The organism is Synechococcus sp. CS-1328 (assembly GCF_025128095.1).
Lineage (GTDB): Bacteria > Cyanobacteriota > Cyanobacteriia > PCC-6307 > Cyanobiaceae > CBW1002.
Window position 1 is genome coordinate 1 of the sequence record NZ_JAHLYT010000059.1, and the last position, 54282, is coordinate 54282.

At 68.3% G+C, this 54282-nt stretch carries 62 protein-coding genes, 1 tRNA gene and 1 pseudogene (1 of these 64 only partly in view); 17 read left to right on the forward strand and 47 right to left on the reverse strand.

What is annotated here, in order from left to right:
- Positions 1–390 (forward strand): annotated as a pseudogene (locus KQ310_RS10755) (hypothetical protein); the annotation flags it as partial.
- Between the two features lie 498 nt (positions 391–888).
- Here KQ310_RS10755 and KQ310_RS10760 read toward each other — a convergent pair.
- On the reverse strand, positions 889–1131 hold the full coding sequence (locus tag KQ310_RS10760) for a hypothetical protein (protein ID WP_259721749.1): 243 nt from the start codon (positions 1129–1131) through the stop codon (positions 889–891).
- Positions 1132–1238: 107 nt separating this feature from the next.
- Positions 1239–1793: a DUF4236 domain-containing protein gene (locus tag KQ310_RS10765; protein ID WP_259721750.1), complete on the reverse strand. Its 555-nt coding sequence runs from the start codon at positions 1791–1793 to the stop codon at positions 1239–1241.
- Positions 1794–2431: 638 nt separating this feature from the next.
- Between KQ310_RS10765 and KQ310_RS10770 the strand changes: the two genes are divergently transcribed.
- Positions 2432–2929, forward strand: a complete 498-nt coding sequence (locus KQ310_RS10770; protein WP_399238174.1) for a GNAT family N-acetyltransferase — start codon at positions 2432–2434, stop codon at positions 2927–2929.
- Positions 2926–3330 (forward strand): PPC domain-containing DNA-binding protein, encoded by a 405-nt coding sequence (locus tag KQ310_RS10775; RefSeq protein ID WP_259721752.1) that lies wholly within the window; start codon positions 2926–2928, stop codon positions 3328–3330. The genes KQ310_RS10770 and KQ310_RS10775 overlap by 4 nt, the downstream gene beginning before the upstream one ends.
- Here the strand turns inward: KQ310_RS10775 and KQ310_RS10780 are convergent.
- The 15 genes from KQ310_RS10780 to KQ310_RS10850 all read right to left on the reverse strand — a co-directional run bounded on the left by KQ310_RS10780 (position 3308) and on the right by KQ310_RS10850 (position 8822).
- Complete coding sequence (locus KQ310_RS10780) at positions 3308–3457, reverse strand: hypothetical protein (protein WP_259721753.1); 150 nt, start codon at positions 3455–3457, stop codon at positions 3308–3310. The genes KQ310_RS10775 and KQ310_RS10780 overlap by 23 nt on opposite strands.
- 14 nt (positions 3458–3471) lie before the next feature.
- Entirely contained in the window at positions 3472–3852 is a 381-nt protein-coding gene (locus KQ310_RS10785; RefSeq protein ID WP_259721754.1) for a type II toxin-antitoxin system PemK/MazF family toxin, read from the reverse strand.
- An 8-nt stretch (positions 3853–3860) separates the two neighbouring features.
- Positions 3861–4091: a hypothetical protein gene (locus KQ310_RS10790; protein WP_259721755.1), complete on the reverse strand. Its 231-nt coding sequence runs from the start codon at positions 4089–4091 to the stop codon at positions 3861–3863.
- 68 nt (positions 4092–4159) lie between these two features.
- Positions 4160–4348, reverse strand: coding sequence for a hypothetical protein (locus KQ310_RS10795; RefSeq protein WP_259721756.1), 189 nt, complete (start codon positions 4346–4348; stop codon positions 4160–4162).
- A 99-nt stretch (positions 4349–4447) separates the two neighbouring features.
- On the reverse strand, positions 4448–4705 hold the full coding sequence (locus KQ310_RS10800) for a hypothetical protein (RefSeq protein ID WP_259721757.1): 258 nt from the start codon (positions 4703–4705) through the stop codon (positions 4448–4450).
- A gap of 74 nt (positions 4706–4779) precedes the next feature.
- Complete coding sequence (locus KQ310_RS10805; protein WP_259721758.1) at positions 4780–5277, reverse strand: hypothetical protein; 498 nt, start codon at positions 5275–5277, stop codon at positions 4780–4782.
- Positions 5261–5755, reverse strand: coding sequence for a hypothetical protein (locus KQ310_RS10810; protein ID WP_259721759.1), 495 nt, complete (start codon positions 5753–5755; stop codon positions 5261–5263). The genes KQ310_RS10805 and KQ310_RS10810 overlap by 17 nt, the downstream gene beginning before the upstream one ends.
- Before the next feature lie 81 nt (positions 5756–5836).
- Positions 5837–5974 (reverse strand): hypothetical protein, encoded by a 138-nt coding sequence (locus KQ310_RS10815; protein ID WP_259721760.1) that lies wholly within the window; start codon positions 5972–5974, stop codon positions 5837–5839.
- Between the two features lie 41 nt (positions 5975–6015).
- On the reverse strand, positions 6016–6753 hold the full coding sequence (locus tag KQ310_RS10820; protein WP_259721761.1) for a major capsid protein: 738 nt from the start codon (positions 6751–6753) through the stop codon (positions 6016–6018).
- A 328-nt stretch (positions 6754–7081) separates the two neighbouring features.
- Positions 7082–7315: a hypothetical protein gene (locus KQ310_RS10825; protein ID WP_259721762.1), complete on the reverse strand. Its 234-nt coding sequence runs from the start codon at positions 7313–7315 to the stop codon at positions 7082–7084.
- Positions 7312–7593: a hypothetical protein gene (locus tag KQ310_RS10830; RefSeq protein WP_259721763.1), complete on the reverse strand. Its 282-nt coding sequence runs from the start codon at positions 7591–7593 to the stop codon at positions 7312–7314. Before KQ310_RS10830 ends, KQ310_RS10825 begins: the two co-directional genes overlap by 4 nt.
- Before the next feature lie 112 nt (positions 7594–7705).
- Positions 7706–7993, reverse strand: a complete 288-nt coding sequence (locus tag KQ310_RS10835; protein ID WP_259721764.1) for a transposase family protein — start codon at positions 7991–7993, stop codon at positions 7706–7708.
- 69 nt (positions 7994–8062) lie between these two features.
- A complete protein-coding gene (locus KQ310_RS10840) occupies positions 8063–8218 on the reverse strand; it encodes a hypothetical protein (RefSeq protein ID WP_259721765.1) in 156 nt (51 codons plus the stop codon).
- A complete protein-coding gene (locus tag KQ310_RS10845; protein WP_259721766.1) occupies positions 8215–8604 on the reverse strand; it encodes a PIN domain nuclease in 390 nt (129 codons plus the stop codon). The genes KQ310_RS10840 and KQ310_RS10845 overlap by 4 nt, the downstream gene beginning before the upstream one ends.
- On the reverse strand, positions 8601–8822 hold the full coding sequence (locus tag KQ310_RS10850) for a type II toxin-antitoxin system VapB family antitoxin (protein ID WP_259721767.1): 222 nt from the start codon (positions 8820–8822) through the stop codon (positions 8601–8603). The genes KQ310_RS10845 and KQ310_RS10850 overlap by 4 nt, the downstream gene beginning before the upstream one ends.
- 130 nt (positions 8823–8952) lie before the next feature.
- Between KQ310_RS10850 and KQ310_RS10855 the strand changes: the two genes are divergently transcribed.
- Genes KQ310_RS10855 through KQ310_RS10870 form a run of 4 tightly spaced genes read left to right on the forward strand, consistent with a single transcriptional unit; the run spans position 8953 to position 10713 of the window.
- Complete coding sequence (locus tag KQ310_RS10855; RefSeq protein WP_259721768.1) at positions 8953–9411, forward strand: hypothetical protein; 459 nt, start codon at positions 8953–8955, stop codon at positions 9409–9411.
- On the forward strand, positions 9411–9695 hold the full coding sequence (locus KQ310_RS10860; protein ID WP_259721769.1) for a hypothetical protein: 285 nt from the start codon (positions 9411–9413) through the stop codon (positions 9693–9695). Before KQ310_RS10855 ends, KQ310_RS10860 begins: the two co-directional genes overlap by 1 nt.
- A complete protein-coding gene (locus KQ310_RS10865; protein ID WP_259721770.1) occupies positions 9692–10456 on the forward strand; it encodes a BRO family protein in 765 nt (254 codons plus the stop codon). The genes KQ310_RS10860 and KQ310_RS10865 overlap by 4 nt, the downstream gene beginning before the upstream one ends.
- A 50-nt stretch (positions 10457–10506) precedes the next feature.
- Positions 10507–10713: an AlpA family transcriptional regulator gene (locus KQ310_RS10870; protein ID WP_006170096.1), complete on the forward strand. Its 207-nt coding sequence runs from the start codon at positions 10507–10509 to the stop codon at positions 10711–10713.
- Here the strand turns inward: KQ310_RS10870 and KQ310_RS10875 are convergent.
- From KQ310_RS10875 to hisF, 10 genes are all read right to left on the reverse strand, one after another.
- Positions 10686–11966, reverse strand: a complete 1281-nt coding sequence (locus KQ310_RS10875) for an integrase arm-type DNA-binding domain-containing protein (RefSeq protein WP_259721771.1) — start codon at positions 11964–11966, stop codon at positions 10686–10688. The genes KQ310_RS10870 and KQ310_RS10875 overlap by 28 nt on opposite strands.
- 223 nt (positions 11967–12189) lie before the next feature.
- Positions 12190–12274 (reverse strand) — tRNA-Ser (locus KQ310_RS10880).
- A gap of 91 nt (positions 12275–12365) precedes the next feature.
- The gene (locus tag KQ310_RS10885; RefSeq protein ID WP_259721772.1) at positions 12366–14429 is read right to left on the reverse strand and encodes a ComEC/Rec2 family competence protein; all 2064 of its coding nucleotides are present in this window, start codon (positions 14427–14429) and stop codon (positions 12366–12368) included.
- 51 nt (positions 14430–14480) lie between these two features.
- Complete coding sequence (locus KQ310_RS10890) at positions 14481–14672, reverse strand: hypothetical protein (protein ID WP_259721773.1); 192 nt, start codon at positions 14670–14672, stop codon at positions 14481–14483.
- 10 nt (positions 14673–14682) lie between these two features.
- On the reverse strand, positions 14683–15618 hold the full coding sequence (gene glyQ, locus KQ310_RS10895; protein ID WP_259721812.1) for a glycine--tRNA ligase subunit alpha: 936 nt from the start codon (positions 15616–15618) through the stop codon (positions 14683–14685).
- A gap of 78 nt (positions 15619–15696) precedes the next feature.
- Complete coding sequence (locus KQ310_RS10900) at positions 15697–16482, reverse strand: EAL domain-containing protein (protein ID WP_259721774.1); 786 nt, start codon at positions 16480–16482, stop codon at positions 15697–15699.
- A gap of 83 nt (positions 16483–16565) precedes the next feature.
- A complete protein-coding gene (locus KQ310_RS10905) occupies positions 16566–17351 on the reverse strand; it encodes an EAL domain-containing protein (RefSeq protein ID WP_259721775.1) in 786 nt (261 codons plus the stop codon).
- On the reverse strand, positions 17348–18046 hold the full coding sequence (gene ubiE, locus KQ310_RS10910; RefSeq protein ID WP_399238155.1) for a bifunctional demethylmenaquinone methyltransferase/2-methoxy-6-polyprenyl-1,4-benzoquinol methylase UbiE: 699 nt from the start codon (positions 18044–18046) through the stop codon (positions 17348–17350). The genes KQ310_RS10905 and ubiE overlap by 4 nt, the downstream gene beginning before the upstream one ends.
- A gap of 8 nt (positions 18047–18054) precedes the next feature.
- Positions 18055–18366 carry a hypothetical protein gene (locus tag KQ310_RS10915; protein ID WP_259721777.1) on the reverse strand — a complete coding sequence of 104 codons (312 nt, stop codon included), beginning with the start codon at positions 18364–18366 and terminating at the stop codon, positions 18055–18057.
- A 52-nt stretch (positions 18367–18418) separates the two neighbouring features.
- Positions 18419–19225 carry an imidazole glycerol phosphate synthase subunit HisF gene (hisF, locus tag KQ310_RS10920; RefSeq protein ID WP_259721778.1) on the reverse strand — a complete coding sequence of 269 codons (807 nt, stop codon included), beginning with the start codon at positions 19223–19225 and terminating at the stop codon, positions 18419–18421.
- Positions 19226–19315: 90 nt separating this feature from the next.
- Between hisF and KQ310_RS10925 the strand changes: the two genes are divergently transcribed.
- The 3 genes from KQ310_RS10925 to KQ310_RS10935 all read left to right on the forward strand — a co-directional run bounded on the left by KQ310_RS10925 (position 19316) and on the right by KQ310_RS10935 (position 22764).
- Positions 19316–19528, forward strand: a complete 213-nt coding sequence (locus tag KQ310_RS10925) for a DUF2862 domain-containing protein (protein WP_259721813.1) — start codon at positions 19316–19318, stop codon at positions 19526–19528.
- A gap of 127 nt (positions 19529–19655) precedes the next feature.
- Entirely contained in the window at positions 19656–20597 is a 942-nt protein-coding gene (gene chlG, locus KQ310_RS10930) for a chlorophyll synthase ChlG (RefSeq protein WP_259721814.1), read from the forward strand.
- Between the two features lies 1 nt (position 20598).
- Positions 20599–22764 (forward strand): PBP1A family penicillin-binding protein, encoded by a 2166-nt coding sequence (locus KQ310_RS10935; protein WP_399238158.1) that lies wholly within the window; start codon positions 20599–20601, stop codon positions 22762–22764.
- A gap of 46 nt (positions 22765–22810) precedes the next feature.
- Here KQ310_RS10935 and KQ310_RS10940 read toward each other — a convergent pair whose 3' ends face one another.
- Positions 22811–24205, reverse strand: a complete 1395-nt coding sequence (locus KQ310_RS10940) for a 16S rRNA (cytosine(967)-C(5))-methyltransferase (protein ID WP_259721779.1) — start codon at positions 24203–24205, stop codon at positions 22811–22813.
- Positions 24198–24533 (reverse strand): MGMT family protein, encoded by a 336-nt coding sequence (locus KQ310_RS10945; RefSeq protein WP_259721780.1) that lies wholly within the window; start codon positions 24531–24533, stop codon positions 24198–24200. Before KQ310_RS10945 ends, KQ310_RS10940 begins: the two co-directional genes overlap by 8 nt.
- A gap of 54 nt (positions 24534–24587) precedes the next feature.
- On the opposite strand from KQ310_RS10945, the gene trmH reads away from it, so the two are divergent.
- Positions 24588–25277: a tRNA (guanosine(18)-2'-O)-methyltransferase TrmH gene (gene trmH, locus KQ310_RS10950; protein WP_259721781.1), complete on the forward strand. Its 690-nt coding sequence runs from the start codon at positions 24588–24590 to the stop codon at positions 25275–25277.
- Positions 25278–25352: 75 nt separating this feature from the next.
- On the opposite strand, the gene KQ310_RS10955 is transcribed toward trmH, so the two are convergent.
- A complete protein-coding gene (locus tag KQ310_RS10955; RefSeq protein ID WP_259721782.1) occupies positions 25353–25634 on the reverse strand; it encodes a hypothetical protein in 282 nt (93 codons plus the stop codon).
- A gap of 32 nt (positions 25635–25666) precedes the next feature.
- Positions 25667–26488 (reverse strand): ABC transporter permease, encoded by an 822-nt coding sequence (locus KQ310_RS10960; protein ID WP_259721816.1) that lies wholly within the window; start codon positions 26486–26488, stop codon positions 25667–25669.
- A gap of 225 nt (positions 26489–26713) precedes the next feature.
- Between KQ310_RS10960 and KQ310_RS10965 the strand changes: the two genes are divergently transcribed.
- A complete protein-coding gene (locus KQ310_RS10965; RefSeq protein ID WP_259721783.1) occupies positions 26714–27409 on the forward strand; it encodes a response regulator transcription factor in 696 nt (231 codons plus the stop codon).
- On the opposite strand, the gene KQ310_RS10970 is transcribed toward KQ310_RS10965, so the two are convergent.
- The 3 genes from KQ310_RS10970 to recR form a co-directional block, all read right to left on the reverse strand.
- The gene (locus tag KQ310_RS10970) at positions 27355–28812 is read right to left on the reverse strand and encodes a sensor histidine kinase KdpD (RefSeq protein WP_259721784.1); all 1458 of its coding nucleotides are present in this window, start codon (positions 28810–28812) and stop codon (positions 27355–27357) included. The two genes, KQ310_RS10965 and KQ310_RS10970, sit on opposite strands and share 55 nt — an antisense overlap.
- A 22-nt stretch (positions 28813–28834) precedes the next feature.
- Positions 28835–29746 (reverse strand): lipoyl synthase, encoded by a 912-nt coding sequence (gene lipA / locus KQ310_RS10975; protein WP_259721785.1) that lies wholly within the window; start codon positions 29744–29746, stop codon positions 28835–28837.
- Positions 29747–29817: 71 nt separating this feature from the next.
- Positions 29818–30387, reverse strand: a complete 570-nt coding sequence (gene recR, locus KQ310_RS10980; RefSeq protein ID WP_399238178.1) for a recombination mediator RecR — start codon at positions 30385–30387, stop codon at positions 29818–29820.
- Positions 30388–30527: 140 nt separating this feature from the next.
- Here recR and psbP point away from each other — a divergent pair, with 140 nt between their 5' ends.
- Genes psbP through KQ310_RS11000 form a run of 4 tightly spaced genes read left to right on the forward strand, consistent with a single transcriptional unit; the run spans position 30528 to position 33784 of the window.
- Entirely contained in the window at positions 30528–31091 is a 564-nt protein-coding gene (gene psbP, locus KQ310_RS10985; protein WP_259721786.1) for a photosystem II reaction center PsbP, read from the forward strand.
- A gap of 2 nt (positions 31092–31093) precedes the next feature.
- Complete coding sequence (locus tag KQ310_RS10990; protein WP_259721787.1) at positions 31094–32164, forward strand: FAD-dependent oxidoreductase; 1071 nt, start codon at positions 31094–31096, stop codon at positions 32162–32164.
- Positions 32165–32196: 32 nt separating this feature from the next.
- Positions 32197–33555: an NHLP bacteriocin system secretion protein gene (locus tag KQ310_RS10995; protein WP_259721788.1), complete on the forward strand. Its 1359-nt coding sequence runs from the start codon at positions 32197–32199 to the stop codon at positions 33553–33555.
- Between the two features lie 28 nt (positions 33556–33583).
- Complete coding sequence (locus KQ310_RS11000; RefSeq protein WP_259721789.1) at positions 33584–33784, forward strand: hypothetical protein; 201 nt, start codon at positions 33584–33586, stop codon at positions 33782–33784.
- 14 nt (positions 33785–33798) lie between these two features.
- Here the strand turns inward: KQ310_RS11000 and KQ310_RS11005 are convergent, their stop codons facing one another.
- The 8 genes from KQ310_RS11005 to KQ310_RS11040 form a co-directional block, all read right to left on the reverse strand.
- Positions 33799–34512 carry a hypothetical protein gene (locus tag KQ310_RS11005; protein WP_259721790.1) on the reverse strand — a complete coding sequence of 238 codons (714 nt, stop codon included), beginning with the start codon at positions 34510–34512 and terminating at the stop codon, positions 33799–33801.
- 11 nt (positions 34513–34523) lie between these two features.
- The gene (locus KQ310_RS11010) at positions 34524–36386 is read right to left on the reverse strand and encodes a TolC family protein (protein ID WP_259721791.1); all 1863 of its coding nucleotides are present in this window, start codon (positions 36384–36386) and stop codon (positions 34524–34526) included.
- 78 nt (positions 36387–36464) lie between these two features.
- Entirely contained in the window at positions 36465–37724 is a 1260-nt protein-coding gene (locus KQ310_RS11015) for a carbohydrate porin (RefSeq protein WP_259721792.1), read from the reverse strand.
- The gene (locus KQ310_RS11020; RefSeq protein WP_259721793.1) at positions 37721–38815 is read right to left on the reverse strand and encodes an FUSC family protein; all 1095 of its coding nucleotides are present in this window, start codon (positions 38813–38815) and stop codon (positions 37721–37723) included. Before KQ310_RS11020 ends, KQ310_RS11015 begins: the two co-directional genes overlap by 4 nt.
- A complete protein-coding gene (locus KQ310_RS11025) occupies positions 38809–39810 on the reverse strand; it encodes an aromatic acid exporter family protein (protein ID WP_259721794.1) in 1002 nt (333 codons plus the stop codon). The genes KQ310_RS11020 and KQ310_RS11025 overlap by 7 nt, the downstream gene beginning before the upstream one ends.
- Positions 39811–39869: 59 nt before the next feature.
- Entirely contained in the window at positions 39870–40811 is a 942-nt protein-coding gene (locus KQ310_RS11030; RefSeq protein WP_259721795.1) for an LCP family protein, read from the reverse strand.
- A gap of 15 nt (positions 40812–40826) precedes the next feature.
- On the reverse strand, positions 40827–42632 hold the full coding sequence (locus KQ310_RS11035) for an ABC transporter ATP-binding protein (protein WP_259721796.1): 1806 nt from the start codon (positions 42630–42632) through the stop codon (positions 40827–40829).
- 555 nt (positions 42633–43187) lie between these two features.
- Positions 43188–43520 carry an RNA-binding protein gene (locus KQ310_RS11040; protein ID WP_259721797.1) on the reverse strand — a complete coding sequence of 111 codons (333 nt, stop codon included), beginning with the start codon at positions 43518–43520 and terminating at the stop codon, positions 43188–43190.
- Positions 43521–43822: 302 nt separating this feature from the next.
- Here KQ310_RS11040 and KQ310_RS11045 point away from each other — a divergent pair, with 302 nt between their 5' ends.
- Entirely contained in the window at positions 43823–44023 is a 201-nt protein-coding gene (locus KQ310_RS11045) for a hypothetical protein (RefSeq protein ID WP_259721798.1), read from the forward strand.
- A 144-nt stretch (positions 44024–44167) separates the two neighbouring features.
- Here KQ310_RS11045 and KQ310_RS11050 read toward each other — a convergent pair whose 3' ends face one another.
- From KQ310_RS11050 to KQ310_RS11070, 5 genes are all read right to left on the reverse strand, one after another.
- Positions 44168–46210: a DEAD/DEAH box helicase gene (locus KQ310_RS11050; RefSeq protein WP_259721799.1), complete on the reverse strand. Its 2043-nt coding sequence runs from the start codon at positions 46208–46210 to the stop codon at positions 44168–44170.
- Between the two features lie 254 nt (positions 46211–46464).
- Entirely contained in the window at positions 46465–46896 is a 432-nt protein-coding gene (locus KQ310_RS11055; RefSeq protein WP_259721800.1) for a phosphomannose isomerase type II C-terminal cupin domain, read from the reverse strand.
- A gap of 725 nt (positions 46897–47621) precedes the next feature.
- Positions 47622–49436, reverse strand: coding sequence for an ATP-dependent RecD-like DNA helicase (locus tag KQ310_RS11060; protein WP_259721801.1), 1815 nt, complete (start codon positions 49434–49436; stop codon positions 47622–47624).
- Entirely contained in the window at positions 49433–53239 is a 3807-nt protein-coding gene (locus KQ310_RS11065; protein WP_259721802.1) for a UvrD-helicase domain-containing protein, read from the reverse strand. Before KQ310_RS11065 ends, KQ310_RS11060 begins: the two co-directional genes overlap by 4 nt.
- Positions 53236–54282, reverse strand: the final stretch of a protein-coding gene (locus KQ310_RS11070; protein ID WP_259721803.1) for an exodeoxyribonuclease V subunit gamma. 2424 nt of this gene lie beyond the right edge of the window; only the last 1047 of its 3471 coding nucleotides appear in the window; the start codon falls outside the window, past its right edge; the stop codon is at positions 53236–53238. Before KQ310_RS11070 ends, KQ310_RS11065 begins: the two co-directional genes overlap by 4 nt.

A 54282-nucleotide genomic window follows, 5' to 3' on the forward strand; every position in this document is an offset into this window, starting at 1 on the left:
ATTGCGCTACGTACAATTTCAGCGAGCCAGCGCGAAAACATCAATTCGCTGCTTTCCCAGTCTGATTCCGGCCTGGCTTCCCATCGTGGTGGGAAAGCCCTCGATTTTTGTCCGACGATCTATGCGCGACAGGCTCCTAGAGGCGACCTGCGCTTCGGGGCACCGCTGAGCGCGATCACCGCCGTGGTGGTGGGCCTGATCGCCAGCTTGGCGGTGTTCTTCGCTGGCCCAGTGCTCTGGCCGGCCGGCAGCATCAACCCCTGGGCCCTTCTCGTAGTGGCGGCTGCGTTGTTTGCCCAGCTGCGGCTGCGTTGGAGCGTGCTGAAGGTGATCGGCACCGCAGCCCTGGTGGGCGCCGCCTGGGCAGGATTGGTGCAGGTCATGGGCTGAACCTGCCCTCCGCTCACAACAAAGCCCGGAGCGTCGGCCCCGGGCGTTTGTCTGGCCAGCCGTGGTGCCTTCCCAAGGGGGTCGGGCGCAGCTGCGCGGTCGGTTGATCGATTTCAGATCAGATGGTTTTCAGTTGTGGGCGGAGCTGCCGGCGCTGGCACCTGGGGCCAGGTGTCGATTGGGACGTTCCGTTGGGTCCGGGGCACCTCAGGCGATGCAGTGGACGGCGACTTGGCGACACGCCAGGAACGTCAGAGATCCGTCGAGAGTGTTGGAGCAGGGGCCGGATCGTCAGCGCGCTCCTCTCTGCTGCTCAGGGGGGGTGTCTTCCATCGATGGAGCCTCCGAATCCCGTTGCAGCCACGATGGGCCCACCGGCGGGTGCCAGCAAGGGCTGGAGCCGATTCGACACGCCTCTTCACCGCGGGCAACGGGGCTTCATGAACGGGCTTCATGGTGCTGGTCTTGCGCTGTCTTCTCCAGAGCCAGTTGCACCGTTCAGTGGCAGAGAGCAACAGGGCGGCCCATCGGCCGGATGCTGCTGACGGCAGCACTGGGGCCGCGGCGCACGCGCACTCGGTAGGCGCAGTGGGCCGGGCCGAAATGGGCGATCAAGGCTTCACGGGCCTCGTGCTGCAGCTCCTCAAGAGTCGGGGCGGTGATGCGGATGGGAAGGGACTCGGCCTGGGCTTTCAGGTGGCCGGGGCGTTCAGCCAGAACGCGGAACGCAACCTCACGCATGCGGGGGTATCTCCTTCTTTCCGGCTCCATCCGTGGCCTGCTGAGGCGAGACCGCAGGTGCGGCCGGATACGGGGAACCGGCCATGCGGGCACCTGTCGCTGCAGTGTCAGGAGAGCCAGCCCCGAGCCGCGGTTAGGCGTGAGGCTTCCTGAACGGCCGTGATGCAGCGCTGGGCGCGGCGTTTGGCATCGTCCTGGCCCTGAGCCCGCAACACATAGGCCTCCATCGCTTCCGGGGTCTCGATCAGCGCCAACAGGCCAGCAGTGCGCGCACTGCTGGAGGCATCGGCGAGCAGGCGGCTGACCAGCTGGTGCTCCCAGAGCTGCTCCCCTGCCGAACCTGGAGCGAACAGCTCCTGGCGCAACACAGTCAGCAGCGACTGCTTGAGGGTATCGAGCTGGCCCGGCCGGAGCCGGCGGCTGTTGGGCAGGCCCGCCGCAGGGCCAGCCGGGATCGCAGCGGGGCGATCGGGTGTGTGCTCCACGCTCCAGCTCAGGCCGGTGCCAGGCATCCCCACGGTGGTGCGGGGCCCGCCGCTGCGGTTCGCCGGAATGTTGAAGGAGGCCCCACGCCCGCCGACGGAGATCGAGCTCAGTCCCCCGCTGGAGAAGTTGAAGCGCAGTGGACCCAGGCGGGCGGAGCGGCGGAGACGGAAGCCCATGGCAAACAGGGGGTTGGGTCGCAGGGTTGGCCCGAGCAGGGATCAGGATGCCGTGCGGATGCAGCAGTCCACAAATCAATGCGCCCAGCGCATAGAACCGTCGGCTCTGCAGACTTCGGAGGAGGAGGGGAGCGCCTCAAAAGCATTGCACTGACTGGGTTTCTGTAGGTACGGGAACAGGCACTCCAGCGGGCCACCGCCACCTGAAAAGGGACGTACCTTGAAGTTGAGGGGAGACCTGGGAGCCAACCCGATCCTCGCCCTCCAACAGAGTCCGGCCAGGGATCACCCGAGCCGGTGAGCACAGCGGAGGTGCGCCAACGATGCGACACACAACAGGTGAACCCGGTGACGCAGCGCGAGCGTCATCCCGTAGCCGCAAAGAGCGATACGCCAGTTCTCATTCCCGCGTGTTGAAACCCCGGGCTGCATAACCCGGGTCGGGATCACAACCGAGAAGGTCAAGCCTTGAGCATCTCTTCTCCCAGACGTGATCTCCTTCCCTTCCCTGCCAGGCCCAAGCCGAAGGCTTCTGCGCCGCAGTAGGCAGGTGATGCGTGAACCACAGACACCCGTTGGGGTGACAATCAGCAGGCCACCTCTGCGCTCCTCTGACCTCCTCCCGATCGCCCCTGCAGATCCGCCCCTATGGGGCGGCCGACTGGCCGGCGGTGTGGGCGCTGCTGGAGCCAGTGTTCCGCGCTGGCGAGACCTTCCCGCACGACCCGGCGATCACGGAGGCCGAGGCCCGGGTGGCCTGGGTGGAGCAGAACCAGGCGGTGATGGTGGCCATGGATCCGGCCGGGGCTGTGGTGGGCACGTACTACCTCAGGCCCAACTCCCTGGCTCTCGGTGCCCACGTCGCCAACGCGGGCTACGTGGTGGCTGAGCAGTGCCGGCGCCAGGGAGTCGGCAGCCGGCTCTGTCAGCACTCCCTGCAGGCGGCGCGGCGGCTCGGGTTTCGGCTGATGCAGTTCAACCTGGTGGTGAGCACGAACACGACCGGCCTCCGCTGCTGGCAGCGCAATGGCTTTCAGGTGGTCGGCACATTGCCCGGGGCGTTTCGCCACCGGCAACTGGGCTATGTCGATGCCCTTGTCATGGTGCAGGGACTCGTGGAGGGGCCGAAGCCATGAAGGTGGTGCCGCTGCGGCTACAGCCGGGCGATGACCTGCGCCTGGCGCTGGAGGGCTGGATGGGCGAGCAGGAGGAGCAGTCCGGCTGCGTGATCAGCGCCGTCGGCAGCCTGTCGGTGGCCCAGCTGCGCCTGGCGGGGGCAACTGAGGCCATGGCGATCCACGGCGAGCTGGAGATCATCAGCCTCTCGGGCACCCTCTCGCCCGATGGGGCTCACCTGCACATCGCCATCGCCGACAGCAAGGGCGCCGTGATCGGCGGGCACCTCTGCGCAGGGTCGCTGGTGCGCACCACCGCGGAGCTGGTGATCGGCCTGCTGCCGGAGTGGTGCTTCAGCCGGGAGCTCGATCCAGCCACCGGCTACACCGAGCTGCGGATCAGTCCTCTCCCCCCGGACTGAGGGGCGGCAGCCGCCGCTCCACCTGCAGGAACACCAACCAGGCCACACCGGTGCTCATACCGCCGGTCCAGTCGTTGCGCAGCAGGTAACGGCCCAGCTTCTCTAGCGACTCCCGGTTCACCGTCACCGGCTGAGGATGCGTCAGCTCAGCCCGCCGATGGTCAGCACCACCAACTGACGTAGCTGCTGCAGTTCGGTTGGGGTGATCTGTGACTTGGTGGCGGCGGTGATCCGTGTCTTGGCTACGCAGGTCAGGTTCTGCGGGAGCAGGTAGCTCACCTTCTTGCAGCCGTTGCTCGGCCTGGGCTGCAGCACCACGGTCAGGTCGGGGATGGCCAGAGCAGGGTCGCCTGTCATCGGCACCACCAGCACCGTGGGGTAGGCCGGGTCAAACAGTTCGGTGTCCTGCACCACGACAGCTGGCCTGAGCTTGTTGGGCTCTGGTGGCTGGGGATCCTGGGCGGGGTCGTCTGGATCCTTGCGCCAGTCAACGGTGACGATCTGCCCGGCCTTGAGCTCCACGCTGGTCGTCAGCGGGTGATGGGCTCAGGGGTGGTCCAGTCGTCGATGAACCCTTGGGCCTCAGGATCAGCCGCGATGTGATCGGCAACCGTTTTGCTCTGGGCACGGATGCGCGCCCGCAGGGCATCCATGGCGCTCACCGAGCTGCTCACCGCCACGACCCGTCTGCCGCCGCGCTGGCGGCGGCGAATGGAGAAGGGAGCTTCCGGCTCCTGAATGGCTTGATCGGCTGGGGTCATGTCGGCAGCGGCTCTCGCAGACCGCATGGACGTTGCCTCAAACTTAATCGCGGTGTCAGCGTTGGGGTTCATGGTTGCAGCCGCTCCTCCAGCAGCGTCAGGGCCAGGGCTTGTTCACGGGCGCTGCCGCCTCGCACCGCATCGAACAGGGCCAGCAGCTCCCCCAGGGCCGGGTTCCGTTCTGCCGCCTCGGGGACGCGGGGATAGAGCGGGTGGAAGGCGATGCCGCGGGCCGTTCCCTTCTTCCACGGCCACACCTGTGGAGGGTCGCTGCCCGGCCGGATCTGCTCGTTGAGGGGGGAGGCGGCATAGCCGGTGGGAACGCCGCGGCTGAGTCCACCATGCGTGGCGGGAAATCAGTAGCGAGCACCGTGCCGCACGAAGGATCTCAGGGCGGCGCGAACAACCGCGGGCTTGCCAGCCTCATCCTTGATCGCGAGCTTGGCGGCGACGGCACGCTCCACTGCCGCATGGGCCTCCGAGGCCGTCATCCCCAGCTCAGCACCGAGGGCCGCGTAGGCGGGAGCAGGCCCTGAGTCCAAGGCCAGGCGCAGCAGCACCACCAGATCCTGCGGGCGCAGGACGAGCTGGGGATTGGAGGGTGAGCGGGCCAAGGCCGCAACTGGCCATTCGGCATTCGCGAATAGCGAATATAGAGCCCCCGGGCCCGTTGGGTTTCCTTGCTGTCTCAGGCTTCCGGAGCCGCCGGCGGCAGCAACCGCTCGATCGCTTCCGGGGGGACCCCCACCTGCTGGGCGATCAGCAGCACCAGCTGCTCCAGCCGATCCAGGCGCTGCTCCAGGGCCTGCAGCTCGGCGGCGCCAGCTTTGGCTGCGTTCATGCCACTGGTTGCCCCACCCTTGCTGCCCTTGGTGGCCTTGACCGGTAGGGCGCTGCGCAGGGGCGGTCCATCGGGGTGGCTGAGCAGGGCATCCACCTGTTTCGGCTTGGGGCCATTACTCAGACCTTTGATGCCCCTGCCCTTACAGAGGCTCCAGAGCGCTGCCACCGACAACCTCTCCAGCTCATCCCGACTGGCTGGGGCGTCACCGTCCAGCAGCGCAGCGGGCTGGTTGCTTGCTGGTTTGATGTCGCCCAGCTCCTGCTGCAAGCCGCGGTAGAGGCGGGCGTCGGACTGGGCCAGGTCCCGCAACGTGGCCCGCAGGGTGTCAGTGAGTTGTCCCATCGGCCTTGACCTCCTGGGCCTGCTGGGCCGCTGGGCTGTCCACGAGCTCCACCTTGGCGGGGGAAGCCGGTTCCGTCTGGTTCACGGGGCCGCCGTGGCCATTGCCTCCCAGGCTGAGCGGGGGCAGATTCTTGGTCTTCTCGATGAACTCCTGGCGCTTCTGATCCAGCTGAACCACACGCTCCTTGGTGTGGGTCCAGCGGTTGATGAAGCGGATCACCGCCTGCACCAGGCCACCAAGAAAAGAGCCGCCCTGATAGCTCCTGCGGCCGAGTTTGTAGCGGCCAAATTCATTGACAATGTCATCACCGGCATCTTCAAGATCACCGGCAATCGCGGTGACAATTTCCAGAATCTGGTAGATGTCGGTACGAACGCTGGCTTCCCGCGCTGCCAGATCCAGCAGGTTCTGCGAGAGGGTGGCGGTTTCATCACGCGCCTTGATCGAGCGGCTTCTGTACTGCCCGCGGCTGATCATCGAGCTCTTGTAGCAGTTGCGCAGCTCGAGGTAGACGCTGTTGAGATCTTCCCGGCTCAGGGGCTCGGGATCAGGCGGCGCTCAGGGCAGCACCAGCGGCATGGGCGCGACGTTGAACAGGCGGGCCGCTGCCTTGCGGTTGCAGACGGCAAAGCCCAGGTACCAATCCACCCGCGTGCGGAACACCGGCGCGTCATGCACCTCCCCGAAGTCCCGCACCGAGATGCCGTAGCGCCCCTCAAACGGACCCCCTGCAGACCTCAGACCGCCGCATCGCCGAACACGCAGCAGTAGATGGAGGTGGTGTCTCCCGGTTCGTTGTAGCCGAGCACGGCGTTGCCCTCGGCGTCCTCCTCCACCAGCAGGATTTCGATCCCCTCGAAATAATGACGCCCGTCGATCACCTCGTAGAGGTCACCGACGGCCTGGCGGGAGGCGGTGCTGATCTGGCGGCGGGCGGCCTTGCTGGCGATCAGCACCTTGTCGCCGCCGTAGCCAATCACGCTGTCGGTCAGCGCCTCCAGCGCCAGCAGGTTGAGCGTGCTGCCGCCGTTGTCGATCGTCTGGTCCTTGCCGGGCGCCAGGCGCTTGCTCAGCCCGTTGAAGGCTCTGGGATCAAAGGTGTCGTCGCCGTTGATGATCGCCGCCTCAAGCGTCAGGCGCATCGAGCGCACCTTCATCTCGGTCTGGGCAGCACGGGCCTCGGAGCCCTGCAGGTCCACGATCGAGCGGTCCACATCCAGGTCACCGCCAAACAGGTGAACGAACTCCGAATCGGAGTTGATCACCCCATAGCTCTGCCGGTAGCCCTCGTTCACCGCCCGGAAGCCGACGCGGGGCAGTTTGGTTTCAGCCGGGAAGCTCAGCGAGCCACACACAAGATTGCGGAAGGGCAGGCGGCGCAGCAGCTCCCCCTCCGCGAAGGTCTTGAGCACCGCCAGCTGTTCAGCACGGCGGGCGTATTTCTGCGCCTCGATCAAGGTCAAGCCCAAGGGCACGCTCCCAGGGCTGCCTAAAAGTATGGTCAAGGCGTGCACAGCGTTGTCGCCACCCCTCCCAGCGCCAGCATCCCCTCGATGTCGTAGGCCAGTTCCCGGAAACCCTGGCGGATCGAGCGGTAGCCGCCGCGCCGCAGCAGGTTCATGACCACGGTCCTCAGTTAAGCGAACACAGGCGCACCGATGCGATGGGCGTAGCGATGAGCATCCTCACCGAGCTGGGCATCGCGGGCCCAGTGCCATTCGTTTTCAATGCTCCAGCGCTGCCGGATCAGGCGTAGCAGGCCTTCTGGGGCTGTGCAAACGGTGGTGATGAACAGGTGCCGCCTCACATTGCTCGTGCCCTTGCGTGTGGCTTGTCGGTGATCACCTCCACGATCCAGGCGCTGCCCGGCCAGTTCAGCTTGATGTGCTCCGGGGCCTCTTTTGCCCTGAGCTTCCAGGTGGTGTCACGCCCGTGGCGCTTCTCCTGATTGGTTGCGCTGAAAGGGATCTCACGCTTCCCCTCAAACTGAGATCCGATCTGGCGGTAGAGGGTCTTCTGGTTGGATTTGACGGTCATGAGCACGTCGGCCCCCTGCTCCAGGCACCACTGAAAAACGGCTGCGTGGTGTGCAGTGCATCTGCCTGAATCAAGACGCCGACCAGTTTCAGGGTGCTCAGCAGCTCCTTGAGGGCTGCCCGCTCGCTGGATTCATGGGTGTCGTAGGACTTCTGCGCCAGGGCGACACCGAGGGCGCGGGCATAGACCGTGACCTGGGCCACAAAGCGATGGTTGCCGTCTTCTGTCTCGATCGCGGAGCCCCGCAGTGTCTTTCCAACCGCTTCGCGGAAGCCCAAGGGCTACGCAGACCAACTGATCGAGACCCTCGGCCCCCCCCCTGGGATCTGGCTGATCATCCAGGCCTGGAGAACCTCGCCGAATTCCTGCAGATGGGCCTTGTTGTAGCCGTCAGGCTTCCGCGCAGCGGTACAGGTAGAGAAAGGTGGCGTCCGACGGCCAACGCTTGAAATTCAAGCCCAGGGCCTGGTTCAGCGCCTCCCGGTGCCGTTTGGCAAAGGCCTCCAGATCACGGGAACTGTGGCAGCCACTGAGGATCCCGAACACCGCCACCAGAAGCAGGAACCACTGCGGGTAACGCACCCCTCGCCGGTAGCGGCCGTCGGGGATGGCCTTGAGGAAGCTGATCAGGTCATCCGAAACGGCATAATCGACTGCAGCGGAACGGATTTCAGCCATGGGAAGCGGTGAGTTCCGCTGACCAAAGCCAAGGGCGAGAGGCCCAGCAACATCGAGGTGGACAGACTTTTAGGCGGCCCTGCCCTCGGCACAGGTCAGAAAGCTGGCGTAATTGGGTGCCACCGCCAGGCAATGCCAGCGCTGACCCTGCTCCTGCACCAGCGCCACCCCGCTGGGCTGATGCGCAGTCCAGGCGGCATCAAGACCAAGCACGGTGCGGCTCATGCCGCCTCGAGCCCCAGGTGCTCGACATAGGGCTGAAAGTCGCGGTCGCTGAACAGCAGCGGCAGGTTGGCCTCAATGCAGGCGGTGGCGATGATCCCGTCGATCGTCTTGCGCACCGTGATTCCCTGGCGGCGCAGCGTTCTGTAATTCTCTGCTGCCTTCCAGGCATTGCTGCCACCAAGCATCGGCAGCAGAGCCAAGGAGCGGAACAGTTGCCGGGCGGTGGCCACGTCGCGCTCGCTGCGGAAGCCCTGCATCACCTCCACCAGGATCAGATCGCCGATCGCCAGCGGTGTCACCCCGAGCCATCCATCCAGCCGCTCCACCTCGGGGGTGCTCACCCCATTGAAGAAGTCGATCCAGACCGAGGAATCGACCACGATCACGGCTGATGCTCGGCCGTCTCCATCCCGGCATCGAGCCGTTGGGCGTCCAGATCGCCATCCCAGGCCAAGCGGCCGCGGAAGGCACGGATCTGGGCCTGCTGCTGCAGCTTGACCAGCGTGCGCAGACCGAGCTCCACCGCTTCTCGCTTGCTGCGGGCACCGCTGGCCTGCATGGCCTGCTTCATCAGGGCGTCGTCGATGACGATGTTGGTGCGCATGGGCCCCAGGGGCGATGTGTAAAGCTTAGGGCGGCTATACACATCGGGGATCGGGCCGGCAACAGCTGCTGTTGTCACTGGGGCGAGGCCCCTGGAGCGTGCCCAGGGCCGCCTCAAGGTCAAGCAGGAGATGGTCGTGCATGCGATCGCCATGCCAGGCACGACCATGGAGGCCCGTATCGGTGACGAAGGCGGTGTGCCGGCACCGGGGGATCGGGTGCGGCTGATCCTCAAGGCCAAGGGCTTTGGCGAGTGGATCGAGGCGCGCCGTCAGCACCGCCGCGGCCGGCTGAATGTGGGGGATGTGCTGGTGCTGGAGACCCGCTGGGCCCAGCAGTACGACCAGGACGGCAACCCCAAGGGCCCCAAGATCGAAGACCAGGCCGCGGCCGATGCAGTGCCGCGCAACGTCACGATCGGCTTCTACGGCCCGCTCAGCATCAGGGAGGGGAGCGACCCGGCCTGGATCGAGGCAGCGGAGCAGGCCTACCGCTCCGATGAAGCCGCCGCCCGCCAGCAGCGGGCGATCCCGCTGGCGGATGGGGAGGACTACGGCGATGAGTTCGCCGATGAGGAGGTGCCGTTCTGATGGCCCACCCCCAACACCCCCGCCGCACGCCGCGGCCTCTGGCACAGCCACAGCTGCCGGCCTTCTGCCGCACGCGCCGGCCGATCACCACCACCGTGCGGCTGAGCAGCCTGCGGCAGCTGGAGTGGATGCTGTGGCTGGTGCTGGCCCTGCAGCTGAGCACGGTGCTGCTGGTCCTGGCGGGTCCGGTGCCGGCACCACTGGCCGCGACCCCTGGGGGATTCACCCCTGCAGTGTTCGCGTCGCGGCATGGCGCCCCTGTCCCCTCGCCTTCCCAGCCATGAGCAACACGTCTGCTCTGGTGCCCTACCTATTCGAGGGGCACTGCATCCGGGTGAGCACCGATCAGGAGGGCGAGGCCTGGTTCGTCGTTGCCGATGCCTGCGCCGCGCTGCCTGTGAGCCCAATGGTCTGGGCCATGGCGATCCGGCGCGACGAGGAGCTCTGCGTCCATTCAGAAGAGGGGCCCGGCGCCGGTGGCTTCACCCTGGCGATGATCAACGAGGCCGCCCTGCTGCGCAGGCTGCTTGACAGCGACAACCCCAGCGCGCCGCGGATGCGGCGCTGGCTCACCCATGAGCTGCTGCCCGCAATCCAGCGCAGCCAGCAGCGCATAGCGCCACAAGGAGCCAGGTCCATCGACGCGATCCGCAGGCAGACCGCACCAGAGGTGCTGCGCGGGGCAGACGAGATCATCCACCTCACCGGCGTGTCGCAGGCCGAGGCCCTGCTCAGCGCCCTGGAGGAGATCCAGGCCAATAGCAGTCCCGCCGGCGCTGAGGTGCAGCAACGCTTCTCGCACCGCGCAGGGGCGGCCTGGCTGACGGCCGATCAGCTGGCGGACCGACTGGATGGCACGCTTCGCCACACCAACCAGCGGCTCGCTGCCGCCGGATTGCAGCAGCGCAACGAAGACGACGACTGGCAGCTCACAGAAGCCGGTCGCGACTGGGGCGTAGCCCTGCCGCTCTGCAGTCGGGGAGAGCGCCGCCAGCAGATCCTCTGGGATCCGGCAGTGGTTGCGTTGCTGCACCAGACCAACTGAAAGGCACCAAACCAATCCAAGACACGCACCTGAGACCCAGACCATCAGCCATGACATCCGCAACTGATCGACTGCTGCGGCTCCCGGAGGTGATCCACCGGGTCGGCCTCTCACGCACCACCATCTACAGCCTGATCGCCACAGGCGAGTTCCCCAGGCAGATCGTGATTGGCCCGCGGGCGGTGGCCTGGTCCCAGCAGGAGCTGGAGGCCTGGATCACCTCGAAGCGTCAGGCTGCCTGCAGCGCTGATGGTTGACCAGCTATCTCAGCGCTCAGCTCTGAGACCGGCGCCAGACCGGCAGCGACGGCCACCTGATCGAGCAGATCGGCCCAGCGCTGCAGCATGTCGGACCGCTCCTCGAGGTATTCGGCCCAGTCGTAGGCGCGGCTGACGCTGTTGCCATCGGCATGGGCCAGCTGCTTTTCGGTGACCACCCTGGGGATCTTGAGCTGCTCGATGCAGTTCGTCTGCCCAAACCCCCTGAAACCATGGGGTGTCTGCCGCCCCTGGAAGCCCATGCGCCGCAGCAGCATCGAGAGGCAGCCATTGCTCATCACCCGCAGTTCTCCATTGCCTCGGTGGTTGGGGGTGTGAAAGACCAGATCGGTGTGGCCAGTGATCGGCCGCTGCAGGTCAAACAACAGCCGCGCCTGCGAGGAGAGCGGCACGATGTGACGAACGCGGGTCTTCATGCGTTCAGCGGGAATGATCCACTGACGACCCTCGATATCAACTTCGCTCCAACGGGCTTCCCTGAGTTCACTGGGTCGCACCAGGGTGAGCATCATCAGGCGTAGGGCGATGAGGCTGCTGCGCTCAGCCAGCCGCTGCCGCTCAAAGCGATCGATCACTTCCAGCAGCTCGGGAAGCTCCACCCAGCTGATGCGGTGGTAGTGGGTGACGCGGGTGGCGGCGATGACCTTGCGGGCTTTGACGGAGGGATTGTCCTGTCGAAGTTCGAGGTCAACCGCGTGTTCAATCACGCGACGGGTGACGTCGTTGCAGCGACGGGCCTGTTCATGGGCACCCCTGGCGAGGATGGGTGCGAGCAGCCGGGTTTCAATGTCGCTGCGGGTGATCACCTCGATATCCAGTTGACCCAGTGCCGGGATCACGAAGTGATCAAGTTTCTCCCGCATATCCCTGCAGTAGCGGGGGCTCCAGCTGGCGCTGTGGTGCTCAAACCAGACCTGGGCGATCTGGGTGAACGGTCGGCGACTGTTCTCCACCTGCTTGCGCTGCTGGCCCGGGGCCTGGGTGCGTGGGTCGATGCCGGTTTTGATCCAGGTGTTCAGCTCCAGGGCCTGCTTGCGGGCATCGGCGAGCCTCACGGCCGGGTAGGTGCCGATGGTGAAGGTGCGGCGTGCTCCCTGCCAGCGGTAGTCCTTGCGCCAGGTCTTGGAGCCGGAGCGCGCCACCCAGAGGTAGAGGCCGTCACGGTCGTGGTGCTTGGTGCCCGGGCGGTCCGGATCGGGCCGCAGGGCCTGGATCGCCTTGTCACTGAGCATGACGGACAGCGCCGGAACGCTGGCGCGGGAGGGGATATCGGCGGTTCGGCAAGCCAGGTGACGGTATAGACCCGGACCCGGCTGGCTATACCGTCAAAAATACCGTCATCCGCAGCGGCTGTAGCGGGCTCTCAGCGGATCTGCCCGGACGACCCAAAAGCGCAGATCGACTGCCCCGCAACTGTTTTAGGATTTTCGCGGATCCCTTCGGATCCTGTGAAAACGGAGAGGGTGGGATTCGAACCCACGGAAGGTTTCCCTTCAAACGATTTCGAGTCGTTCGCTTTCGACCACTCAGCCACCTCTCCAGGCACCCCATCCCGGAAGCCTGAGGCCAGAGGATGCAAGGGCGGTACGGCCAGCAGGCCGTGACTTCTGCACTCTAAAGATCAGCCCGCCTCAACCCGTCTGCAGGGAGCCGCTGATGCCGCTGGCCCTCCAGCCCGGTGGCAGCGTTTGCCTGCGGGAGGCGGGGTTGCCACTCCACCAGACCCGCTCGAGGTTGCCGTCCGCCAGACTGTGTTGATCGCCCTGGCGGGGCCGGAAGCCGAGCCAGACATTGGCGGGCCAACTTGCCGGGGTGCTGCGCTCCCAGCTCCACAGGGCCTGGCGATCCGGCAGCAGCAACCAGCGCTGCCGGCCCACCCGGAGCTGAAGGGCGCGGCTGTCCACCGCGATGGCTGAGGCCTCCAGCCCCTCACTGCTGAGGGTCTGGCCCGGCAGCAGAGGCGGGCCGGCCTCGCCGGTGCTCTGCACCAGTTGGGCCAGCTCCTGCCAGCAGGTCGGCCCATCGCTGGCCACCGGATCGAGCAGCAGCAGCCAGTCGTAGCGCCGGATTCCCAGGCCGGCGGCGAGGCTGCGGGCCTGGTGGCAGCTCAAGCCATCGCTGCGGCTGCTCACCAGGGCAGCCCGTCCGCCATGGCGGGCCACCAGCAGGTCGCGCTGCCCCTGGTGCACGAGCAGCACCCGATCGGCCGCCAACCAGACCAGATGCAGGCTCACGGCGACGGCGATCAGCGCTGCCCCCAACTGGCGCCAGCGCCGCGCCAGTTGCGGCAGCATCAGGGCCAGGCTGCCAAGGCCGAGCAACAGCACCAGAGCCGGATGCGGACGCCCGGTCTGCCATTGCGCCATCGGCAGCAGGGAGATCTGCTGGCAGATCAGCAGCAGCAGCTGGGCCAGCAGCAGCACCGGTTGGGCCAGCACCGGCAGCACGGCAGGCAGCAGCACCGCCACCAGGGCGAGGACCATGGCGCCGAGGGTGAGCGGTGAGAGCAGTGGCGCCGCCAGCAGATTCGCCGGCACGGCGTAGAGCGGCACTACACCGAAGTGGAGCACCTGCAGCGGCAGCGTCCAGGCGGTGGCGGCCAGGGGGATCGCCAGGGCACCGGCCAGCCAGGTGCCGGCCCGTCCCGTTCCCCATCCCTCCGGCAGAGCAGTGCCAAGGCAGCCCTGCAGCCAGGTCTCCAGTGGGCCTGCGGTGAGGATCAGCCCGGCGGTGGCGCCCACGCTCAGTTGAAACCCCACATCCGCGAGCCAGCCAGGTCGCAGCAGCAGCATCGCCACCACCGTGCTCAGCAGGATCGCCACCGGCCGGCCGCGGCGGCCGCTCTCCAGCAGCAGCAGGGCGCCGCCTCCCGTCAGAACGGCCCGCACCACCGACGGCTGCGGGCCCGCCAGCAGCAGGAACAGGGCCAGGGCGCCAGCGGCCAGCGTCAACCTGGGCAGCCTTGGCAGGCGGCGCGCCAGGGGCAGGACAGCCCCCAACAGCACAGTGAGGTGAAAGCCCGAGGCGGCCAGGGCGTGGGAGAGCCCGGCCACGCGAAAGGCTTCGCACAGATCACCGGGCAGCGGCACCACGGCGCTGCCCAGCACCAGGGCCGCCAGCAGGCCGCCCCGCTCCGGGCCTCCCACCTCGGTGAGTTGCCGGGCGATCTGGCGGCGCAGATCGGCGATCGGCGTGGCCGGCCGGCTGAGCAGCCGCCACTGCTCCACCTGCAACTGAGACCAGATGCCCTGGCGGGCCAGGCGTTCGGCGGCGCTGCTGAGCAGGGGGTGCGGCGCGATTGAGGGGCGGCGCAGCCGGCCAGACACCGTCAGGCGCCAGCCCTGTTGCAGGGCTGGGCAGGTATTGAACAGCAGTTCGCTGCGGCCTGAGGCGGTCTGCAGGGGGACGCGGCAGGGTCTGCTGGCGCTGCTGCCGCCTTCGCCGCCTTTGCTCCCTGTGACGCTGGTTTTAGTGGCGCCTTTCTCAGTGACGCTGGTGGTGCTGAAGCGGGGATCACTCAGCAGCCAACCGCTCAGCTCCATCTCCAGGCTTGGCTGGGTGGCCGAGAGCCGCAGGGAGGGATCCCCCGCCGCAGGCCCGGCCGGTTCCAGGGCGGATCGACCGGCGAGCAGCAGGATCAGGGCCAGGCAGGCCAGCGGCAGCCCCAGGCCGGGCCGGTTTTGGGTGGCTTGCATTGATCGCGCTGCACTTGGATGCAGCGTTCCCCAGGGCCGTCAGAACGCGCCTCAGAAGTGGGGGATCTGCAGCAGCAGCTCGCACAGCTGCGGACTGGGAATCGACTGACCGATCAGCGGGGCCACCAGGGCGGCCACCGGCCGCAGCCGACAGGGCCACACCGCCCGTTCACTGAGGCGTCCCACCTGGAAGCTGCCCAGGATCAGCACGGCCATCAACAACGAACGACGCAGGGGCGGCATGGAGCGCGGCTCAGGCGGGCACCATCGCGTCCTCCCGTTGCTCCTCCGGCTGCAGCGCCAGCCACTCCTGCCGCTTGGCGGGGCTGAGCAGGGGGAAGCCGAGGCTGCGGCGCTCCTCCAGCCAGGCCTCGGCGACCTGCCTGGCCAGGGTGCGGATCCGGCCGATGGTGGCGGTGCGCTCGGTCACCGAGATCACGCCGCGGGCCTCCAGCAGGTTGAAGGTGTGGCTGCACTTGAGCACGTAGTCGAGCGCCGGGGCCGGCAACCGCTGGGCCACCAGATCGGTGGCCTCGGCCTCGTAGAGGGCGAAGAGCTGCTTGAGCCGCTCGGGATTGGAGGCTTCGAAGTTGTAGGTGCACTGCCCCTTCTCGAAGGGCAGCCAGATGTCGCCATAGCTGCGGTTTCCATCCCAGCTCAGTTCCCAGATGCTCTCCACATCCTGCAGATACATGGCGAGACGCTCGAGGCCGTAGGTGATCTCGATCGAGACGGGCCGGCAGTCGATGCCGCCGCATTGCTGGAAATAGGTGAACTGGGTCACCTCCATGCCGTCGAGCCACACCTCCCAGCCCACGCCCCAGGCGCCGAGGGTGGGGGATTCCCAGTTGTCCTCCACGAAGCGGATGTCGTGATCAGCGGGGCGGATGCCGAGGGCCTCAAGCGAGGCGAGATAGGTCTCCTGGATCGCATCCGGTGAGGGCTTGATCAGCACCTGGTACTGGAAATAGTGCTGCGCCCGGTTGGGGTTGTCGCCATAGCGGCCATCGGTGGGGCGCCGGCAGGGCTCCGGATAGGCCACGGCCCAGGGCTCGGGGCCGATCGCCCGCAGCACCGTGTGCGGACTCATCGTGCCCGCCCCTTTTTCGGTGTCGTAGGGCTGAAGGATCAGGCAGCCCCGTTCGGCCCAGAAGCGATTCAGGGTCTGGATGATGTCCTGGAAGTGCATGGGGGGAGGGCTGCCCAAGGGCGGTGGGGGCATTGTCTCCCTTCGCCCGGGCCAGAGGCCATTCCAGAAGCCGGTGTTTCAGGAGGGGCTGGTCTCGAGCAGGCGGCTCAGCGACTGGCTCACCGACTCGCGCGGCTGGCAGAGGGCTTCGAACTGTTCCGGCGGCAGGGCCTTGCTCCAGAGCCAGCCCTGGCCCTGCTCGACGCCGAGGCGGCGCAGGAAGGCGGCCTCGGATTCCGTCTCGATGCCCTCAGCGCACACATCAACACCAATCCCCTGGCAGCCGCCCACCAGCCAGTGCAGGAACCGCTGGCGGTAGAGATCGGAATCGCAGTGGGACACGATGCTGCGATCCACCTTCACCTTGCTGTAATTGAAGGAGAGCATGTGGGACAGCGGTGCCTCGCCCACGCCGAAGTCATCGACGGCGATGGTGTGCAGGTTGGAGAGCTCGTTGATGAAATCCGTCTCCTTGTGGCCGGCCACGCCCTTTTCCACAACTTCAATCACCAGCCGTTTGCCCACCTGGCGACGCAGGGCATCGAGATCGTCCACCGCCTGGGAGATCGGCCGGAAGAATGACTTGCCCGAGCCGATGAAGCGACAGGAGAGATTCACCGACAGCCACACGGGGCTCTGGGACCGGCTCAGGAAGCGCAGGGCGAAGATGAAGGCGTCCTGGCCCACCTTGAGGTTGATGACCGGGTCTTCGTCGAGGGCATCGAGCGCCTCACGGCTGGGGGGAAGGCCATCCGGGCGCCACAGCAACTCACCACCGCAGACCCGGTTGGTGCGTAGGTCCACGATCGGCTGGATGTGGAAGGTTTCCAGCTGACGCGCCGGTGGGACCTGACCGCTCAACATCGGGGTGATAAGCAGACGTTCATGAATTCCATTCAAGAGACGCCTTTACCGCCCGTCGGTGTCGATGGCAACCCTTTGTAGCGTCAGGTTTTGTCTGATCCGGGAATGGCGGGATCGTTTCGGTGTGCCTGGGACCCTGCATGCACGCGGGTGCCGGGTGCCGCGGCCACCTTCTCAAGGAACGCCTGGGGTGTCAGCGGAGCGCCCCAGTAGGGCCCACTGGCTTCGTCCAGCCCCAGGCGTCGCAACAGGGCCAGCTCGGATCCACTGCACACGCCCTCGGCGTTGATCGTGGCGTCGATCGCGTGGCAGGCGCCTGTGAGCCAGAGCAGAAAGCGTTGCAGCCGGCTGTCGGCATCGGCGCCCTGCACCAGCTCCGCCGCCACGCTCACCCGCTGGAACGGCAGGGCGAGCAGGCGTGGCATGGCCGGTTCCGTCAGGTTCAGGGGCTGCAGCGCCAGGGTGTGCAGGGCTGCCAGATTGGCGATCAGGGGTGAGCGGCGCCATTGCTCGCGGCTGGCGCAGCCGGCGCCGATGCCGATCACCAGGCGGCGGCCGAGCCGGCGGCGCACGGCCTCAAGGTCGTCGAGCCGGCTGGACAGCCCCCGGAACAGACCCCGCATCTGATCCAGCAGCAGCGGCGGCAGGGTCACGGCCAGCCAGAGATCGCCGCTGAGGCGATCGAGCAGATGCAGGCTGGCCTCCCATTGCGCCAGGGTGATCGCGAGGGCTTCTGCAGGGTCCTCCTCCAGAGCTTCGCGCTGCTCGGCCTCCGGAAGGCGCCCATCAGGCCACCACTGCACGAGTCCACCGCGGATCCTGCCGCTGGCGAGGTCGAGCACCGGGTCGATGCGGTAGGTGTCGTTCACGCCATCAACTGCAGCAGCCCCATCTGCCCACCAGCCATTGTGCGATGCCGCGCCAGGGAGAACCCGGCCCTCTGCGCCAGCCGTTCCTGCTCCGGGCCGGAGGGGAAGCGGGCCAGGCTGGTTTCGAGGTAGGCGTATTGCTCCTCCAGCCCCAGCTGGCGGGCCAGGGGCACCACCAGACGACGCAGGTACAGCCTCTGAAAAACCTGCTGGAGCCGGTCGGCCGGCCGGTTGAAATCCAGCACGGCGGCGCGACCTCCTGGCCGCAGAACCCGGCGCAGTTCCTTGAGGCCGGCAGCGGGGTCGGCCAGGTTGCGCAGTCCGTAGGCCATCACGGCGCCGTCGGCCCAGCCATCCTCCAGGCCCGTTGCCAGGGCGTCGCCCTGGCTCCAGCGCAACGGCAGCCAGGGTGCGGCCCGGCTGCGCTGCTGCGCCAGCCGCAGTGGGGCCGCGGCGGCATCGAGCCCCAGCACCAGCCCAGCTGGTCTTACCTTCTCGGCCAGCACCAAGGCCAGGTCACCGGTGCCGCAACAGAGATCCAGCAGGCGCTGGCCGGGTTGGGGCTGCAGCCAGGCCACGGCCTGGCGCTTCCAGATCCTGTGGAGGCCGAGGCTCAGGGCGTCGTTGAGCCGGTCGTAGGAGGGGGCAATGCTCTCGAACAGATCACGCACCGCGGCGGGATCGCCCGGCATCACGGAGGTTTTCAGGAGGTCGTCTCATCCCAGGGGAGCAGAATCGCATCGAGGCTGATCCCGCTCTCGATCCCAGTGGGCTGCGGGGCTGGTGCCTGGGCCTGCAGGCCGCTCGGTGCGGTGAGGGTGAGCAGCATCACGGTGGCCAGTCCCACCGCGGCCGAGCAGACCATGCAGCCGGCCAACATGAGAGAAAATTCCTGACGGTCGTTGGCCGCCTGCATCAGCTGCAGGGCCCAGGCCACCAGCGTCACCACCGCGGCCACCATCACCAGGGCCAGCACTGTGGTGGCGGGGGCTGAAAGGGCGAGCAGGGCGGTCAAGGGAGAGGGGTGTGCACGGCGGGGTTCGGCACGGTTCCAATGTAACGAGGGTTTACAGAGCTTCGGGTCTGTTGATCTCGGTTTGCGGCTCCAGAACCGGACGGATCGGCACGTGCCGCTTCAGCAGCTCCCGTTTGATCTCCTCCACGGTCAGCACGCCGTCATGCAGCAGGGAGGCCAGCAGGGCCGCTGAGGCCTGGCCCTTTTCCAGGGCCTCGGCGATATGGGCGATGCAGCCGGCACCGCCGGAGGCGATCACCGGCACCTCCACGGCGGAGGCCACGGCACGGGTGAGCTCCAGGTCGTAGCCGCTCTGGGTGCCGTCGCCATCCATGGAGGTGAGCAGGATCTCGCCGGCGCCGAGTTCCACCACCCGTCGGGCCCAGGTCACGGCGTCGAGACCGGTGTTCTCCCGGCCGCCCTTGATGTACACGTCCCAGCCGGCCTCCGGCTCGGCGCGCCGGCGCGCGTCAATCGCCACCACGATGCATTGCGCCCCGAAGCGTTCGGCACCGGCGGCCACCAGATCCGGCTGGCGCACCGCCGCCGAGTTGAGGCTGATCTTGTCGGCCCCGGCCCTTAGCAGTTCGGTGATGCCGTCGACGCTGCTGATGCCGCCCCCCACCGTGAACGGAATGGTCACGGCTTCGGCGGTGCGGCGCACCAGATCCACCAGGGTGGCTCGCCCCTGGTGGCTGGCGGCGATGTCGAGGAAGACCAGTTCGTCGGCGCCGGAGGCGCTGTAGCGGCAGGCCAGCTCGACCGGATCGCCGGCATCGCGGAGTCCCACGAAATTGACCCCCTTGACGACACGGCCCTCGGCCACGTCCAGGCAGGGAATGATGCGCTTGGCAACCACGGGTGGCAGGCAGGGGAGAAGGGGGAGGTCGGGTCTGAGGGGGATGGAGCGGCGCTGTTAGGGTTGCGCCACTTTTCCACCGCGCCGGACATGTCCCAGGCTGCCATCACCATCGGGTCGAAGGTGCGGGTCACCCGGGTTCGCGACCGTATTCCGGCCGATCTGGTGGCCATGCTCAAGGCGGATGCCACCGGTACGGTCTGCGATTTCAAGGTGACGGACGGCCAGGGCATCGGCGTGGTGGTCGAGCTGTCCGGCGGCGCCACCTCCTGGTTCTTCGACGACGAGATCGTGCCGCTCTGAGCAGCGGCCTATCTGTTCGGCCTGCATCGACTCCCTACCTGCATCGATCGTGAGCGAGAGTCCACAACCCAGCGGGTCTCCGGATGCCGCGTCTCCGGCTCCGAGTGCTGGTGGGGCTGCTCGCCAGTTGCTGGGCATGAAGGGCGCCAGCAGCACCAGCAGCATCTGGAAGATCCGGTTGCAGCTGATGAAACCCGTCACCTGGATTCCGCTGATCTGGGGGGTGCTCTGCGGTGCGGCTGCGTCTGGCAATTTTCACTGGACCCTGCCGCAGGTGGGTGCTTCGTTCGCCTGCATGTTGATGAGCGGGCCCCTGCTGGCCGGCTACACCCAGACGATCAACGACTACTACGACCGCGAGATCGACGCGATCAACGAGCCCTATCGGCCGATCCCCTCCGGTGCCATTCCGCTGGGCCAGGTGAAGGCCCAGATCTGGATCCTGCTGCTGGCCGGACTCGCCGTGGCCTGGGGGCTGGATCTCTGGGCCGGCCACACCACGCCGGTGCTACTGCTTCTGGCCCTGGGGGGCTCGTTCGTGAGCTTCATCTACTCGGCACCGCCCCTGAAGCTGAAGCAGAACGGCTGGCTGGGCAACTACGCCCTCGGTGCCAGCTACATCGCCCTGCCCTGGTGGGCCGGCCAGGCTCTGTTCGGTCAGCTCACCTGGACCACGGCCCTGCTCACCCTCGCCTATTCCCTCGCCGGTCTCGGCATTGCCGTGGTCAACGACTTCAAGAGTGTTGAAGGCGACCGTGCTCTCGGTCTTCAGAGCCTGCCGGTGGTTTTCGGCGTTGAGAAGGCGAGCTGGATCAGTGCCGGCATGATCGACATCTTCCAGCTGGCGATGGTGGCCGTTCTGATCGCGATCGGTCAGCATTTCGCCGCTGTATTGCTGGTGCTGCTGGTGATCCCCCAGATCACCTTCCAGGACATCTGGCTGTTGCGGGATCCCGTCGCTTTCGATGTCAAGTATCAGGCCAGCGCCCAACCCTTCTTGGTGCTGGGGATGTTGGTGACCGCTCTTGCCATCGGCCACAGCGGTCTGGTCGGCGCGGCCCTCGGCTGATGTGAACCAGCGCACCTTCCAGCTGATTCGCGCTGGCCTTCTGGCCGCTGTTCTCGGATCTGGCCTGGCCTTGGGCCAGAGCGCCCTGATCTCTCTGGTGGATCGCCTGCTTCCCGATGCACGCCGCATCAGCAGCTTCAACCGGCCTGGCACGCTCACGATCTTTTCGGCCGATGGCGAGGTGATCCAGAAGCTCGGCCCAGCCACCCGGGAGAAGTTGGTGGCAGGCCGCATGCCCGAGCTGGTGAGGCAGGCCTTCATCGCCGCCGAAGACCGTCGCTTCTACCAACACAACGGCATTGATCCTCTGGGGATCGGCCGGGCGGTGCTGCGCAACCTGAGCAGGGGATCGGTCGAGGAAGGCGCCAGCACCATCACCCAGCAGCTGGCCCGCACCGTTTTCCTCAGCCAGGACCGCACCCTGCTGCGCAAGCTCAAGGAAGCCGCCCTGGCCGGCAAGCTCGAGCGCCAACTGACCAAACAGCAGATTCTCGAGCAATACCTCAACTTCGTTTATCTCGGCTCCAGTGCCTATGGCGTCGCCGATGCGGCCTGGATTTATTTCTCCAAGACGCCTGATCAGCTCACCCTGCCGGAGGCGGCCCTGATCGCCGGATTGCCGCCGGCGCCCTCGGTCTATTCACCCCTGGTGAATCCCGAGCTGGCCCTGCAGCGCCGCGCGATCGTGTTGCGACGCATGCGGGAAGCCGGTTTCCTGGATGCGGCCCAGGAGGCGGAGGCCCAGGGTGCGCCGTTGGACCTCAAGCCCGCCGAGCCGAAGTACTGGATCAGCAAGGCGCCGTATTTCACCAGCTGGGTGTCTCAGGAGCTCACCAAGGTGCTCACACCCGAGCAACTCGAGGTGGGTGGACTGACCATTCGCACCGGTCTCAACCTGCCCTGGAATGCCCAGGCCCAGAAGACGATCGACACCTATGCCCCCGGCTCCATGGAGGGCGCTCTGGTGGCGATGGAGCCGGGGACCGGCCTGATCCGAGCCATGGTGGGCGGCAAGGATTTCGAATCCAGCCAGTTCAACCGTGCTGTGCAGGCGCTGCGCTCGCCGGGTTCCACCTTCAAGCTGTTCGTCTATCTCACGGCCCTCCAGGAGGGCATGCGGCCGGAGACCCTGGTGCTCGACAGTGCCCGCTGCTTTGCCGGCTACTGCCCCAAGAACTTCGGCAATCGCTACATGGGCCGGGTGCCGATGGTGGTGGCCCTGCAGAACTCGCTCAATACCGTGGCGGTGGGCCTGCTGCAGCAGCTGGGATTCGACAAGGTGATCGCCACCGCCAAGAACCTGGGCATCACCCGTGAGCTGGGGCGCTTCTACCCGATGGCGATCGGGGCCTACGAACAGACGGTGCTCGACATGACCGCCGCCTACGCCGCGATCAACAACCGTGGGGTCTATGTGACTCCCACGCCCTTCGAGGAGATCTATGGCCCCGACGGGGAGTTGCTCTGGAGCCGCCGCGATGATGGCGATCGGGGTCACCGCGCCGTCGACAGCGACATCGCCGACGCGATGATCTGGATGCTGCAGCAGGCGGTCCGCGCCGGTACCGGTGGGGGCGCCGCCCTGGCCGATCGTCCGGTTGCCGGCAAGACCGGCACATCGGAGGGGGGACGGGACCTCTGGTTCATTGGCTCGATCCCCCAACTCACCACCGGCGTGTGGCTCGGGTACGACAACAGCCGCGAGTCCGGCAGCACCAGCGTGGTGGCCACCTATGCCTGGAACCATTTCATGACGCCGGTGGTGAAGGGGCTGCCGGTGCGGCAGTTCCCGCCCAAGCCCGTGCTCACCGGTCAGTACAAACCCACCAAGCCGGCCTCCGCCAAAGGGCCTGCCAGAGGGCGCCCAGGATCGGCCGCGCAGCAGGCCCCCGATCCGGCGCCGCCGCGGGCTGACGGGGGTGAATCGCGCTGGCGGGATCCCGCCCCACGCTCGTCGGAGCCTCCCGGCCAGTCCTCGCCGGATTCCCCCCCGGCGGGGCCTGCCCCTGATCGCCCGTCAGCGCCTGCCCGCCAACCTGCGGAGCCGGAGGGCGGACCTCAGCCCTCCCTTAACCGCATCCTCGACGATGTGCGTCAGCAGCCCACCGCCCCACCACCGGTGGCGCCGCCGCCGCCGCCACCTCCCCCGCCGGCGGCAACGCCCTGACCCTCACCCTCCACGCTGCCAGCCCGTCTCCAGCGGGCAGTGCCCATCAAGCTGGCCTGGTCAGCCCCGCGGCGTAGAAGCCATCCCCCCCCTGGGCCGCCGGCCAGCGTTGCCACTGTTCGATCAGCACCAGCTCGGGATGCCGCTGCTGCAGGGCAGCGATCTGCTCGCTGTTTTCGCTCGGATGCACTGTGCAGGTGGCGTAGACTAGCCGTCCGCCCGGCTTCAGCAGCGGCAGCAGCGCCTCAAGCAACTGCCGCTGCAACTCCACCAGCTCGTCGATTGCGGCCGGCGACATCCGCCAGCGGGCATCAGCATGGCGCGCCAGAGTGCCGAGGCCCGAGCAGGGGGCGTCGATCAGGAGACGGTCAAAGCTGCCGATCCAGTCGGGTTTTGTCGTTCCCAGGCTGATCGCATCGGCCGCCAGGGTGTGGATCGAGCCGAGACCCAGTCGCTGGGCGCTGTGCACCAGTCGCTGCAGCCGTCCTTCGGAGCGGTCCACGGCCCAGATCTCGCCCGTGTCGTTCTGGCGCTCGGCGATCTGGATGCTCTTGCCACCGGGGGCGGCACAGGCATCGAGGATGCGCTCGCCCGGCTGGGGGGCGAGCAGCGGCACCACCTGCTGGGCCTGGCGGTCCTGCACGCACCACCACCCCTCGGTGTAGCCGGGCAGCTGGCGCAGGTCGCCGGGATGTCCCTCCAGGCCGAGGGCTTCGGCGAATCCCGCAAGGGGCTGGGCCGTGACGGCCGCTTCCGCCAGGCGCTCGCGCAGTGACTCGGGAGTGCAGCGCAGGGGATTGACCCGGATGTCGAGATGGGGAGGGGTGTTGCAGGCCTGGCCGAACGCTTCGGCGGCCTCCGGCGCCAGCCATGTGGGGATCAGCTCGGCCAGCCAGTCCGGCAGGGAATGGCGCACGCCCCAGGCCTGGGCCGGATCCGTCGGCAAGCTGAGGCCGCTCCAGGGCGCAGGGGGCTGCGGCGCCTGGGCGTCGCTGGAGCGGCTGCGCAGCAGGGCGCGCAACATCCCGTTCACCACGGGGGCCAGACGACCCAGCTGGGCCCGCTTGGCCAGTTCCACCGTGGTGCTCACCGCCGCCGAGGCTGGAATTCTCTGGCTGAACAGCAGCTGGTACAGGCCCAGGTGCAGCAGCCAGCGCAGTTTGGGCGGCTGCCGGAGTGCCGGCACGCGACCGAGCCGGTCGATCCAGGCATCCAGCAGCCGCCGCTGCCGGATCGCTCCGTAGGAGAGCTCGGTGGCCAGGCCCCGGTCGGCACCTTGCAGGGGGCGGCGTGCCAGTTCCCGCTCCAGCGCCACATCGGCGTAGGCCCCGGCCGCCACGGCCTGCAGAACCTGCCAGGCAACCTGGCGCGGTGCCAGGCCAATGCCGGGATCCGCCGCTGGGCGGCCGGCGGCGGCGACGTCGGAGCGGGGATCAGCCAAGCGGCGGTTGCGGAGCCTTCCAGAGATAGCGCCGCAGCGGCAGTCGCCCCTCGGTATCCACGGCGATCCCCTCGGCCAGCAGTAGGTGCCGCTGCATCCAGTCCGAGCCTTCGCGGCTGGGGCTCATGCTGATCCGCCCCTGGGCGTTCACCACCCGATGCCAGGGGACGGGGGAGGGCAGCGGCAGGCGACGCAGCGCCCAGCCCACCTGGCGGGCGCAGCCATAGGCGCCGATCAGCTCGGCGATCTGGCCGTAGGTGGCCAGCTGTCCAGCCGGAATCTCGGCCACGGTGTCCCAGACCCGTTGATCGAAGGTCGCTTCCGCCATCGGCAGCCCGCGGGAGAAGATGCCCATAGCCTGCCGTGCTGTGGCGCCGCCTTCATGCCCCTGCTGCCCCGCCGTTTCGAGCGCCTCAAGGCCGTGCTCGATTGCCGCATGGGTGATCTCACATTGCTGCTCGAGCAGGTGGACAAGCCCCATAACCTCTCGGCGATCCTGCGCAGCTGCGATGCGGTGGGCGTACTGGAGGCCCATGCCGTCTGCCTGCAGGGCCGCCTGCCCACTTTCAACAGCACCGCCCAGGGCAGCCAGAAATGGGTGCCGCTGCAGCTGGAGACAGACGTGAACGTGGCGATCCACCGACTCAAGCAGCGGGGCTTCCGTCTCTATGGCACCCACCTTGGCGCGGAGGCCGTGGACTACCGCTGCTGTGATTTCACCGGCCCCACGGCGTTCGTGCTGGGCGCCGAGAAGTGGGGCCTCAGTGCTGCCGCCGCCGCCCAGATCGATCAGGCCGTGATCATTCCGATGCGTGGCATGGTTCAGTCGCTCAACGTGTCGGTGGCCACCGCCACCCTGCTGTTCGAGGCCCTGCGTCAGCGCCAGGCCGCTGGACGGGTTCCCACGGCGGGCGAAGGGGTGGCGCCGGAGCGCTACCAGCGGCTGCTGTTCGAGTGGGCCTATCCCCAGGTGGCCGCCTGGTGCCGCAGTCAGGGGCGGCCGTATCCGGCGTTGTCGGAGGCCGGCGAGATCGCCGAGGAGCTGCCGCGCACGGTGCGGTTGCGGTGCTGACGCTTCTCAGCGTTTCTGACGTTTCCCAGCGTTGCTGATGGTTCTCAGGGGCGCTGCCTTGGGGAGTCCCAGAACTCAGCCCCGTCCCTCTTCCTCGAATCGGTTGGCGCTGGGCAGCCAGGCGGCCACGGCCAGGGCGGCGAGCTCCAGGGGGATCTGCCGGCCGCCCAGCAGCACCACCATCACGCAGGTCACCGCGAAGATCTTTTCGAGCATGCCGATCACGTCATCGGTGTGGCGGCTGCCTTCGCTCCACAGCACCACGCCGGACAACAACAGCACCACATCCAGCCACCAGGGCATGGCCGCACCATCTTCTGAGGTTTCCACTATGGCGAGGTCGTCGCGTGGCTGCACAGGGTCTGAACAGGCGCTGCCCTGGGGCTGCTTCAGAGCGCGTTGCGCTCGGTGTCGTTGCCGCTCAGCCAGCTCTCCAGGCCCTCCCCCAGGAATGAGAGGCCCAGCACCAGCACGAACATGGCCAGGCCGGGATAGAGGGCCGTCCACCAGATCCCGGTGGGCAAGGCCGTGAGGGCCTGCTGCAGATCACTGCCCCACTCCGGAATCGTTTCCGGCAGGCCCAGGCCGAGGAATCCGAGGCCGCCCAGCACCAGCACCGCGTCAGCGGCATTGAGGGTGAGCAGCACCGGCACCGAGGTGATCACATTGCGCAGTAGGTAGCGCCGCAGGATCCAGATCGGTCCGGCGCCGAGGGATCGGGCCGCCTCCACGAACAGTTCCGCTTTCACCTGGGCGCTCTGGTTGCGCACCACGCGGAAGTACTGGGGCACATACACCACACAGAGCGCGGCGGCGGCATTGGGCAGGCCGCGGCCGAGCAGAAAGGCCAGCACCACTGAGAGCAGCAGCACCGGCAGGGTGTACAGGGTGTCCATCAGCAGCACCAGCAGCCGGTCCACCCATCCCCCCAGGTAGCCGCTGAGCATGCCCAGCGGCACGCCGACCACCAGGGCCAGCAGCAGGGCGATCAGCACCACCTGCAGGGCCACACCGCTGCCGGCCAGGGTGCGGACGCAGACGTCGCGGCCGAGGCGGTCGGTGCCGCACCAGTGCCCCCAGGAGGGGGCGGCATAGATGGGGTTGTCGAGGCCGGCGTTCGGATCGGCCAGGACCCCCAGATGGATGGCCAGGGGGGTGAGCAGGGCCACCAGGGCGTAAGCCAGCACGATCCCCACCCCCCAGCGGGCCATCCGGCCGGAGAGGGTGCGGGGCTGCCAGCGCTGGATCAAGGCCGCGGTGGACGCGGCGGGCGCATCCGGGAAACTGGCTCCATTCAACTGGTCACAGCATCGAACCGGTCGCAGCCTGGAACCGGTCGCTGCAGGCAAGCGGGCCCGGCAGAGAGCGCCCAGCCGAAGCCTCTTAGGCTGGCTCCGATTGCCGTGCAGGCCTGGTTCTGCCGCTCCGGTTGCCCCATGCCCCCGCGCCTGCTGATTGTTGACGACGATCCGGAACTGCGTCATTTCCTGGTGGCCGAACTGCAGGCAGATGGCTACATCTGCGATGAGGCCGCCACCGGCCAGCAGGCCCTGGGGCAGATCCGCCAGGAGCCCTGCGATCTGGTGCTTCTGGACTGGAGCCTGCCCGATTTCAGCGGCGTTGAGGTCTGCCGGCGGATGCGCCGCAGCTCCATCACAACACCGGTGTTGATGCTCACGGCCCGCGATGACGTGCGTGAACGGGTCGAGGCCCTCGATTCCGGTGCCGACGACTACCTCACCAAGCCCTTCTCGATCGAGGAGTTGCTGGCCCGCATCCGCGCCAGGCTTCGCCGCACCGGCCTCAATGAACCGGACGACGGCTGGTTGCGGCTGGCTGACCTGGCGGTGCATCCCGCCAGCCGGGAGGTGAAACGCGATGAGGAACCGATTCAGCTCACCGCCCGCGAGTTTGATCTGCTCCATCTCCTGATCCGCCACCCCAACGAGGTGCAGGAACGGCGCCTCATCCTCGACACTCTCTGGGGAGCGAACTGGGTGGGCGACGACAACCTGCTCGATGTCTATGTGCGCTATCTGCGCAAGAAGCTTGAGCCGGTGGGGCGCCCCACCCTGATTCAGACCGTGCGCGGCGTCGGCTTCATGCTCAAGGAGGGTCCCGTTCGCACCTGAAGGCCCCGTCCCGGGCCCGGGGGGCTGGGGCTGGCGGCAGGTCTTGTCGGGGGCAGCTCCAGGCGGAAGTCGGCGCCGCCGCCGGGGGCCGAGCGCACCGTGATGGCTCCGCCCATCGCCTCCATCAACAGCCGGACCACCGAGAGCCCCAGGCCGCTGCCGCGGGTATCGACCGAGGCTGAGCCCCTGAAGAAGCGCTCGAAGATCGCGTCCTGTTCCTCCAGCGTCACCCCCGGTCCCTGATCCTGCACGTGCAGAACCAGCAGGCCTCTGGGCGGGCCAGCTTCGTAGTCGGCCCGCAGTGTGATCGAACCGCTGCTGTAGCGCAGGGCGTTGTCGATCAGGGCTGCCAGGCACTGCTGCAACCGCTCCGGATCGCCGTTGGCCTGGGGCAGGGTCATCGCTTCGGGGGAGGCGATCTGCAGGCGACCGCCGGCCTGCTGCTGCAGCCGGCCAAAGGCGTCCAGCAGCATGTCCTCCACGGACAGGGACTGGAGCTGCAGCTGCAGCCGGCCGGCGTCACGGCGGGCCAGATCGAGCAGATCGCTCACCAGCAGGCCCATGCGGCGGGCTTCGGTGCAGATCACCTCCAGGGAGGTGCTGAAGGATTCCGGCGCGTTGAACGCCGTGGTCTCTGCTCTGGCGGAGTTCCCGTCGGTGGGCTCGGCGCTGGCCAGCTGCCGCCGCAGGCTCTGGGCGTGGCCCGAGATCAGGGTGATCGGGGTGCGCAGCTCATGGGCCACGCCGTCGACGAAGGAGCGCTGCAACAGCCACGATTCGGCCAGCCGCTCCTGCAGGGCATTGAAGGAGCGGGCAATCGGGCGGAGTTCCTGCGGCTCGGCCGCCACATCGAGCAGTTCGGCCTGCTGGGGCGGGGTGGGAATCGCCGCCACCTCCCGGCTGAGCTGGGCCAGGGGTTCCACCAGGCCGCGGCGCAGCACCGGTCGCAGCAGGGCGCCGGTGAACAGGGACGACAACCCCGCGGCGGCAATCAGCAACAGCTGCGACAGCCGTTCCTTCTCGACCGAATCGGTCACGTCCTGCCGCAGTTCCAGCAGGGGGCGTTCTCCGGCGATCGGACCGATCCGGGTGCGGCTCACCAGCAGCACCTGGCGCTCGCCGTGCAGCAGCAACGGCGGGCTGGAGGTGGTGCCGGCGGGCAGCAGGCGCACCGTCAGACCCGGCAGCTCCAGCATCGAGTTGATCAGGTGCTCCAGCTGGGCGGTGCTGGAGACGCGCTCCAACAACTTGCTGCTCATGTGCTCGATCAGCTGAGCGTGGCTCTGGCGGCGCTGCAGGGAGGTGAGGGTGTGGTTCAGCGCCAGCAGCAGGCAATAGCCCGCCAGCACCGCCAGCAGGGTGGTGGATTGCAGCCACAGCCGCAGGGATGGCTGCGCGCGCATCGCAACGTGCCGGGGTTCGGAGTCATTGTGCGGCGTGGTAGCTGCTGCGCACCAGCGGCCCGCTGCGCACCTGCGCGAAGCCAAGGCTGCGGGCGATGGCGCCGAACTCCTCGAAGGCGGCCGGGGTCCAGTAGCGGGCTACGGGGATGTGGGCCAGGGAGGGGCGCAGATACTGCCCCAGGGTGAGTCGCTGGCAGTCGGCCCGTCGGAGATCGTGCAGCGCTGCGATCACCTCCTCCCGGCTCTCGCCCAGCCCGAGCATCAGCCCGGATTTGGTGGGAATGCTGGGAGCCAGCTGCCGCGCCGCCGCCAGCAGCGCCAGGGAGCGGCCGTAGGTGGCGCCACGCCGCACCTCACCCTGCAGCCGTTCGACGGTCTCGAGGTTGTGGTTGAAGCAGGCTGGGTTAGCGGCCAGCACGGTGGCCAGACGCTGCCGCTGGGCGGCTTCACCGGCCGCCGGCTCAGGGTGGCCGCCCCAGAAATCGGGGGTGAGCACCTCGATGCCAACCGTGGTGTCACGGCGCCGGATCGCCGCCATGGTGGCGGTGAACAGGCTGGCGCCGTGGTCGGGCCAGTCGTCGCGGGCGACGGCGGTGAGCACCACATAACGCAGCCCCAGGTTGTGCACGGCCTCCGCCACCCGCTCGGCTTCCCCGGGGTCGAAGGGTGCCGGCGCCTGGCCCTTGTCCACCTGGCAGAAGGCACAGCTGCGGGTGCAGATCGGTCCGCCCAGCAGGAAGGTGGCGGTGCCGGCGGCGTAGCACTCGCCCCGGTTGGGACACCGCCCCTCTTCGCAGATGGTGTGCAGCCGCTGCTGCTTCACCACCGCCTGCACGGCCTCCAGGTTGCTGGCTGAACCCACGGGGCGCCGCAGCCAGGCCGGCAGGCGTTCCCTGGGGGGGATCGCGGCGTAGCGGCTGGTGGGTGAGCTCATGGCGGCGGCAGGGGCGGCAGGGCGGTGGGGTGTCTGGCAGGGAGCGGCAGGCTGAGCGACGCTGGCTTCACTCAGCCCATGGGTCGCCGCCCTTCCAGGGCCCGGGCCAGGGTCACCTCATCGGCGTACTCCAGCTCGCTGCCCACCGGCAGGCCATAGGCGATGCGCGTCACGCTGGTGAACGGGCGCAGCAGGCGAGCCAGATAGAGGCTGGTGGTATCGCCTTCGACGCTGGGGGTGAGCGCCAGGATCACCTCGCTGATGCTTTCGCGATCGACCCGTTCCACCAGCGGCTGGATGCGCAGGGCCTCCGGGCCGATGCCATCCATCGGCGAGATCAAGCCGCCGAGCACGTGATAGGTGCCGCGGTACTCGCGGGTGCGCTCCATGGCCAGCAGATCGCGCGAATCGGCCACCACGCAGATCAGGCCGTTGTGGCGTATTTCCTGGCGGCAGATCTCGCATTCGGGATCGGCCGAGAGGTGGAAGCAGCGCCGGCAGCTGCCCACCTGGCTGCGGGCGGCCAGCAGGGCATCGGCGAAGGCGCGGATCTGCTCCTCAGGCTGGCGCAGCAGGTGCAAGGCCAGGCGCTGGGCGGTGCGGGGGCCGATCCCGGGCAGGCGCTCGAACTGGTCGATCAGCCGGGCCAGGGGGCGGGTGAAGCCGCTCAGGGATCCGCTGCAGGTGGCCGGAATCTAGGCCCGTCGCCCCGGGCTGTGGCCCGGCGGCTCTGGGTGCCTGGGGCGGTTGGAGAATGGAGTGCGATCGCCGCGCCCGTGTCATGCCCTTCCTCGCCTTCACCTGGTCCCGCCTGCGACCGGCCCTGGTCGCCCTGCTTCTCGGGGTGGTGCTGGTGGGGTGCAGCGCCGCGGCCGCTGGGCTCAACTCCTTCCAGAGCCCGGATGGTCGCTATGCCTTCCTCTATCCCACCGGCTGGACCCGGGTGCAGGTCAGTGGCGGCCCGCAGGTGGTGTTCCACGACCTGATCAACAGCGACGAGACCCTCAGCCTGGTGATCGGCGAGGTGAACCCCACCAACGACCTCGAAGCGCTCGGCAGTGCCGTGGCGGTGGGCGAAACCCTGCGCCGCACCGTGATTGCTCCAGCGGGCAGCGGCCGTGAGGCGGATCTGGTGCAGGCCGATGAGCGGCAGGTGGGCGGCCGCACCTTCTACGACCTGGAGTACGCCGTGCATCTGCAGGACCGGGACCGCCATGAACTGGCGACGGTGGTGATGGACCGTGGCCGCCTCTACACCTTTGCGGCCAGCACCAATGAGGTGCGTTGGCCACGGGTGAAAGGGCTGTTCCAGCAGGTGATCACCTCCTTCACTCTCCAGATCTGAAGATGCTGCCGGCAGTGCCGCAACAGGGGGCAGCGGGTCAGCGTCCGGTGCTGGTGGTGGGCGGCGGCATCGCCGGCGGTGTGCTCGCCCTGGCCCTGGCCGATGCAGGGCTGGCGGTCACCCTGGTGGATGAGGGCTTTCCGTGCGCCACCGCTCTCAGTTACGGCGGCGTCGCCTGGTGGGCCGGCGCTCCGGGTGAGCTGGGTGCCCTGATGCGCCAGGCGCCGCAGGCCTGGCGTGCCCTGGAACATCGCCATGGCTCGATCGGCTGGCGCCCCTGCGGCCTGCGGCTGCAGGGCGGCAGCGTGCTGGACGGGTTGTTGCGCCCTCCCTTCGCCCAGGTCGATGCGATGGCGTTCCGCCAGGCCCTGGCCAGGATGCTGCCGCGGGCCGGCATCACCGTGCTGGCCGATCGGGTGCTCGGGCCTCTGGAGCGGGTGGCTGGGGGCTGGCGGTTGCGGTTGGAAGCCCAGGCGGATCTGGAGGTCGATCAGGTGGTGCTGGCTGCCGGTGCGGGCTGCCTGGCGCTCTGGCCGGCGCTGCGCCAGCGGCTCCGGCTCAGCTGGGCCGGGGTCCTGGCCCTCGAGACGATGCCCGCTGGCCGGCCCCCTGCCGGCAGTCGCTGGTTGGAGCAAGGACGGCGCGGGCGGCTGGTGCAGCCGCGGCACTGGCGCCGCCGGGGCCTGGAGCAGCAGGCGGCGGAGTTGCAGCAGGAGGCCTGGATCGTCGATGCCGGGCTGGCGCCCTGGGGGGAGGGGGTGCTGGTGGGGCAGATCAGCCTGGTTCGCCCGCCGGCCCGCCAGGCGGAGCCGCCCGATCCGGCCTGGATGGAGGAGCGGCTGCGCCAGGGCCTCAGCCAGCTGGAGCGGGAGCTGGGGCACCTCCCGGGGCCGTACCGGCAGGTGCCGGTGGCCTTCTGCGACGACGGAATCCCGCTGGTGGGCCCGATCGATGCAGCCCCTGGACTCTGGGCCTTCACCGGGTTCAGCGGTGCCTTCGCCCAGGTGCCGGTGCTGGCGCCGCGGCTGGCCCAGGCCATGGCCCTGGCAGCCTCCGGGCAGAAGCCCGGCTGACAGAGCTGCCTGGATCCAGCAAGCTGGCCGCCATGACGATCACCAGCCCCGACTCCGGTGCGCCCCCGCCGGGCCCCGTGCCGTCCGCCGGCCGGGGGGTGCGCTCGCTGCCCCACCGCTGGGCGGGCCTGAGTGATCACGACCAGGTGGGGATCTGCCTGGCGGCCGTGGCTGGCGCGCTGGGGTGCTGGGCTCTGTTCTGGCCGGTGCCCACCGAGGTGACGGGGCAGGGGGTGCTCGTCTATCCGAACAACGCCGGCCTGCTCAATGCCCGTTCCGGCGGCCAGGTGCGGCAGCTCTTCGTGCGGGTGGGGGATCGGGTGAGCCGGGGCCAGGTGCTGATGGAGCTCTACCTGCCGGTGCTGGAGAAGGAACTGCAGCAGCAGAAGGGCAACCTGGCCCAGCTGGAACGCCAGAACCTTGAACTCGATCAACGCGACCGGCTGCGGCTGGCCACCGAGCGGCTGAGTGTCGACACGGCCCTGGCCAAGCTCGCCGACGACCGCGACCGCTTTAAAGCCCTGCAGGCCACCTATGCCGAGAAGCTGCGCAATCTGCGCTGGCTCAGCCAGCGGCAGGTGGTGGCGCCGCTGTCCAGTGAGGTGGTGGGCGCTGAACAGGGCTTCACGAATACCAGCGTCAATCTCGATGCCACCCTCACCCAGGAGAAGGAGGTGCTCACCAGCTATGAGCAGGTGAAACTCACGATCGACACCCAGGCACTGCAGCGTCGCTACCAGATCGATGATCTGAAGCGGCAGGTGCGGGTCACCGAGGCCCGCATCGCCTTCGACGGCAAGGTGGTGGCCCAGCGTGACGGCAGGCTGCTGGATCTTCAGGTGATCGAGGGCCAGACGGTGAGCACCGGCCAGCGGCTGGGCACCCTGGGCCGCGCCGCCGCACCCACCGCCCACGAGGCCCCCCTGCGGGCCGTGGCCTTCTTTGCCCCGGCCGATGCCCGGCGGCTCCCTCCGGGACTGCCGGTGGAGGTGGTGCCCCTCTGGAACCAGCGCGGTCGTTTCGGCGGGATCGTGGGCAAAGTCAGTCAGGTGCTCACCCTGCCCGCCACCGAGGAGGACATCTCCACCACGATCGGCAACCCCCAGCTGGCCCAGGAGCTGGTCAGCAAAGGACCCGTGATGCGGGCCGAGATCGCCCTGGAGCGCGATCCCACCAGTCTCGACGGCTACCGCTGGACCCTGTCGCGCGGCAGTGGCGTGTTCCCGGTACGGGACGGGCTCACCATCGCCAGCCATGCCTATGTGGAGTGGCGCACCCCGATCAGCTACCTGATCCCCGGCCTGCGCTCGATCACCGGTGGCTATCGCAGCCAGGGGATGGACCGGCGCTGGAACCTGCCCTTCCTGCGCCAACCCGACACCCTCCCCTGACCCGAACGCTCCCACTCGGCCGCCTGCGATGTCCCCCCCCTCCCGCCGCCCCCTTCTGCGCAACGGGCTGCTCCGGCAGGAACTGCCCTGGCTGGCCAGCGAGGTGCTGCTGCTGGTGGTGCTCTTCAACGCCAACCCGCCGGAACTCTGGTTCTGGCTGGTGGTGCTGCTGGTGATCCTGGGGTACCGGATCGAGCGCTGGTGGTCATCCCGATCCGATCTGGACTGAGGCAGGTCCGTTGCTCAACCTGGCCGTCTGTGGAAGCGCCCCAGGATCAGGGCAATCAGGATGGCGATGTAGAGCTGGCCCGCGATGGTGATCACCACTGTGAGGACTTGCCCAGTCACATCACTGCTGCGGAGCACCGCCGATCCCACGGTGGTCAGGATCATGAACGAGGCGGCCATCAGTGCCGGCGCCATCGCCACGGCATCAGCGTTGCGATCCTGAAGCACCGGCAGGGCGGAAGGGTCGAAGGCGCCGGGATGAAGCACCCACAGGGCCACCAGCATCACCCCACCGGCGATGCCCACCAGCAGATAACCGGAGGTGGCGCCCATCACCACAGCCACCGTCACGAACGGCTCGCGCACCAGAGTCTTCACCTTGCGGATCAGCGCCAGCAGAAAGAACAGCAGCCAGGTGATCACATGCGGCACCGTGACGATCCTCCCCAGCGGTGGATCAAAGGCCAGGGCCAGATGCCACACCCCCTCCAGGGCGATCGCCAGGCCGCCGAGGCCATAGATCAGCGGCCGTGTGCTGAGCAGGGGCGAATACCGCGTCACAGTAGTGATAAGCACCACCGCCAGGCTGATCAGCAGCAGCGAGAGCAGCCAGACCTGCGACTGACAGAGCGGCAGCAGCAGGATCATCAGCACCTCGGTGGCAAGGGTGAGGATGTAGCCCCGATGGCGGTGGCGCAGCCTCTGGATCTGCTCGTGGGTGAAGGGCATGGCGGCTCCGTTCAGGGACCGGGGGTCGGGGGTCGCAGCTCGCTCAGGCGCAGGTCATTCAGGCGCAGCTCGGGTGCATAGGGCGCATCGGGATCACGGGAGACCGGCAGCAGTTCCCGCAGCAGCCTGGCGTAGGTGAGGTTCACGTTCACGGTGGCATTGAGCCGCTGCACCAGGCTGTTGATCAGCCGCTCCTGGGTGATCGACAGATCCACCTCGTTCGAGAGGCCGGTGCGATAGCGCAGCCGCACATCGCGGAAGGCTTCCATGGCAGCCGCCACGCCACGGCGGGCGGAACTCAGCTTGGCGAGGCTGGCCTCGTGGTTGAAGAAGGCCTGCTCCAACCGCAGGCGGATGTCATTGCGGCGGGCGGCGAACTGCTGGGCCGCAGCGGCCTCCCGGCGGGCCAGTCCCCGCACCCGCGCGGCGGTGGTGCCGCCATCAAAGAGCAGCCAGCGCAGGGTGAGCCCGATCGACCAGTCATAGCCGTTGGTGTTCAGCACGGGGATGACCGTGCTGCCGCAGCAGCCGCCGCCGCTGACGCTGATGTCGAACTGGTTGGTGTTGGCGCCGTAGCCGCCGGCGGCGGCGAACAGCGAGAGGGTCGGCAGCAGGGCCGCCGCGGCCGAGTCCTTCTCCCGGGCCAAGGCCTCGCGGGTGGCCAGCACCGCCTCCAGTTCCGGGTTGTCGCGGTAGGCGGCCAGCAGGCTGCTCTCCAGGTCGAGGGGCCAGCGGGGCTGCACCTGGATCGGATCGGAAGCGCTGGGGGTCACCTCCGGCGGCAGGTTGAGCACCACGCCGAGCTGGCGCCGGGCCACGGCCCGGTCCGCCATCGCCTGGATCAGCAGCTCCTGGTCGCTGGCCTCGATGGCGCGACGGCGCAGCACATCGAGCCGGGGCACCAGGCCCGCCTGCTTGAGATCGAGGGCGTCCTGAAGGATCACCAGGTCGTTGCGCACCGTGGCGTCGCGGATGCGCACCAGCTGGTCGGCCTGCTGCAGCTGGTAGTAGGCCTCGCTCACCTGCAGCTGCAACCGGCGTAGGTCGTTCGCGTAGGTCTGGCGGCTCTGCTGCAGGCGGGCCCGGGCGGCCCTCACCTGCGGCGTGCGGGCGAAATCAAGCAACGCATACTGCAGTTCCAGTCCTCCCTGAACGCTGTTCACCGATTCATTCAGGTAGGCGCCGCCGCCGTTGGGCACCGTCAAAGCACCACCGGTCGGCTGGCCCGTCGCCGTGGCCAGACCATTGGTCGAGAACTGCGGCCCGAAACCCAGGCCGGTGTTGCCCACGGGGGAATAGAAGCTGGTCCCGCTCTGGCTACTGCCGCCGCTGGCCACCGCACTGATCCGGGGCCAGTAGGTGCCCAGGGCCGCCTGCAGCTCCGCCAGGGCCGCGGCCACCTGCTCGCGCTGGCCCTGCAGTTCGGCGCTGCCCCGAAAGGCCATCGCCAGGGCCTGCTCCAGGCTCAGTCCCTGGATTGAACCCCGCCCCAGCTGCTCAGCCGTGGGCAGGCTCAGGGCCGCGGGCGCGTCCAGTTCCGCCGGCAGGGACCCGGAGGCCTCGCGGTTGGGCGCCAGCAGGGTCTCCGGCAGGGGCGGGGTGGCCTCATCCGCCGCCGCCGCTGCCTCGGGCTCCTGCGGCAGCAGGGTGTCGAGGGTGCGCAGCTGCTGGTCGAGTTCCCGCCAGCTGCGTTCCAGTGGCTCGGGAGCTCCCTCGGGCAGCGGCGCCGACCGGTTGGTCTGGGCCTGGCTGGGGGCGAGCAGCCCAGGCTGGCCCGGCCACACGGCCATCGCCGGCAGCAGCAGCAGCAGGCCGATCAGCGGCACGCGTTTCAGGTTGCGACTGCCCTGCCGGCAACCTCGGCTCCTGCCCATCCGCTCCGATCGGTCCCGTCTGATCGGCGCCAGTCTGATGGCTGCCAGCGTGATGGCGGCCAGTCTCATGGACCCGGTTCAGAAGGTCAGGGTGACCTGCAGGCCGCTGGAGAGGATGCCCGGCCAGGCCCCACGAGCGCCCGGATTGACGATCCACTGCAGGGTGGGCTGGAGGTTGAGGTTGTCGTTCAGGTGAAGCTGATAGCCCAGCTCCACCACCCCCTCCTGGTCCAGCTGCGGCTGGAGTCCGGGGCTGAAGCCGGTGCGGGCCATCCCCAAGGCCAGCACATCCAGGGGGCGCCCAGGGAAGGGACCCAGCACCACCACTCCGGTGCTGAGGTTGGTGCGGATCGCATTGAAGGCTGGATCCAGACCGAGGGTGGCCGCGAACCAGAGCCGTCGATCGCTGCCGGGCCCGCTGCCCACGGGCAGGCTGAGGCTGCTGTAGAGGCCGCGGTTGGGGCCGCTGCCGAGGTAGCCGCCCAGTTGCAGGGACCCCGGCGGCAGCTGCAGCGGCGCGGATGGGGGCATCGATGGCGCGTCTGCTGGGGAGTGCAGCCAGCTGGGCGTGAGTTCCAGCTGCACCATCTGCAGCCAGCCCCCCGGCCCTGCCATGGATCCTTCGATCCCGAACCGACGCACCTGGGCGGCCATGGCTGTCAGATCGAAGCCGGCCACGTCCAGCCGCAGCTCCTCTGAGGGGCGGAGGCTCAGCACGGCGCCCGGGGCGTGCAGGGGGGCCACGGGGAAGTCGGCGGTGCCGAGGCCGGGGGCCGTGTTCAGGGCCCCGTGCACGTAGTAGCTCGCCAGCGGTGCGGTGAAAAAAGCTGGATCGAGCGAGAGCAGGCCAGCCCGCAGGCCCCAGGAGCCGGGGAGGGTCTCGCGCCGGATCTCAGCGGCGGAGAGCCAGAATCCCAGCGGATCGGCGAGCTGCTGCAGGGGGATCACCGCGCCGATGGATTCGGCGTAGTTGGGGTTGCCGTTGATCCAGGCCAGCTCGGCCCGCAGCGACCAGCGGCTTGCTTCCGGGCTGGACTGCCGCCAGGGAAGGAGGTCGATCTGCAGGGTGGATTGCTGGATCCAGCTGGCCCGTGAGGCCTGGCCCCCCACAGGGTTGGCCATGGGTTCGGCCTGGATCTCCAGCTGCAGCTGCAGCCACTCCGGCAGCCCCAACCACTCCTGCAAGCTGCCCCAGCTGTTGGTTTGAGGCGTGGCTGCCGTGGATCCAGGGGTTGGGGCCGCAGGGTCTGGAGATGCGGGCAGCGGTTCTGCCAGGGTCGGCGCCATCAGCAGCGCCATCGCCGCGGCCAGGGCTCCCCAGGGGCCGACTCGCCTCATCGAGCCAGCTGCCGCCAGCGGGATTCGCAGTGCAGCAGGCAGGAGAGCACCTGCTGGCAGGCCATCAGTCGCCGGGCGATCCGCTGCAGCCGGCCCAGGTCCATGGTGGCGAAGCTGGGGTCGCGCAGCCAGTGATCGGCCACGCTCCAGCTGGCCGGGGCCTGGAAGGGCGGCGGGGGCTTGAGCGATTCCCCCGGCTGCAGCACGATCCGGCGCCACTGCCCCAGCTGGGCGGCGGCGGCCTCGAGCAGTTCAGCTTCCGCCAGGCGCAGGGCCGTCAGGGAGGCCACCTGGCCGAGGGGAGGGGGCTGGCGCTCGAGGGTGTCGAGGGCGCCGATCAGGCTGGAGCAGGCGTCCTCCAGCAGGGAGAACCCCCGCAGCAGGGGATGGCGGCTGGGATGGTCGCCCAGTTCGGCCTCCACCATGGGGCGGCCGCGGCGCAGCAGCCCCAACTGACGGCGCAGCTCCACCGTGCGTCGATGCTGCGGATCGGATTGGGTGGTGGGTGTGGCTGCGCTGGATGGCTTCGCGGCGTGGGCTGGCTTCGCCGTGGCCCCGCCCAGATAGAGCTGCGCCGCCGCCGCCTCCAGACCTTCCGCCAGGGATCCCAGCAGGACGTTCCACTGGCTGCGGGTCTGAGTCACCGCCTGGCTGGGCCAGAACAACCGCAGGCTCAGCAGGGCCATGAGGATGCCGACACAGGTCCAGAACAGCCGCAGCGGGATCCACCAGTCGAGGTCATCGCCGTGGACCAGCCAGCCCATCACCAGCACCAGGCCGCCCACCTTGTAGCCCACCCGCAGCCCCAGCCACTCCCCCATGGCGCGCATGAGGCCCAGGGCCAGGCCGAGGGCGAGGGCCAGGGGAAGCTCCTGCAGGCACTGCTTGGTCACCACCAGCACGGCCGCCCCCAGCAGGGTGCCGAGCAGGCGCTGGCGGCCGAGTCTCAGGGAGTTGCCGTAGGTGCCGGTGCCCACCGCCAGCACCGCCAGGGTGGCGTAGAACCCGAAGCCCAGGGGTGCCAGAACCCCCAGGGCGTTGGTCAGCCCGGTGGTCACCACCAGCCGCAGCTCGTCGCGGCGAATCAGCATGGAACGGCGGCGTTGTCGAGCCGGCGCAGCCGCGCCAGGGTCTCAACGGTGGAGAGCAGCCGTTGCTGTTCTTCCGCCAGGGCCAGCAGCTGCAGCAGGGGTCGCCCGTCGCGCAGGGCCGCCGCCTGCCAGATCTCGGGGCGGGGCGGGAGCGGGTGCGCCCTGGTTCCCTCCAGGGCGGCGGCCAGGTCCGCCAGCACCTGGCGCAGGGGGTAGGGGCCTGTGATGGCCGGGTCCGTCTCGGGAGGCGGCGTTGCTGGCGGCAGGTTGGAGAGCAGGCGCTCCCACTGCACCCAGTGGTGACCGAGGGTCTGCCAGAGGTTGAGCCTTTGGCGCCAGCGCCGGCGCAGCAGCCAGCGACGCCGCGGACCGCGCATCTGCTCCTGGGTGAGCTGACTCATGCGCAGCCAGGTCTCGGTGAAGTTGGCCGGCGGCAGGGGCGGCGGCGCGGGGGCGAGCTCGATCAGCCAGCGGCGATGCTCCTCCAGCTGGCGCTGCAGCTGCTCCCAGAGCCTGTCCTCGATCTCCTGCAGTTCCTTGAGGCCCTCGCGAGGCCAGAACAGCAGCCCCACCAGGATGGCAATCACGCAGCCCAGGGCTGTGTCGAGGGCGCGGTTGAACACGTAGTCCCAGTTGAGGAGCACGTGGTTGGGAATCATCAGGAACATCACGCTCACCAGGCCGGCGGTGGCGAGGGAGCTCTGCCAGCCCAGCATCCGCAGCACCGGCACCATCAGCAGCAGCGACACCAGCACCCCGATCCAGCCCGCCAGGATCGTGTGCACCAGGAAGGTGATCAGCCCACCGGTGACGGTGCCGAGAATGCGGGATGTGGCCGCCTGCACGGTCTGGTCGTCGTTGTCGTCGACCACGACGACCACCGCCAGCAGGGGGTACCAGACGAATTCGATCCGTTCGAACCACACGGCCAGTGCCGTGGTGATCGTGGCCGAGATTCCCAGCTTGAGGCTGTTGTGCAGCAGCGGGGAAGACACGGGGACGTGCGGCTGCCGGGGCGGAATGACCGGCCCAGCCTATGGCGCGCGCTCAGGTCTCAGAACAGGAAGCGGTAGCGATCCTCCTGGGGGTTGGTCTCGCCGTTTTCGGCCGTCGTGTTTCTCTCGGCGCCGGGCTCGGCCTGCGGCCAGGTGGCATCCCAGTAACTGATGCCGTCGCGGTAAAAGGGGCGGCCGTCCAGCCGTTCGGTTTCCAGGCTGGTCATGCCCATCGCCGTGATCAGACCGCCCATCTCCATCGGGCCCAGATCGGTATGGAGATCCTTGCCGGCGGCGGCCAGGATGGCCGGCAGCCGCACCAGATTCTCCGGTCGGGTGAGCTTGCGGAACAGGGCTTTGAGGGCCAGTTGCTGGCGTTCCAGCCGGCCGATGTCGCCCATCTCATCGTGGCGCCAGCGCAGGAATCCCTCCAGATCCCGGCCCTTGAGGGTCTGCGGACCCGGCTGCAGGTCGATGTGGAGCCCCTGGCTGCTATCCACGTAATAGAGCCGCTTCGGCACGTCCACCTCGATGCCGCCGAGCACGTCGGCAATGCGCCGGATCGAGGAGAGATTCACCTTGACCAGATGGCTGATCGGCCGGCCCATGCGGCTGGAGAGCTCCTGTTTCACCAGATCGGCGCCACCCAGGCTGTAGAGGGCGTTGGCCTTGACGCCGCCGTACTCGGCCGTCTCGATGTAGCTGTCGCGTGGCACCTGGATGATGCGGGTCACGCCGTTCTCGACCCGCAGCACCGCCATCACATCGGTATTGCCGCCGCCTACATCCGTACCCAGCACCAGCACATCCTGATGGCCGAAATTGGCCCATCCCGCGAAGGGGTTGGTGATGCGCTTGTCCTCGATGTGATTCTCGATGGACAGCCAGCGGCTCAGCGGGCCGGCGAGCAGCAGGCCGCCACTGAGGCCCAGCACCACGGCCACCAGGACGGGCCCGCGCTGACCTCGCTTGGGACGGCGCTGCGCCGCAGGTGTCTTCATGTTGGAAAACTTATGTCAGGCATCGAACCGCAGGGGCTCGTCCGGCCGGAGACCGGCCTGGACCCGCCAGAGGCCGGCGTAGGCGCCGGCGGCGGCGATCAGTTGCTCGTGGGTGCCACTTTCCACGATCCGGCCCTGCTCCATCACCACGATGCGATCGGCATGGCGCACCGTGCTGAGCCGGTGGGCGATCACCAGAGTGGTGCGGTCCGCCGTGAGCCGCTCCAGCGAGCGCTGAATGGCCGCTTCGGTGTCGTTGTCCACCGCGGCGGTGGCCTCATCGAGGATCAGCACCGGCGGATTCTTGAGGATGGCGCGGGCCAGGGCGATGCGCTGGCGCTGGCCTCCGGAGAGCCGCTGGCCCCGCTCCCCCACCACCGTGTCGTAGCCGTGGGGCAGGGCGGCGATGAAGGGCGCGGCCTCGGCCAGGGCAGCGGCGTGCTCGATGGCGCTGCGGGGTGCGTCGAAGCTGCCGTAGCCGATGTTCTCGGCCACCGAGCCGTGGAAGAGGAACACCTCCTGGCTCACCAGACCGATGGCGTGACGCAGGTCGTCGAGCCGCAGGGTCTGGATCGGGATCCCATCCAGCAGGATCTGGCCCTGCTGTTGCTCGTAGAGCCGCAGCAGCAGCTTCACGATGGTGCTCTTGCCTGAGCCGGTGGCGCCCACGATGCCCAGGGTGGATCCTGCCGGTACCTGCAGGTTGAAGTTCTGCAGAATCGGCGGGCGATCGTGATAGGCGAAGCCCACCGCCTCGAAGCGGATCTCGCCCCGCACCTGGGAGCGTGACAACTGGCCATCTCCACCGGGGATGGTGATCGGCGTGTCGAGCAGATCCAGCACCCGGTTGGTCGACGCCATGCCCCGCTGGTAGTCGTCGAGGGTGCGGCCCAGCGTGGTGAGGGGCCACAGCAGGCGCTGGGTGATGTACACCAGGAAGGTGTAGGGCGCCACTCCGAGGCTGCCGCGCCACACCTGCAGACCGCCCACCACCAGGATCGCCAGGAAGGCGAACAGGATGGCGAAGCGGATCAGCGGCACGAAGCCGGCCGAGAAGCGAATGGCGCGGCGGTTGCTCTGGCGGTAGGCCTCGCTCTGCTGACGCAGGCGATCGTTCTCCCAGCCCTCGGCCACGTAGCTCTTGATCGTGAGCATGCCGCCCAGATTGGTGGCCAGGCGGCTGGCCAGATCGCCGGCCCGCTCGCGCACCTCCTGGTAGCGGGGAGCGAGGCGATGCTGATACCCCAGCGAGCCCCAGAGGATCACCGGCACCGGCAGAAACGACACCCCCGCCACGCTCGGCGAGATCCACACCATCGCCCCGCCCACGGCCAGCACGGTGGTGATCAGCTGCAGGATCTCGTTGGCACCGTGATCGAGGAAGCGCTCCATCTGGTTGATGTCGTCGTTGAGGATCGTCAGCAACCGTCCGCTGCTGCCCGCCTCGAAGAAGGCCATCTCGAGGCGCTGGAGATGGTCGTAGGCCTCCAGGCGCAGTTCGTGCTGCACGGTCTGGGCCAGGTTGCGCCAGAGCAGGCCGTAGAGGTATTCGAACAGGGATTCGGCGGTCCAGATCAGGAACGACAGCACGGCCAGCACCGCCAGCTGGCCCGGAACCGAGACCACGCCCAGCTCGGCCAGCCAGGAGTTCTGTTGTTTCACCACCACGTCCACCGCCAGGGCGATCAGCACTGGTGGGGCCAGGTCAAAGAGCTTGTTGAGCACCGAGCAGGTCGCCGCCAGCCAGACCTGCCGCCGATGGGGGCGCAGGGTGCGCAGCAGGCGCTTCAGGGCAGAGGGGGAGCCGGTGGCTGGCCGCATGCAACAGGGTGGCGGTGAAGATGTTTGCCAGGAACGGTTTGTAGCGGTGCACCGGGCGTAGAACGACCACATCCCAGAAGGGAGATCTTCATGACCCGTTCACGCGCTTTCAATCGATTCCATCGTTGGACAGCCAAGGTTCGTCGCCATCATCTGCGGGCGGCGCTGCCGGAGAGCCTCGAAGGCCAACCGATTGCACCCTGCCCAGGAGCTGAGTTGCGTCGCCGTGCCTGGCAGGTCGATCAACTCGATGAGCTTGAAACGGCTGAAGCTGAACCCATAGAAATCTGATCCTCCCACGCTGTTGTCGCGACGTCGCGGCCCTGCTTGAACTCTCAGATCCTGCCAACACCACGTTTTGAGAACTGAGTTGATTCCTTCGGCTTGATCGATGGTCGGATCAACCTCTTGAACCCCTTGGAGTGAGAAGCCCCAAGGGGTTTTTGTTTGGATCGCAGCAGGTCAGGCGCGTCAAGCACGACACTCCCCATCGTTAGAGGTCAGGACAGCACCGATTGGCCCAATCGCTTAAGGCTCACTCGCCGCCCAGTGGCGTCACCAGCGGTTGCCACTGCCGCCGCCGTAGCCACCGCCACCTCCTCCAGAACGGGTGCCACCCCTTGCACCGCCACCACCACCGCCGCCTTCGCGGGGCGTGGCTTTGTTGACGCGGATCATGCGACCCATCCACTCGACGTTCTGAAGGTCGTCGATGGCTTTCTGCTCAGCGGCATCGTCGCTGAGTTCAACGAACGCGAAGCCGCGCTTACGGCCGGTTTCCCGATCGAGGGGCAGGCTGCAGTTGCGCACCTCTCCGTATTGGCCGAAGAGATCAAGGAGATCCTCCCGTTCAGCCTGGAACGAGAGATTGCCGACGTAGATAGTCATTCACTGAACTGGACCTGGAACTGATCCGCAGATAGCCGTGTGTCCCTGGGAAGGCCCGTGAGAGCCAGGAGTCCGTACCTGAGCCGTTTGAAAAGGCCGTGCGGTCCAACCCTGCTGAGCGCGCCGAAGGGAGCCTGGACATCAAAGAATCACCTTGAGCTTACTCGCAGCTCCCTTGATCGATCTCTCCCCGGGCGGGATGGAGAAGCGTGAAGAACTTGCGAAGGGATCCTGAAGAACGGCCGCCGATCCCCGGTCCCGTCCCATTGTCAGCGAACCCTGATCCAGTTCCCATTAGTCCTATGGCATGCCCTGTCCCCTGGAGCCTGGCGTGGAGCGATGACGGCGAGCTCGCTGCCCAGGACCGCTTTGACCTGCTGCAGAGTCTGGTCTGCGTTGAGACCAGTGAGGTCCAGCCCTCCCTGATTGCCGCTGTCGAGCGGCTGTCCGTCACCGAGCTGGGCGTGCTGTCCAGTGTCGATGTCACCCGATCCTGCGCCTGAGTGCTTCGCCGGCGTGAGGCCAGTGCCTTGCAGAGAGAAGCCTCTTCTGGAGCGCTGAGCATCACGACCTCCTGACCTTGAACAAAGCCGCTGCGGTTAGCAGCGGCCTGATGACGCAGAGGACTGCGGTGGATCTGTTCAGGCTCAGGAGAGCTTGGTGATCTGCAGCTCGCGGTTCATCACCCGCAGGCGGCGCAGATTGTCGAACACGTCTTCCGGCATGCCTTTGGGCAGGTCCACGGTGCTGTGGGCATCGAAGATGTGGATCCGGCCGATCATCTTGCCGGCGATGCCGGCCTCATTGGCAATCGCGCCCACGATGTTGCCGGGCTTGATGCGGTCGCGCCAGCCCACCTCGATCCGGAAGCGATCCATGTCCGCATCCACGGGCGAGGCCTCCTGGCTGCGGGGAGCTCCGGTGCTGCTGCGACCATCCCGGCCGGCGGCGGGGCGCCGCTCGATGCGGCGTGTGTTGCCATCGCGCAGGCCGCCATCGCGATCGCGTGGGCTGCCGGTGCGGCCGTCGCGGGCGGGGCCGCGGCTTGCGGGCTGGCTCCACTGCTCGTCTCCGTGCAGCAGCAAGGGCTTGCCGATCAGGCTCATCTGCAGAGCCACCAGGGCCAGCTGTTCGCTGCTCACCTCATGCTCCTGCGCCACACGTTGCAGGATCTCGCTGAGCAGGGCGCGCTCCTCCTCGTTGCCGATCGGCGTGGTGAGCCCGTTGGTGAGCTTCTGACGCAGCCGATCGAGGCGGTTCTGGTTGATGGTGGCGTTGCTGGGGACCTCCATCGGCTCAATGGCGCGGCCCACGGCCCGCTCCAGTCCTCCAAGGAAGCGACGTTCGCGGGGGGTGAGGAAGAGGATGGCCTCGCCGCTGCGGCCCGCCCGGCCGGTGCGACCGATGCGGTGCACGTAGGCCTCGCCATCGAAGGGCATGTCGTAGTTCACCACCAGGCCGACGCGTTCCACATCGAGACCGCGGGCGGCCACGTCGGTGGCCACCAGCACGTCGACCCGGCCGTCCTTGAGCCGCTCGATCGTGCGTTCCCGCTGGGCCTGGGGCACATCGCCGTTGAGCACGGCCACCTCATAGCCATGGCTTTCGAGGAACTCGGCCACGGTGAGGGTGATCGCCTTGGTGCGGGCGAAGATGATTGTTCCCTCACTGGACTCGGCCTCCAGCACCCGCTGCAGCACCGGCAGCTTGTGGGGGCCGTGCACCATCAGGTAGCGCTGGCGGATCCGGCCGCCGTCGGCCGCCTTGGTGCGGATCGTCACTTCCGCCGGCTGACGCAGGTAGTTGTGGGAGATGCGCCGGATCTCGGCCGGCATCGTGGCCGAGAAGAGCACCACCTGGCGCTCGCTGGGCAGTTGCTCCAACACCCACTCGACGTCGTCGATGAAGCCCATGCGGAGCATTTCGTCGGCTTCATCGAGCACCAGAGCCCGCAGTCCGGAGAGATCGAGGGTGCCCTGGCGCATGTGGTCCATCACCCGGCCGGGGGTGCCGACCACGATCTGCACGCCGCGTCGCAGCTGCTGGATCTGGTCACGGAAGTCGGCGCCGCCATAGACCGCCAGCACGCGGACGTTGGGCAGGCGAGAGGCGTAGGTGTTGAAGGCATCCGCCACCTGCATGGCGAGCTCCCGCGTGGGGGCCAGCACCAGCACCTGGGGTTTGCGTTGCTCGGGATCGAGGCGGGCCAGCAGGGGCAGGGCGAAGGCGGCCGTCTTGCCGGTACCGGTCTGGGCCTGACCCACCAGGTCGCGGCCGAGCAGCAGCTCGGGGATGGCGGCCTCCTGGATCGGTGATGGCTGTTCGTAGCCGATGGCGCTCAGGGTCTCAAGCAGCTCGGGGCCAAAGCCGAAGCTGGCAAAACCAGAGGGTGTCGCAGCCTCGGGCTCGGCAGCAGCGCTGGTCTCGAGGGTGTCGGTGGACGCAGCGGATGCGGCTCGCTCGACCGCTGGGGATCGCTCAACCGCAAGGTTGTCGAGATCGTGGTTGTCGACGGCAGCGTTGCCGCTGGCTTCCAGAGGAGCAGCAGTGCCTGGCAGATCGCTGGTTGGCAGCTCTGCGGAGGTGGCGATCGACGCAGCGGCCACAGCCGAGCTGGCCTCGATCGGGCTGGCGGCGTCAACGCCGGTGACGGCGCACAAGGTGCTGCCGCCTTCTTGAGATGGGGTCACGGGATGTCCGGGCCTGGGAAATCCTTCAACGCAGGCCGGCAGAGACCCAAGATTTGGAACTTGAAATGGTGTCGAACATCAGCAATGTTCTGCTGCTTGCTGGCTGCCGTGGATCGGCGGCTCCTGCGCTGCAGGGTTGTGCGGACTGAGGTTTGATCGGATCGGGATGAATGAATGGGGGTCCCGGCTCCGGTCCTGTGGTTCGACAGCTCACCTGAACTGCCACGCCCTTCATCAAAGGGTGAGGTTGCACCTTACACGCGACCGTAGTCATCGGCAAAGCGTTCGATGTCGTCTTCCCGCAGAAGCGGGCCGCGCTGCACCTCGATGATCTCCAATCCTTCGCTGCCCGCTGCCGCCCGGTGGATCGTGAGCGGCGGGATCACCAGGCTGCTGCCCGGCTCGAGCGGCTGGGTCCTGCGCTGCGGCGCGTCACCCAGTTCGACACTGCCCCTGCCCTGAACCACCAGCCAGTGCTCCAGGCGATGCTGATGCCGCTGCCGGCTGAGGCGCTGATGCGGATCGAGGTGCAGGCGCTTGACCCGATAACCGGGTCCTTCCGCCAGAAGCTCGAACCAGCCCCAGGGTCGCTGCTCCGGTGGCTCGAAACCGGTCCGATCGGGCCTCGCTGCGTCCAGCACCGCTGCGTCCAGGGTCGCGCCTGCAACAGGCACGGGTCCAGACATCGGCACAGGCACAGAAACAGAACCAGGCACAGGCGTTGAAGAGCAGCGAGAATCCATCACGGCGATGGGCTGTTGATCTGCGGATTGCGGATGAAGGATCACCAACCTGGGCGAGTCAAGTAACCAGTCGCGGGCCTGGCTATTCCATGGGCTGAATAGGCCGGGATGATTCATCTGAATCTTCCAAATCTTCCAATTCGGCTGAGCCTGCTTCGCCTTGATCGGAAGACTCAATGGGTCGAGTCTGGGAGCCCGCCTGGGTTCGGCCGATGATGGCGATCCTGCTGAGCTGCACCTACGGGCTCAGGACTTGGAACGCTTTGGAAGGTGGGGTGGTTTCAGAGCCGCCTGGGGCCGGGGCATCCAGGTGGCGGTTCTCCGAGAACCTTTGGGGCACCTCGCTCGCGTTCGCCACGGAGGGTGAAGACGGGGTCAGGGATGCAGAAAGGAATCCTGCAGGATGATGAACATCCTGATATGGATTTGGAGAACTCCCAGGGGGAGAGACTATTGGAGCAGGGGCTCTGAAACCGTCGGTTGGGGATGACTCCCCTCCCGGTTGAGTGAAGTATGAATGGCTTTGCCAATGGCTCGCGCGGGCCGTTCATGTTTCGTTGACAGGTTGCGCGATGTGGCGCTGTGTAACGCCCTCGAAGCATCGGCATTGGGCCTTGGTATCTGGTTGACGTTCAGCTCGGGATTGGCGTTCAGGAAAGTGCTGGAACTCAGGTCAGTGGAGCCGTGATCAGCAGGGCATGGTGACGGGCTCGCGTCAAGGCGGTGTAAAGCAGACGGGGATCGTCCCGCTCCGGATTCGGAAGCAGCACGATCACCGTGTCGGCTTCGCTGCCCTGGGCTTTGTGCACGGTCAGGGCGAGGGCCGGTTCCACCGCTCCGGCCATCTGGGCCGGATGCAGCCAGCGCAGGTTGTCTTGGTTGCGTGGTTCTGAGCTTGGACGCTCCGGACTGGCCGGGTCGGCATGGAGTGGATCCCTGCTCGCTGCCGCCTCAGCGGATGCTGCGGTGCGGCCTGGGCCGCCTGATGCGGCAGCGAACAGCAGGCGCCGCTCGCCGCCTCGCCTGTGCACCACCACGCCCAGATCACCATTGGCCAGGCCCAGATCGGGCAGATTGCGGCAGCACAGCACCGGTGTCCCCGGCGGCCAGGCGCCCGGTCCGGCCGTGGCGGCGTCGCCCAGCAGGGTCTGATGGATCGCCTCCACTCCCCAGCGCCCCCTTCGCACCGGCGTCAGGATCAGCATTTCCCCCAGCGCGGCCAGCAGGGCGCTGGCCCCATGGGCTGGCTGGCTGGAGCTGGCCATGGCGGCGGCCAGGCTGGCCAGTTGCTGCTGCCTGCGGCGTAGCGGTTCCAGCAGGGCTGCGGGCAGGCCCCGGACTGGATTGGCTTGTTGCCACGACAGATTGCCGCTTGAGGGGCGCCCCTCCAGCTGGCTGGCCAGGCCTCGCAGGTCGATGCCGTGCAGGTCGCTGCCTTCCCGGCCGCGCAGCCAGTTGGCCAGCTCGGCGATGGCGCCGTGGTTGCGGTAGGTGGTGGTGAGCTGCACAGCGGCCTCTCCCAGCGCCTTCAGCCGTGCCGGCCGCTGCAGTTCCAGCAGCACGGGCCCCGGCCCCACCGGCGGTAGCTGGGCTGGATCCCCCACCAGCACCAGCCGACAGGCGGCCGGCAGGGCGTCCAGCAAGGCCTCCATCAGGGGAAGATCCACCATCGACATCTCATCCACTACCAGCAGGTCCAATTCCAGGGGGTGGCGGCGGTGTCGTCCGAATCGCTCCCCGTTGCTGTCCAGCAGCCGATGCAGGGTGCTGCAGGGGGTGCGCCGCAGCTTGATCGCCACAGCGGGGTCGAGAGATCCGGCTCCGTTCTCGATCGCCTGCTGCAACCGGGCCGCGGCCTTGCCGGTGGGGGCCGCCAGCTGGATCCGCAGGGCCGGCTGCAGGCTCAGCTGGGCCGCGAGGATCTGCACCACCGTGCTGGTCTTGCCGGTACCGGGACCACCGCCCAGCAGCACCAGGCCGTGATGCAGAGCGGCAGCCACCGCCCCCTGCTGCGTCTGATCCAGGCCCGCAGCGGCGGCACGGTCGAGGGCCAGGCGCTGCTGGCTGGGATCGGCAATCGCCGGCAGGGGGGATCGGGCGCGGTGGATCAGGCTCTCCATCACCCCCTCCAGTTGCTGGTGCCAGCGGCGCCAGCGCACCAGCCGGTCATCCACCAGCACCAGCGGTGCTTCCGGAGCCTCGTTCAGCTGGGCGGCATCGGTGCTCAGGGGCGAGTGGGTCAGGGCCTGCCGGTGCCGTTGCGGCCAGTGGCTGGCGTTCACCTCCGCCGGTGCCGGTCCACCCAGGTCCAGCTCCAGTTCGCCCCGCTCCAGCGCGCTGCCGAGGGCTCCGATCACTTCCAGCAGGGCCGGATCCAGCGTCGTTCCGGTGCTCTTGCCTGCGTTGATCTGGGCTGCGTAGAGGCGTGGCAGGGCCTCCAGCAGCAGCTCTGCCACGCCCAGTCCGGCGGAGGGGGCGGTCATGCTCCGGTCTCCCGATCACCGCTCTGCAGCAGCGCATCCAGGGCCAGCAGGCGCTGCAGCGGTGGCTGCTCCACCACCATGCCGGGCACCTGCTCGGCCTGGCAGGGGCCCGGGGCACCGCGCAGGAAGGCGTACACCCAGCCGCCTAAGTGCTGCTCCGGCCGGTACCCCGGCAGGCGCCAGCGCAGGTAGCGATGCAAGGCCACCAAGTAAAGATGCGCCTGCAGCAAATAGTGGCGCTCCACCATCTGGGCGGCCATGGCCTTGCGGTCGTAGTGGGCGGGCCCGCAGGCCAGCGGACGCCCTTCGGCGTCCCGTTCCCCGATCCAGTTGCTTTTCCAGTCGAGCACCCACCAACGCTCCCCCTGGCAAAACACCAGATCGATCGAGCCGGTGAGGAAGCCACGGCTGGCCACCTCCAGCCGGCCCAGCGACCTGGCATACCCGCCATCGACAAGGCCACCCGGATGGGCGGCGAACACCTCGGCCAGGCCAGCGGCAGTGACCTGCGGCGGGCGCCGGTGTGGCTGCTCCAAGCCATCGCGTGGCAGCTCCAATCCGTCGTGAGGCTCGATGGCCAGGGGCAGATCGAAGCTCATCTCGTTGAGTCGTTCCGCCAGGGGCAGATCCGCCAGCCGGAACGAGCCCAGCTCTCCGCCCAGGGGGGTCTGGCGCAGTTGCTCCAGGCCGGCCAGGAGGTTGGGCTGAAGCTCCGGAGCCAGGCCAGCCCGCTCCAGTTCCTGCTGCACCACCGCCACGCTGGCTGGTGTGTCCGTGGGCTGGCGGTAATCCAGCCGCTCCAGGATGCGGTGCAGGGTGTCTCCAGGACCGGCGCCGCGGGGGAACTCCGCCAGCGGTCCGTGGCGGGACCAGGGCTGCCCGATGACCGCGGCGTTCAGCTCGGTCTCGCCCACCAGACCATCGGTGTCGCGCCCCTGCTCGCGGGCCTCCGGCGCCAGGGGGGCGGCCCCGTGGGTCCAGCTGGAGTAGCTGCTGCGGCCCCAGCTGGTGTCGATGCGGTGGCGGGGCAGGGGGCCGCCCTCCAGCGCTCCCTCGGGCGCCGGTCGCCGCCAGCGGCGTCCAGGTGGCGGCAGCTGGGCTGGATCGAGGCGCTGCAGGGGTAGGTCGTCGTTGCTGCGGGGCTGGCCGGATGCGTCCTGGAGCCAGGGCGTTAAGGGGTTGTCAGCGTGCTTGGCGGGCAGGGGGTCGAGCCAGCCGAGCACCAGCAGGTGCTGGGCCCGGGTGAGGGCCACGTAGGCCAGCCGTTCGCGCTCCTGCACCTGGGCCTGCCGGTCGGCGAGGGCAGCCTGGCGGCCTGGGCCCCAGTAGGGCGAGAGATGCAGGTCGAGGCGGGGCGCCTCGCTGTCCGGTGGTCGCCAGCGACGGCCCAGCTCCCGTGGGCTGCTGGTGGGGGCCGGTGGGGCGTGCCAGAGATAGGGACACAGCACCACCGGGTACTCCAGACCCTTGCTGCGGTGCACCGTCACCACGGCCACGGCGGAATCGGCCGCATCGCTGTGGAGCTGATGGGCTTCAGGAACCTCGCGATCGGGATCGAGACGCAGCCGCCGCAGCCAGTCCGCGGCAGCCGCGGCCGGCAGGGCCTGCTGATGCATCCGTTCCTGCACCAGTTCGGCGGCCTGCTGCAGATCGGCCAGCAGCCGTCCCCCCAGCGACAACCGTGCCAGGCCGGTGGTGCTCAGCAGCTGGGCGAGCAACCCCATCACGCCCTGGCGGGGCAGCAGCTGAGCGAGCCGGCCCAGGCGCTCGGCCAGCTCGGCCCAGGCCTCCGGTGTCGCCGTCGCCAGTTCCACGGCACTCCAGCCCAGCAGCGGCGACGCGGCCAGCAGGCGGCGGCGGCTGTCGCTGGCCGGGTCGGCCAGGGCATCAAGCAGGCGCTGCAGGGTGGTGGCACCGTCGCTGGCGAACACATCGCCGCGGCTCACCAGGCGGCTGGGCAGTCCGCGCTCGTCCAGGGCCCGGCGCAGGGTTTCAGCCTGGACGTGGGTGCGCACCAGCAGGCAGAGGTCCTGGGGTTGCAGCGGTCGGGTTGGGGCGGGGCCCTCGGCCGCTGCACCGATGCGGAGGTGCAGATCTCGCTCCAGCAGCTGCAGGCAGAGGCCAGCCATGGCCTCGGGCAGCTCGGCCTCCTCGGCGCAGGCCAGAAGCTGCAGCGGCCGCTCGCCAACGGGCAACACCAGCTCGCCCTTGGTGGCGCGGGAGAGAACCTGGGGCGCCGGCAGCTCCGACCGCTTCAGCCCCGCGCACATCAGGGCATTGAGCCCGTTCACGAGGGGCTCCGCAGAGCGGCGGTTCTCCCGCAGGGCATGGATCGCATCGGCGCGGCGCCGGGCCAGGTGATAGGTGGCCAGCTCGCCGCCGCGGAAGCGGTAGATCGCCTGCTTCGGGTCCCCCACCATCACCAGCAGGTGATGGCCCCCCGTGGTGAAGGCCGATTCGAGAATTCGCCACTGGATCGGGTCCGTGTCCTGGAATTCGTCGACCAGGGCCACTCGGTAGCGCTGACGCACTGCCGTGATCAGGGCGGCATGGCGATCGCCCTGGTGCCCGGGGTCCAGACCCATCAGCAGGTCGCCGAATCCCATCTGGCCGCTCTGCTGGCGCCGTCGCCGCAGCTCCTGGCGCCCCCAGTGGCCGAAATGGAGCAGGGTCAGTTCCGCCGGCCCGTCCACCAGGGCTGCGATCGCCTCCATCAGCGGCGCTTCGGGCAGGCTCTTGCCTTCCCCTTCCACCGGTGCGGTCAGCTTCCCCCAGGGAGCGGGGTGGAAGTAGTCGCGCAGCAGGGGCTTGGGGCTTTTGGAGCTGGTGTCGCCCTCGCGCAGCTCCAGCACCGCGTGGTAGCTGGGGATGGTCTCGAGGGAGTCGATCCAGCGATTCACCTGGGCGGCCCGGTCATTTTTCGGATTGGCGGCGTAGGGCGCTGTCTTGGTCTTGATGCCGATCGCCTTCCAGTCGCCCGGCAGGCGGCGGAAGCTCTGCTCCAGCGCCGCGCCGCGCTGCCGCCACTCCTGCACGAAGCTCTGCCACAGCTGCGGCCACAGGGCCGTGAGCTGGGTTGCCAGCGGCTGATCGGCCGCGATCTCCGCTGGCAGGGGATCGAGCTCCAGGGCCGGGTCGCCGTCGAGCTGCCGCACAAGCTTCAGCAGACGCTGGAGCCCCAGACCGCGGCTCTGCAACCCCGCCAGCAACTCCGGCGGCAGGCCGAGCACCTGTTGCTGCCAGTAGTCGTGGCAGACCTGACGGCTGCGTTCGCCATCGTCGTTCTCCAGCTGCACCGCCGGACCCAGGCCGGCCTCCAGGGCACGGCGCTGCAGGGTGCGGCGGCAGAAGCCGTGGATGGTGGTGATGTCGGCCCGATCGAGCTCCTCAAGGGCAAGCAGCAGCCGGCCCCGCAGCCGGTCGTGCGCCTCAGGGGCTGGGGGTTGCAGGGCCAGCCAGTCGGCCAGCACCAGGTCGGGCGGCTGGGTGGTCGCGGTGGCGGGGGTCTCCAGCAGGGTCAGGGCCTCCTGCAGCCGGCGGGCGATCCGGTCGCGCAGTTCGCCGGCGGCGGCTTCGGTGAAGGTCACCACCAGCAACTGGTCGAGGCTGAGGGGCTCCTCCTCGCGGGTCACCAGCCGCAGCACCAGATGGGCCAGGGCAAAGGTCTTGCCGGTGCCGGCGCTCGCCTCCAGCAGCTGCACTCCCGGGGTGAGTGGCACCGTGTTGGCGTCGAAATCGAGAGCGGTATCAACGAGATCTGCACCATCGAGATCGACGCCTTCCAGTGAGGTGGCTTTGCTCATGGTTTGAGCTCCTCCCAGACCTTCAGCAGCGGTTGATGCAGGGTCAGGGCGTGGGCGGTGCAGGCTCCCTGCAGCAGGGCATGGCCGCTGAGGCCGCGGCCGAAACAGAGGGCCATCACCTCCTCATCCCGTTCCGCCTGCTGTTCAGGGCCGCCTTCCCATCGCTTGCAGGCCGCGGCTGCCCCGGAGCCGGCTTTCTTCGCCTCGGCGGCGGCGTAGGCCCAACCCGTTTCCGGCGGCACCGGCCAGCAGACCCGCTGGAAGGCCTGCCGCCACTGGCGCAGGTTATCCAGGGCGGCGGCGGCCTCCGAGGGGCTGGGGGGGCTCAGCCGCTCGCGGACCCGGAAGCAGGCACCATCGCGACCGATCAGCAGGGCTTGGCGCGGGGCGGCGCCGGCGGCGCAGGCCAGCAGCAGCTCCAGCCACAGCTGCAGCCGCTGACGGCAGCGGGGGGTGGCGGTGTGAACCAGCACCAGCTGGTCGCCGCGCCAGCTCAGATCGCCGCAGAGATCCTGATGGTGCAGCGCCTCCTGACGCGGCTCCCCCAGCCCGGCCAGGCAGGTGTGCAGCGAGGTCCAGCGCTGATCGAGCCCGCTGCTCTCGAGCAGGCCGGCTGCACCGGGCGGCAGCACCCCCTGGCCCCGCTGCCGCTGCGGCCAGTCAGGAGGTGGTGGAGGTTCCGGAGCTGGTTGGGCAGCAGCGTCGAATTCCAAGGCGCTGAATTCCAACCGGTCCAGCTCCTGGCGCAGCAGCCGGGCCCGCTGGCGTTCGTCCAGGCTGAGGTCTTCGAGATCGTCGACCCGGCGTGCCCATTCGCCCGGCCGTAGCCCCAGGCTCTCGAGCCAGCAGTCCTGCGGGGCCTGCAGCCAGGCGAGCAGGTCTGCAAAGGCTTCGCCGGCGGCAGGGGGCTCGGGCGGTACGGCTGGTTCTGCGGCGTGTGGTGTCGCGTGGACGGTTGTCTTGTTGGTGGCGCTGACGGTGCGCTGTTCGCGGCCGGGGGCGGCCAGGGCCGTGGGCGGTTCGCTGCGCTGCTCCTCCAGCAG

Bases quoted from the DNA above. Each gene is read 5' to 3' on its own strand.
- KQ310_RS10760 (WP_259721749.1), bottom strand. From the start codon at position 1,131: ATGCGTGAGGTTGCGTTCCGCGTTCTGGCTGAACGCCCCGGCCACCTG.
- KQ310_RS10765 (WP_259721750.1), bottom strand. From the start codon at position 1,793: ATGGGCTTCCGTCTCCGCCGCTCCGCCCGCCTGGGTCCACTGCGCTTC.
- KQ310_RS10775 (WP_259721752.1), top strand. From the start codon at position 2,926: ATGAAGGTGGTGCCGCTGCGGCTACAGCCGGGCGATGACCTGCGCCTG.
- KQ310_RS10790 (WP_259721755.1), bottom strand. From the start codon at position 4,091: ATGACCCCAGCCGATCAAGCCATTCAGGAGCCGGAAGCTCCCTTCTCC.
- KQ310_RS10805 (WP_259721758.1), bottom strand. From the start codon at position 5,277: ATGGGACAACTCACTGACACCCTGCGGGCCACGTTGCGGGACCTGGCC.
- KQ310_RS10810 (WP_259721759.1), bottom strand. From the start codon at position 5,755: ATGATCAGCCGCGGGCAGTACAGAAGCCGCTCGATCAAGGCGCGTGAT.
- KQ310_RS10825 (WP_259721762.1), bottom strand. From the start codon at position 7,315: ATGACCGTCAAATCCAACCAGAAGACCCTCTACCGCCAGATCGGATCT.
- KQ310_RS10835 (WP_259721764.1), bottom strand. From the start codon at position 7,993: ATGGCTGAAATCCGTTCCGCTGCAGTCGATTATGCCGTTTCGGATGAC.
- KQ310_RS10840 (WP_259721765.1), bottom strand. From the start codon at position 8,218: ATGAGCCGCACCGTGCTTGGTCTTGATGCCGCCTGGACTGCGCATCAG.
- KQ310_RS10850 (WP_259721767.1), bottom strand. From the start codon at position 8,822: ATGCGCACCAACATCGTCATCGACGACGCCCTGATGAAGCAGGCCATG.
- KQ310_RS10855 (WP_259721768.1), top strand. From the start codon at position 8,953: ATGGTCGTGCATGCGATCGCCATGCCAGGCACGACCATGGAGGCCCGT.
- KQ310_RS10860 (WP_259721769.1), top strand. From the start codon at position 9,411: ATGGCCCACCCCCAACACCCCCGCCGCACGCCGCGGCCTCTGGCACAG.
- KQ310_RS10865 (WP_259721770.1), top strand. From the start codon at position 9,692: ATGAGCAACACGTCTGCTCTGGTGCCCTACCTATTCGAGGGGCACTGC.
- KQ310_RS10870 (WP_006170096.1), top strand. From the start codon at position 10,507: ATGACATCCGCAACTGATCGACTGCTGCGGCTCCCGGAGGTGATCCAC.
- KQ310_RS10875 (WP_259721771.1), bottom strand. From the start codon at position 11,966: ATGCTCAGTGACAAGGCGATCCAGGCCCTGCGGCCCGATCCGGACCGC.
- KQ310_RS10885 (WP_259721772.1), bottom strand. From the start codon at position 14,429: ATGCAAGCCACCCAAAACCGGCCCGGCCTGGGGCTGCCGCTGGCCTGC.
- KQ310_RS10890 (WP_259721773.1), bottom strand. From the start codon at position 14,672: ATGCCGCCCCTGCGTCGTTCGTTGTTGATGGCCGTGCTGATCCTGGGC.
- glyQ (WP_259721812.1), bottom strand. From the start codon at position 15,618: ATGCACTTCCAGGACATCATCCAGACCCTGAATCGCTTCTGGGCCGAA.
- KQ310_RS10900 (WP_259721774.1), bottom strand. From the start codon at position 16,482: ATGTTGAGCGGTCAGGTCCCACCGGCGCGTCAGCTGGAAACCTTCCAC.
- KQ310_RS10925 (WP_259721813.1), top strand. From the start codon at position 19,316: ATGTCCCAGGCTGCCATCACCATCGGGTCGAAGGTGCGGGTCACCCGG.
- KQ310_RS10945 (WP_259721780.1), bottom strand. From the start codon at position 24,533: ATGGCGGAAGCGACCTTCGATCAACGGGTCTGGGACACCGTGGCCGAG.
- trmH (WP_259721781.1), top strand. From the start codon at position 24,588: ATGCCCCTGCTGCCCCGCCGTTTCGAGCGCCTCAAGGCCGTGCTCGAT.
- KQ310_RS10960 (WP_259721816.1), bottom strand. From the start codon at position 26,488: ATGGCCCGCTGGGGGGTGGGGATCGTGCTGGCTTACGCCCTGGTGGCC.
- KQ310_RS10965 (WP_259721783.1), top strand. From the start codon at position 26,714: ATGCCCCCGCGCCTGCTGATTGTTGACGACGATCCGGAACTGCGTCAT.
- KQ310_RS10970 (WP_259721784.1), bottom strand. From the start codon at position 28,812: ATGCGCGCGCAGCCATCCCTGCGGCTGTGGCTGCAATCCACCACCCTG.
- lipA (WP_259721785.1), bottom strand. From the start codon at position 29,746: ATGAGCTCACCCACCAGCCGCTACGCCGCGATCCCCCCCAGGGAACGC.
- psbP (WP_259721786.1), top strand. From the start codon at position 30,528: ATGCCCTTCCTCGCCTTCACCTGGTCCCGCCTGCGACCGGCCCTGGTC.
- KQ310_RS10990 (WP_259721787.1), top strand. From the start codon at position 31,094: ATGCTGCCGGCAGTGCCGCAACAGGGGGCAGCGGGTCAGCGTCCGGTG.
- KQ310_RS10995 (WP_259721788.1), top strand. From the start codon at position 32,197: ATGACGATCACCAGCCCCGACTCCGGTGCGCCCCCGCCGGGCCCCGTG.
- KQ310_RS11000 (WP_259721789.1), top strand. From the start codon at position 33,584: ATGTCCCCCCCCTCCCGCCGCCCCCTTCTGCGCAACGGGCTGCTCCGG.
- KQ310_RS11005 (WP_259721790.1), bottom strand. From the start codon at position 34,512: ATGCCCTTCACCCACGAGCAGATCCAGAGGCTGCGCCACCGCCATCGG.
- KQ310_RS11010 (WP_259721791.1), bottom strand. From the start codon at position 36,386: ATGGGCAGGAGCCGAGGTTGCCGGCAGGGCAGTCGCAACCTGAAACGC.
- KQ310_RS11015 (WP_259721792.1), bottom strand. From the start codon at position 37,724: ATGAGGCGAGTCGGCCCCTGGGGAGCCCTGGCCGCGGCGATGGCGCTG.
- KQ310_RS11020 (WP_259721793.1), bottom strand. From the start codon at position 38,815: ATGCTGATTCGCCGCGACGAGCTGCGGCTGGTGGTGACCACCGGGCTG.
- KQ310_RS11030 (WP_259721795.1), bottom strand. From the start codon at position 40,811: ATGAAGACACCTGCGGCGCAGCGCCGTCCCAAGCGAGGTCAGCGCGGG.
- KQ310_RS11035 (WP_259721796.1), bottom strand. From the start codon at position 42,632: ATGCGGCCAGCCACCGGCTCCCCCTCTGCCCTGAAGCGCCTGCTGCGC.
- KQ310_RS11040 (WP_259721797.1), bottom strand. From the start codon at position 43,520: ATGACTATCTACGTCGGCAATCTCTCGTTCCAGGCTGAACGGGAGGAT.
- KQ310_RS11045 (WP_259721798.1), top strand. From the start codon at position 43,823: ATGGCATGCCCTGTCCCCTGGAGCCTGGCGTGGAGCGATGACGGCGAG.
- KQ310_RS11055 (WP_259721800.1), bottom strand. From the start codon at position 46,896: ATGTCTGGACCCGTGCCTGTTGCAGGCGCGACCCTGGACGCAGCGGTG.
- KQ310_RS11060 (WP_259721801.1), bottom strand. From the start codon at position 49,436: ATGACCGCCCCCTCCGCCGGACTGGGCGTGGCAGAGCTGCTGCTGGAG.
- KQ310_RS11065 (WP_259721802.1), bottom strand. From the start codon at position 53,239: ATGAGCAAAGCCACCTCACTGGAAGGCGTCGATCTCGATGGTGCAGAT.